This window comes from Desulfoluna butyratoxydans (genome assembly GCF_900699765.1).
Taxonomy (GTDB): domain Bacteria; phylum Desulfobacterota; class Desulfobacteria; order Desulfobacterales; family Desulfolunaceae; genus Desulfoluna; species Desulfoluna butyratoxydans.
On sequence record NZ_CAADHO010000008.1, the window covers coordinates 230,687 to 278,103 of the forward strand.

A 47,417-nucleotide genomic window follows, 5' to 3' on the forward strand; every position below is an offset into this window, starting at 1 on the left:
GCCCCGTGGGCAAGCGCGTCCTTCGCGTGGGAGTCCCCGAAGTAAAGGCACCCTTTCATCCCCCCGAGGTCACGGGCATCACCCCCGCGGCCGCGCCGGCCGGAACCGTGGTCACGGTCACCGGCAGGCACCTTACGGGCTGGAGGGCCTATGTCTCGGTCATGCGAAGGGCCATCGACTCCGGCACGCCTTTGGCCTCCGACGCCTTTGCGGTTACCATCCCGGCGGACCTGGCCCCCGGTTTCTACGAGATGCGCATCGACATCTCCCACCTCTGCCGGAAAACCCTCTTTTTCGAGGTGACGGCGTGATTATCCAAGGGGCCTCCCCCATATCAGGGACAGCATCATCACCCCACCCGGAGGAAACGGGGTACGCCAGGAACGCAGACCACCTGGCAGATGAACTCAGGCGTCTGGATCTTCTTATCCGCCATGGGGTCCTCACCCTGAGACACGGCCATGAAGCCTTCAAAGACCCGGAAGATGCCCAGTCAAGCATGGGCCTTTACATCTCCGACTCCCACGTGGACCGACTCCTCGCAGAAGAAAGCGTCCCTTCGGAGAACACGCCCGACCTCTCCGAGGTATCGGACCACCTGGAAAAAATGGGGCAGGAGATCGCCCGAAAGGTGTCGGCAAGCCTTGCCCGGGACATCCCGCTGGCACTGCCCCTCCTTGCCGGGCTCTACGACCTCTCCCCCATCGAGATCCAGGCGGTCATCATCTGCCTGGCCCCGGAACTTGACCGAAAATACGACACCCTCTACGCCTACCTCCAGGACGACATCACCCGCAAGCGGCCCAGCATGGACCTGATCCTCTCCCTGCTCTGCCGCACCCCGGCCCAGAAATGGAGCTTAAGGGCCATCGTCTCCCGGGAGTCCCGTCTCCTGCAGCGGGGCATCCTGCAACCGGTGGAAGACCCCCACAGCCCCTCGGGCGCCAGCGACCTGGCCACCTTCCTTCGGGTCGACCGCCGCATCACCGGTTTTCTCCTGGGCCACAACGCCCCGGATCCCCGCATCAACGCATTTGCCCGAATCGAAGAACAGGGAGACCCTATAGATCGCGTGCTGGTCCCGCCCCACGTCAAGGCCCGGGCCCTCCACCTCATGGGCAGGCAGGCGGGCACCCCATCTGTCCTCTACCTCCACGGTCCAAAGGGGGCCGAAAAGAGACACCTTGCCCGATCCGTCTGCCGGGAGCTGGGCTGCCCCATGCTCCGCGTCGATCTCTCCCTTGTGGCCCCAGCCACCCCGGAATCAGACCACCTCATGTGGCTGGCCTTTCGAGAAGGCCTCCTCACAGGAGCCCTTCTGCTTCTGGACAACGTGCAGGCCCTCCTCTCCTCGGATGAGACCCTGCCCTTTCTAAAAAAAGTCGCCCAACGGATCACCGAATTCGCATCGCCTGTTTTTATGGCAGGGGAAGCCCCCTGGACCCGCGAAGCAGCCCTTGAAGGCCTCCCCTTTGCGTCCCTGGCCCTGCCCATCCCCCCCGTGCCCCTGCGGGAAACGGCCTGGCAGCGGGCCCTTGAGGAAAATGCCTCTGAAAACAGGGAGCCGTGGTCCGCCCTTCTTGCCCGGTGGTTCGCCCTGCCCCCCGGGCAGATCCGGGATGCCGCCCGGTTTGCCGAGATGCAGTCCCGCATGAACAGCCCGGAGGCCCCCCTGACCCTGCCCGACCTCTTTGCCGGATGCAGGCAGCAGTCCGGCGACAGGCTGGCGGCCCTCTCCGTCCATGTCAAACCCGGCTCGTCCTGGGACGACCTTGTCCTGCCCAAGGAAAAAACCGCGCTCCTCCACGAAATCTGCGCCCAGGTCAAACACAAGGAGCGTGTGTTCTCCGACTGGGGATTCGACACCAGGGTGCACAGCGGCAAAGGTCTGAGCGTCCTGTTTTCCGGTCCTCCGGGTACGGGAAAAACCATGGCCGCCCAGGTCATCGCCCGGGACCTTCAGCTCTCCCTCTACAAAATCGACCTCTCCGGCGTGGTAAGCAAATACATCGGAGAAACCGAAAAAAACCTGGCCACCATCTTCCGGGAAGCGGAAAAAAGCCACGCCATCCTCTTTTTTGACGAAGCCGACGCCATCTTCGGCAAGCGCACGGAACTCAAAGACGCCCACGACAGATACGCCAACATCGAAACGAGCTACCTCCTCCAGAAAATGGAAGAGTACGAAGGGGTGGTGATCCTGGCCTCCAACTTCCGTTCCAACATGGACGAGGCCTTTACGCGCAGGCTGCGCTTTATCGTGGAGTTCCCTTTTCCCGATGCGGGCCTCAGGGAAAAAATCTGGAGAAACCATGTGCCGGAAAGCGCCCCCCTGGCCGAGCCCCTTGATTTTGAGGGCCTGGCCCGCCGGTTCGAGGTGTCCGGGGGAACCATCAAGAATATTGTCCTGAACAGCGCTTTTCTGGCAGCCGAAGCAGATGAAGCCATCGCCACACGCCACATCCTCCACGGCGTCAGGCGTGAGTTCGAAAAAATGGGCAAACTCTGGACCGACGAGGCCGAACAATGAGCGGCGGTTTTCCCAACACACCCAAAATCCTGCGCGGGGCCTTTGTGGAGTTTGGCTTAAGCATTCCTCCCCTTATCGTGCCCTTTCAGTTCAACCCCGTGGACCTGAAACGGAACCGGACCCTCACCTTCTCCGGCCCCGGAGCCGCGTCTTCCGCGACAGGAAACGCCGCAACCGGAGGCACCACCACAGCCGGTCCCTCCCTGAGGCAGTTTCACCAACAGGATACCTACTCGGACCTTTTGGAGCTTCAGCGGGACCAGAAGGTAACGGTCCAGGAAGAGACCATCCAGTTTGAGATGCGCCTGGACGCCACGGAAAAGCTTGACGAGGGAGACCCCCTGGCCAGCCAATTCGGGATCATGCCCCAGCTCTCCTCCCTGGAACTCATGCTCTACCCCAAAAAAGAGAGCTTCTTTGCCTCGGACCTGGGCTTCCGGTTCACCCGGAGAGAAAATCCCCCCATGATCCTGTTTATCTGGGGACGAAAACGGGTCCTGCCCGTCAACATCAACAGCATGAACATCACCGAGACCGAGTTCAGCACCGACCTCAACCCCATCCGGGCCACCCTCTCCGTCTCCCTCACCGTCATCGAGGGGCCCAACCCGGTCTTCACCTATACCAAGGCCATGAAAGAGGTGATGTCCGCCTTGAACCTGGCCAACATCGCCAGCATCACCGACGTGGTCATCCCGGGATAATCCATGTTTTTCAAGCATTCGAGGTACAAAAACCAGGAGACAGAGGTGGGCCCTGACGCCAGGGGCCGAAAGCTCTCGTCCGTGTCCCTTCGCCTCACCCCGGTCACCACCGGCACCGTTCGCCACACCCTCACCGACGCAGACCGCCTGGACCATCTCTCCTGGACCTGCTACCGCACCCCGCAGCTCTGGTGGCACATCGCCGACGCCAACCCCGAGTTCCTCTCCCCCCTGGAACTCATGGGCGACGGCCCCTTTCGCACGGTACGCATCCCCATGGGCTCTGGCAACACAGCGCCCCCCCCCGGACGAAGCGACCTGCTCCGCAGGCTCACCGCCCTTCCCGGGGTTGAAGACGTGCTCATGGACGAAACCGGGGAGCCCCTTCCCACTGAAGCAGCAGACGCCCCGGAAGCCACCCTGATCATCTGCTACAACCGCCTCACCACGAGCCCGGAGGAACTGGTCGCCGCCGTCACCGAGGCGGGCTGGATTGCGGGAACGGCCCAACCCGTGGAACGCACGGGCAAATCCATTGCCCTTGCGGATCTGTAAACAGGTTCACCGAAAAAGGGTCACAAAGCCGCCATGGAAAACGAGCACCTTGCCATAGAGATCCAAGGGGAAGAGGCCGACGACCTCTACCCCCACCTCGTCTCGGTGGAGGTGGAAAAAGAGACCGGGCTCACCGACACCTTTGCCATGCAGCTGACCCTCTCCTGCGATCACCAGGGGACCTGGGAACTCCTGGAAGACGAAAGGCTCAGGCCCTGGAAATCAATCACCCTCCGGGCCGGGTTCGGCTCTGCCGACGACACCCTGTTAAACGGCTATATCACCCATATGGTCCCCATCTTCGACCCGGACCCCGGGGCCTGCGTTCTGGAGATCCGGGGTATGGACGCCTCGGTCCTCATGGACAGGGACGAAGCCCTCAAGGCCTGGCCCGATAAAAAGGACAGTGACATTGCCCGGGAGATTTTCGAAAGCCACGGGTTTGATACAGACGTGGAGGAGACCGAAGTGGTCCATGGAGAGGCCGTCTCCACCATCATCCAGCGGGAGACCGACCTCCAGTTCCTCAGGCGCCTTGCCCTTCGTAACGGCTGCGACTGCTACATGGAGGAAGGCACCGGCTGCTTTAAAAAGCCAAACCTCAACGCAGCGCCCCAGCCTGTCCTCGCCGTCCACTTTGGTGACGAGACCACGGTCCGCAGCTTCTCCCTCTCGGTAAATGCCCTGGGCCCTGGCCGCGTCTCCATGGCCCAGGTGGACCGCCTGAACAAAGAGGTCCTTTCAACAACGATTGAATCCAACGACGTCCCGTCCCTGGGGCGCCTGGATGCATCGGCCCTTGCCCCTTCCGGAATCCAGCCGGCCACCCTGCACCTGGACCGGAAGGTCACCACCGGCCAACCCGAAATGGACCTCTTCGCCCAGGCCATCCACCGCCGGGCCCACTGGTTCGTCACCGGCCACGGCGAAATCATGGGAAACCACTACGGCCACGTGCTCAAACCGCGCCAAACGGTGCCCATCAAAGGCATCGGCGAGACCTTCAGCGGCCTTTACGCCGTCACCCGCGTCACCCACACCTTCACCGACGACGGCTACACCCAGCGCTTCACGGCCACGCGCAACGCCCTGGAACCCACAGGATCGGAGAGCTTTTCCGATGCCCCCTTCGAGTTGTAGCCAAGGAGGATCCGTGTCCCTTGAACAGATGATATCCGTGCTGTCGGACAAGATAGACCACCACCACTACGGCAAGTACCGGGGCCTGGTGGTGGACAACCGGGACCCCGAGGGGCTCGGGCGTCTAAAAATAAGGGTTCCCAGCGTACTGGGCCCGGACACCGTCACAGGGTGGGCCACGGCCTGCGTGCCCTTTGGCGGGGACGCGAATCAGGGCCTGCTCTTTGTGCCGGAGGTGGGGGCCGGGGTCTGGGTGGAGTTTGAGGAAGGGAACCTGGAGTTTCCCATCTGGGTGGGCACCTACTGGAGCAAGCCCGGCGGGGAGAGCGAGGTTCCCAAACCCGTCGGCACCGACGGCGCCCAAGAAGGCGAGGTACAGGACCCGCCCACGGCCAAAATCATCAAGACAACCAAGGGCCATACCCTTCAGTTTGAGGACCGGGACGGCGACGAACGCGTCACCCTGGTGGAAGCCGGGCACAACCATGTCCTCACCATGGACGGCAATGGCATCGCCATCACCCACGGCACCGGAGGCCACAGCATCACCCTGGCCGAGGGCGACATCAGCATCACCACCGCCTCCGGGGCAACGGTGACCCTCACCCGGTCCGGCGTGTCCGTGGACGCCGGAGCCGGAACCGTGGAAGTCAAGGGGAGCGCCGTAAGACTCGGCTCGGCATCGGCACCCGTGACCCGCATCGGGGACAGTGGCATCGGCAACCTGGGCGCCCCGGTGGTCATGAGCGTCACCGGCAACACCCAGGTGTTTGCCTGAAACGCATCGTAACGAGCCGCTAAAACAAGCCGAGGTGAGCCACCTCGAAAGCATATTGCCATTGCGCTGTGCCCTTCGTTCCTCAGGGCAAAGCGCAATGGCCTTCGGCTCGGGCTACGCCCGACATAAACGTTGATGCTCTGTGCGGGCTGCCTCACAAGCTTCGACGTCACAGGATACGTTGTCGCGCCTCCGGTAACGCTGGTTGACTGGTGACAGGCCGAAACGGGCGCAGGCGGCTTCCTCGGGGGAAATCATATGTGCCTTTGATGTTCATTGACCTGAATCTGTTTTTTTAAACCTGTTTGTTAAACTTTTTAGTAACTATTCAGTTTGCCTCCGGCGGGTCGCTTTTTTGAAAAAAAGCTCCGCAAAAAACGAAGCGCGGGTGCGAAAAAGTGGAAATTATTTCGGCGGAGCCTGGAAAGGCTTGCTTAAAACCTGTTTGTCAAACTTTTTAAAAGTTTGGCCCCCGGCAGGGCCGCCGGAGGCTTGTTTAAACCGAGTCATTCACGTTTTTCTATGTTTTTAAGGAGAGTGCCATGGGGCTCGGGCCCAACCATGAGATTGCCACAACCGAATTCATCAACGCCATGCGCGCCCGCCTGGAACGGGAAGACGAGAGCCTGGGCAAGAACATGGACGAGCCCGCGGTCCGTGAGAACATGGGAGCCCTGGCCGAGGCGGTCTACCGCATTGTCACCGCCCACACCGACGCGGTTTCATCCTCCCAGGAGGATCCCCCGTTCTGGGAGTGGGTGGACCAGACCCACCGCTGGCTGCAGTCGCTGGCCCAGTGGCAGAAAGGGGTGGCTGAGGCCGTGGACCAATGGGCCGCAGAAACGCCTGCAAACCTTCAGCTCAAGGCGGACCTGGCTGCCCTCCCCCAGCCCGGGGAGCTCCCGGATCCCCCCACAGCCCTTAAAGGACGCCTCGCATGACCGCCCGCACCGCCTTTGGGTTTCCCTTTTCCGTCACCAAGGCCGGTGGCATCACCGCCACAGGAGGGGACGAAGCCATCCGGGGAAAGATCATCCAGGTCCTCTTTACGGCCCCCGGCGAGCGGGTTCGCCTGCCCGAATTCGGCTGCGGGCTCTTCAACCTCGTCTTCGAAGGCAACAACCCGGTGCTGGCAGCCGCCGTGGAGTTCACCATCGGCCACGCCCTCATGCGATGGATGGGAGATGAAATCACCGTGGAGGGCGTCAACGTCTCCCACCAGGACGAAACCGTCACCATCGAGGTGGCCTACACCCAAACGCAGGACCAGACCCGCCAGGCCGTGCGCGTTCATTTTAAATAGTAAAAAAACGAGTAACCATTCAGCCCGAAACAGCCTCCGGCGGCCCTGCCGGGGGCCAAACTTTTGAAAAGTTTGACAAACAGGTTTTTGTTTATTGAGGATTCGGCCCTGCAGGGCATACCCCCTCTCCATGATTACCGGAAAATTTTTGCGGAGCTTTTTTCAAAAAGCGACCCGCCGGAGGCAACTGAATGTTTAAATGCGTTGGCCCTGCTACGTTGACAATTGAAGGCAAACGGGTGCTGAATCGTTTCAAAAAAATCGGGAAATAACATGGCAGAGATAAAGGTCACAGGACAACACCAGGTGGTGGATTACATGGCCCGGGACTACGACTCCCTTCTTCGGGCCATGCAGGAACTTATCTCGTCCAGGCTGCCCGAATGGCGGCCGGGTGAGTCTGAGGCGGATTTCGGCAACGTCCTTTTAGAGCTCTTTGCCCACATGGGGGACATCCTCAGCTACTACCAGGACCGGGTGGCCACCGAGAGTTTTCTCTCCACGGCCCGCACCCGCCGAAGCGTCATCGACCACCTGAAGCTCATCGGGTACAGCCTGGCAACGGCGTCCCCGGCCTCCTGTACCCTGGAACTCTCCTTTCCGGCGAGCTGCCGGGCCGTCATCGCCATTGAAAAAGGCCACGCCTTTACCACGGCAAGTGACAGCGGCGCCCCGAGCGTTCGCTTCGAATACACCCGGGACACGCCCCTTGTCATCGACTGCGGCGCCCTGGCCGTGGACCCGTCCACCCAGCGGAAACACCTCCGAAAAAACCCGGTCACCGGCACGGGCGGGGTCCCCGTGGAGGAGGGCAGGCTTGTGAAAGAGGAGCACCTGGGCCTCTCCGACGGGGGACGGAACCAGCGATTCCCCCTTGGCCGCACCGGCCTGATCCTCCGTGCGGCCGGGACCTCCGGCAAGCGACACCGGGACATCCTCGTCACCACCCGCCTGGGGGACGCCGTCACCCAATGGACCCTCCAGGAGAGCCTTGCCTTCAGCCGGAACAACCAGAAGGACTATGTCATCGAAATCGATGACCGGGACCGGGCCACCATTCTCTTTGGGGACGGGGCCTTCGGGGCCGTGCCCGAGAGCGGGGCCGAGATCACGGCAACCTACCGTGTTGGCGGCGGCATCATGGGCAACGTACCCGCTGGGGCCATCCGAAACATTGCCGACGCGGCCCCTTTAAGCATCAACGGCGCCACGGTCATTCAAAGTGAGGCCGCCACAGGCGGCGCGGACCGGGAGAGCATCGAGCATGCTGTCATGCACGCGCCTTCGGTCTTCCGCTCCCTGAAGCGGGCCGTCACCGAAGAGGATTACAAGGCCCTGGCCCTGAACCTCAAGGGAGTGGCCAAGGTCAAGGCCGTGGCCGACAGCTGGAACCGGGTTACCCTCCACGTGGCCCCGGAAGGCGGAGGCCGGGTAAGCGATGTGCTGGAAGAGAGCCTCCTGGCCTATTTCGAAGACAAGCGGCCCGTGACCACCCTGATTCGCATTGAAGATGTCACCTATGTCCCCGTCTGGATCTCTGCCGAGATCGGGGTCCAGAGCCATTACCCCCGAGAAGAGGTCAGGGATAAAACCCTTGCCGCCGCAGGGGCGCTCCTGGCCCTGCCCCGGGTGGACTTCGGCCAGACCCTCTACCTCAGCAAGTTCTACGAGGCCATGGAGGCCGTGGAAGGGGTGGCCTTTGTGAGCATCGACGAGTTCCGCCGGGAAGGCGAAGCGCCCGGCACGGTGGCGCCCTCGGGCAAACTCATCCTTGAAGACCACGAGATCCCCGTGGTGCCTGACGGCAACGCCGACTACGCCCACGGCATGCGTCTCCGGGTGGACGGGAGCCGCTGATGCGCCTTGAAGACCTCCGTGGCGAAGCCACCGCCGAGGGCAACGGCATCCGCCTCACCTGGACCAACCCGGATCCGTCCGGCCATCCCGGTGTCCGCATCGTGCGCCGCACCGGTACCTACCCTGTGGCCCCCGATGACGGGGAAGTGGTTTTTGACGGCCCTGCCCCCTGTGCCCAACCGGTTCAAGGCGAAAAACTCCGGCACACATTTAACGACGCCCCCTTAAGAGGAGAGACTGTTCACTACTACAGCCTCTTTCCCTTTGGGGGCTCTCCAGCCCGATATGCCGAGGCCCCCGGCAACCGCTGCCACGCCATGGCCACCTCGCCCTTTGGCTCGGCCCAGATGATGTACGACCTCCTCCCGAGGATCACCCACCGCTACGACACCACCGTACCCGATGCCTCGGCAGGCGTGCCGACAGCCCTTGAAAATGCCGGGCAGCTTCGGCGCTTTCTGGAGCTTCCCGGCAGCGTCCTCGACCAGCTCCACAGCCACGCCAGGGCCAGCCTGGACCTTCACAACCGGGACAGGATCGACGGCAACCTCTTGCCCCTGCTGGCCCGGTGGATCGGCTGGCAGCCCGACTACCGCCAGGAACTCGACACCCAGCGCAACGAGGTGAGGAGCGCCCCCCACCTCTACAAGACCGTGGGGCTGGTTCCCACGGTGGAAGCCACGGTAAAACGGCTCACCGGCTGGGAGAGCCGCACCAAGGAGTTTGTCCACAACATCTTTTTGTCCAACACCCCGGAACAGCTCATGCTCTGGTACACCGAGCGCGATGCCTCGGGCAGATGGCGGCAGGGGGAGGCCCCTTTTTCCGTAAACGCCGCCTTCGACGGCAGGCCCGTATCCGCCACGCATGAAGACCACGCCACCTGGGTCTTCTCCCATGTAATCAGGAAAAACCACTGCGATATCTGGGGAAAGCGCCACGACCCGGAAACAGGCTGGGGGGCGAGTCTCCCTTTAAGCAGCGGCTCCAGTTTAGACAGGGACCCTTCAACGGCTCGCCAGGGGGACACCCTGTGGCTCTTCTGGAGTTCCCTGGACACCCCTTCAGGCACATGGCGAATCTGCTTCCGCAGGCTTTGCCATGGTCGCTGGTCCGATACCGAGGTGTTCACGGACACCCGCAGCCAGCGCAGGCACCCCGTGGCCGTATCCGACGGCATCAGACTCTGGCTCTTCTGGCAGGAAGAGCATCGCCAAAGATGGCAGACCCGATACACCCTGCATGACGGACATGCATGGCAACCGGGCCCCACCGCCGTTATGCCAGGTATGCCCTTCTCCCCGGCACCTTTGGCCCATCCCCCCACGGCCTGTTGCCTCCCCGGAAACACCGGCCCGCGCTTAGGGTTTTTCTGGGCTGAGCGAGTGCACGGCCCGGGAGATCCCCCAAAACAATGGCGCGTCATGTACCGGTTCAAGGAAAGCGTGGATCCCCAGGACACCTCGGACTGGGGCCCTGTTCTCTGCAAACCCTGCGCCCCGCACCGCACAGGGGAGTCAGACCCCGCCCCTTTGGTGGACGACACAGGGCGCCTCCACCTCTTTTTCAGCTCGGACCATGGGGGCGACCGCTCCGTCCGACAGGCAACATTCCATGGGGACACCGGCAGCTGGGTGGAATCCGAAGGCCCCCCCGCCTCCCCTTATACGGAACGGTTTCCCTGCCCCCTGGACCTTTCAGGCACCCTGACGGTCCTGTACCGGGCCTGCAAGCCCCTGAAGCACAAAAGCGCCGTCTACAGGGCCACGGAAACGAGGGACCTGCGCTGCTGCGGCAGCGTGGCGGCCGTGGCCGGGCACACGGCAAAAAACGCACGGCACGGAAGTTTCGAGGATTTTCAGACGTACACCTGCGACACCGGTAAAAACGGCAGAATGGACGACACCACCTGGTACTCCCGGGAGACCCTGGGCATCTACCTCACCCCGGACCGGGAAGACCCCGAGCACATCCTGACAAGCCGAAACCTCCTGGACGGGGTGGTCCACCGGTTTCTCCCCATCCAGGCGCGCCATGTCTTCATCATCGAACCGGCGGTGTACGCAGAGCACATCTACACCTACGATGACCCCACGGCAGAAACGCCCCGTGTCATCAACGACGGCACCGAAGCCAGCCTGACCACGGTGAACCGGGAACACCTTCCGGGGGTCACGGATCATCATACCGACAGAATCCCTCAATGGCGCAGGCTGCGATCCTGGAGCCCCAAAGCCCCCGGTGGCGGAAGCGTCAAGGCCTCGCCCCCGAAGGAAAACATCCACATCAGGACCTGGCACACCGGCCTCACAGGAGACGACGACCCATGGAACAGTTAGGCGGTCAACTCAAGGGTATCTACCGCGATATTCTCAAGGACGGCAAGGGACGCATCCTCTCGGACAGCGGCTGGTCCTCCAACACCATCGCCCGGCAGTGCCGGATTCTCCTGGCCGGGTTCATGAAGGGCGACGCCTCGGGGGGCATCCATCATCTTGCCTTCGGCACGGGCCGGGGCTCATGGGACCAGGACGGCCCCCCGGCACCCGATCCGTCGGCAACGGACCTCATCTCCCCCTGTCCTCACCCCATGCCCCTGAACGCCCTGAACCTGATCTATCTGGACGAGGACAACAACGAGGTGGCCACACCCACCAGCCGGTTGCAGATCACCGCCATCCTGGAACCGGGGTACCCGGCCCCCGGGACTCCGGAGGGCACGTGCCCCTTGCGCGAGTTCGGCCTGTTCGGGACCTTTGACGGGACGTACTTCATGATCAACTCCATCCGGCACCCGGTCATCCACAAAGACGCATCAGCGACGCTGATCCGAAAGATCCGATTACACTTCTAACGAGGATGCGAGCATGGGCAATTTTTCACGAGACACCTTTGATCGGCTCAACCGTTACGTGGGGGTCCGCCTGCAGCAGGGGGTTCCCCTGGTGGACGCGGACTGGAACGAGCAGGAGGATATCCGCAAATACGAACTCCAGGCCTTTCTCACGTGGTTCGCAGGCAACGGCGTTCCCCAGGGCAACGACGGCTTTGAAATCCTCTCGGCCTCGGGCAGGCAAAACGACTTCGTTATCCGAGGGGGCGACGGCACCGCAGAAGGCGCGGGCCGCTGCCTGGTGGAGGGCATGGATGTCATCAACGTCTCCAACATGCGCTTTTCCCACCAGCCCCTGTTCAACGCCCCGGCCCTTGCAGAGCGATGGGGGGTCGATCCCGTGGCCCCCCTGACCACCCCCCGCAATGTCCGCGCCGACACGGTCTACCTGGATGTGTGGGAACGGGAAGTGGACAGCGATGAGGACGGCGCCTTGGTCAACCCCGCCATCGGCCTGGAGACCTGTGTGCGCCTAAAGCGCGAATGGGCGGTGCGCGTGGCCGAAGGGAGCCTCTTTCCGCCCAACCCAGCCGCGGGCCACGCCTTCTACCCCATAGCCCGCCTCAACCGCCCGGCGGGCAGGGCCACCATCACCGGAGATCACATCGCAGACCTTCGGGCCACCGGGATTCGCCTGACAAACCTTTCGGAAGAGATCCGCGATGCCCGGGGCATCAAGGGCAACATCGGCAACCGACTGGACGAGTCCCTCACCAAGGGGGGCCAGCTCCGCCACCATGTGGTGGGCAACGATCAGGTCCGGTCCGACGCGGCCATTGATGAGTCCAAAATCGCCTTTGCCGCAGGCGGCCACGACCACAGCGGCGAAGACAACGGCAAGCCCGTCGGCACCGAGGGACTTGCCAACGGTGCGGTTACCCGGAAAAAGCTGGGCATCGACCTGGTGAACAGCGGCAGTGTCATGGACCTGATGCCCGAGCAGTCCGTCACCCAGCTGGTGGAAGCCAACGTGGATCCCCTTGTGGGCATCAAGAAACTTTACATGCAGTGCGTGGCCATCACCGATGTCACGGAGGCGGGCAAAGCCGAGGTGAGCAGCGAGCTCATCTACACCTCCCGGGAGGACCAGAATGCCTACGACGTCAACATCCGCTTCACCAACATCCGAAACGGGTCCAGCAATGAAAAGGTCGACCTCATGTGGTACGTCTACACCTTTGCGGAGGACTAACACCCATGCCCCAAAAAAAATTGATCTGGAAAGCCTTTGAGCGTGCTGGTATCCTGGATTCCAGAGACGAAAAAATCCTGAAATTTCTCGACTTTCTCAAGCACACCCCGGCGTCCTGCTGGATCGAGGTGATCCCCGAGTTCCGCAAAGACCACGAGGCGTGCTTTGACGCCATTGTGCCGGTGCTGGTGGAGATAGACGACCCCCTGATCCAGAGCGTCCTCGTCAAACACGCGGACATGTCCCAGCCCAGGGAGCGTGCCCTGGTCCGAAAAATGGCCGATACCGTGGACCCGGAACGCCACCCGACCCTCATCAAACAGCTCGCCCGGTTCAACGACCCGGAAACCAGCAGACGCCTGCAACGCAGAAACCTGCCTGCACCCCTGGCGTCGCTGATTTCAAAATAGTCGGTCCCAAAAGCGTACCTCCGGCAGGGCCGTCGGAGGCCTTTTTTGAGCTGAATAGTTACCACAATCACGTTTATTCTCCATTGGTCGCCCTTCGTTCGGGGCGCCGCCGTCGCGTGGCCGTTGGTTCGTGCCGCCGCGGGAAAAGGCGGGCTCCCGTACCCACCCGGAAGTACAGGGTTAGGAGGGGATGGGGAGTGCGGGGGGAAGGTCCCCGGCTCCCCGGATCCTCCGAAGGGACGATGCGCTGGCGCCCCGAACGAAAGGCGATCAATGGATCAGGAGTCTTGATGTCTTCTGTGTTTTCCATCTGCGGAACCTACCGGGATACACTGGTTGACGCAAAGCACCGGGTACTGCTTGACGGCGGCTGGCAGTCCAACCAGATCGTGTCCGGGTGCTTCACCCTCCTTGCCGCCCTCATGAAGGGGCATCAACAGGCGCGGGGAATCCTCAGCCTTGCCGTGGGCATCGGGGACAAAGGCTGGGACGGCCAGCCGCCCGCCCCGTCCCCACAGGACACGCGCCTTGAGCGTGAGTGCTGCCGAAAAACCCTCAGCCCGTCGGACCTCGCCTTCCTTGGCCCGGACAACCGCCCGGTGTCCGAACCCACCAGCTGCCTTGAAATCAGCGTCCGTTTCACCGCAGGGGAAAGGGGAGACAAAAACGGGCTCCGCCTCAGGGAATTTGCCCTCTTCGGCGGAGACGCCACGGACGAAAAGGACAGCGGGGTGATGATCAACCGGGTGATCCACCCCCGCATCGACCTGGCCTCCGGCACCACCCTGGTGCGCACCCTCCGCCTCGATTTTTCCGGAGAGTCGTTCCAGGAAAAGGCATTGGGGACCTTCGGGGCGTCCCTGCCCCTCCAGGGCATCGACGGCATCGGCAAGACCTATGAGGCGGCCCTCACGGCCAGGGGAATCCACACCCTTTCCGACCTTGCCCGGGTGGTCCCCGGCGAGCACACCGATGCCGTCCCCTCGGGCAAGCTCCTGGAGTTCCGCACCAAGGCGCGCATGATCCTGAATTTTCCCCCGTCTCTGTCCGCTCTCTCCGGTACGTCCAGCCGCCCCCTGGGCAACCTCATAGCCGAGCCTCCCGAGGCCCTGGGCACCCTGTTGAAGACGTCCGAAAACACCCCGGGAAAGACCCTGGAGCTGCATCAGGCCCTGATGTCCCTTCAGGTGGCCATGACCGACGATGCGTTGAGATCCCTCACCATAAACGACCTGACACCCCCGTCAGGGAACTGATCCCATCCCCAGGGAGAGCCCTTTGGCACCCAAAACACCCCGCCGTTCCAAGGCCCCTGTCTCCCCGGGCCATATTGAAAGCACCCGGCCGTCCGCCGCACCCCACGGCCCCACCGATGCCCGCGAACAGGTAAGGCGATGCCTCGGAAACAGAACCATGGAGGCCATGGCCCACCACAGCCATCCCCTTGCCTCCGAGCTGGGGGACGGGGCTCCCCTGAGCGGAGAGGTCAGGGCCCGCATGGAGTCGGCCTTCAACGCCGATTTTTCCAACGTGCGCATCCACACCAGCGCCCGGGCCGCAGGGGTGGCAAAAGCCCACAACGCCTTTGCCCTCACCGCAGGTCAGGACATTGTCTTCGACACCGGCACCTACCTCCCCGGACATCCGGCAGGAAAGGTGCTCCTGGCCCATGAGCTGGCCCACACCCTCCAGCGGGAACCCGAGGGGCACCCGCTCCCCACCAGAAACGAAGCAACCGTGGAGGCCGAGGCCAACCGCCATGCCTTCGGCGCCCTGAAAACCCTCTGGCACGGAGTCCGGGACATCTCTTCCCATGTTGCTCGTCACACAGGGCCAACCCTTCGCTCCGGCATCCGGCTCCAGCGATGCACAAGCTCCCACCCGCCCCTGAACCCGCCCGCCTTCTTAGGGCCCCACTCACGGGAAACCTTTGACCGGATCAAGGACATCATCGAGTCCGGGGATTGGTTGAACAAGGCCCTGGTGGCCGGGCCCCTGGTCACCCTGTTCACCAGCACGCCCCTTGAGGTGGCGGCCACCGGTGGGTATCCCCTGGACGTGCAGGCCGAAGCCGTTGCCGCGGTGCCCGTCATCGTCCGCGCACAGATCCAAAGGGAGATCGTCCGGCTCCTGACCCGACACGGAAATGACCTCACCCACGAAGAGCGCAGGTACTGGGAGCGCATCTACGACCAATGCATATAATCATCGAACCTTCCGAGCCGTGCCTTGCCTCCTGGGACCACCGCGTCTCGCCCATCCTCACCGTCCTTGGCAAACACATCCCCGTGTTTCATGCCTTCGGGACCTTGGGGGCCGGTGCGGCCCTCCTGCTTGCCACGGGGCTGACCCGTTGCCTCGGCCTCTCCCTGAACGCCATCCTCTTTCTCATGGGCCTTGCGGTTTTCACCTTCTGGATCCACAGCCTCGCCGTAAAAATCCTGACCCTGAAAGAGACCTTCGTCTACCTGCGCCATGTGGTGACCCTGGTGCCCGCCCTTCTCCTTTCCGGCATGGCCCTGGGCCTCTCCTCTTCCCTGGCCCATGCCGAAGTAGTCATGCTGGCCGTGGGCCTGCTCCAGGCCACGGGGCGCTTCGGGTGCTTCATGGCGGGATGCTGCCACGGCAGGCCCCATGGATGGGGTATCTGTTACGGAGATGCCCATGTAGCCGCAGGGTTTCCCGCATACCTAAGGGGTGTCCGGCTCTTTCCGGTCCAGGCCGTTGAGGCCTTCTGGGGCTTTTTGTGCGTGGTCACAGGTTCCGGGTTGCTGCTGGCCGGTTTCCCCACGGGCAGCGGCCTCTCCTCCTACCTCGTGCTCTACGGCCTGGGCCGGTTTTTTCTGGAATTCCACCGGGGAGATACGGCGCGGGCTTTTCTGGGGCCCTTCTCCGAGGCCCAGTGCCTCAGCGTGCTTCTCATGCTCGGAGTCCTCTTTGCGGCAGCCGTCCAGGCCATCCCGTTTTTCTCCTGGCACGTCCTGGCCTTTGCCGGGCCCGCCTCCGCCGGGTGTATCCTGGCCGTGAGCCCTTCGCACCGCCAGACAGCCCGCCTGTTTCGTCCGGCCCACGTCAAAGAACTGGCCGCACGCCTTTCATGGTTTGACGAGGAGGCAAAGGACACCTCCCCGTCCGACGGAGCGAGTCAACCCGCCATCGTGCTGACGGCCACGGGCTCCGGTATCCGGATCTCCACCGAATCCCTTGCCCACGAAGGCGCCCCCATCTCCTACATCGCCTTCTCCTCCCAGGACCACCTTCTCTCACATCATGACGCCCGCAGGCTCGCGCGCCTCTGCCTGAGGCTGGTCAAGCAGCCCGCCGCCCTCCTGTTCGAGGGGCGGCCGGGAATCTTTCACCTGCTGGCAGGAAATCTTGCCGTCATTTCAACCATGGCCGACACCAGCAGGATCCCCCTCACCGAACCGACTCACCAGGGCAAAACACCCGTAAAGGCTTAAGCGGCAGGTCTTCGTCTCTTTTCCGGGCACCCTATGGGCACGACCGCCATCGGCACACCACAAGCCGATGGGGGAACGTGCCTTTTTTTTCGCGAAAAAGCGTGCCATAGTAGGTCATCGGCGCCTTCCAGTCTCTGCCGACGGCCATGGCCATCCTTAAGTTAGCGACCTCAAACACACCGGATAGCGATGAAACGATACCTGACATCCGCAGCCTCATGCATCCTGGCCCTTGGCCTGTTCCATCTGGGGGCGAGTGTCTTTGTCCGGAGGAGCAACCTCTTTCTCCTGGAAAAAACCAGGGCCATCGCAGAAGCAGGGCTCCTTGCCCTGCCCAACCCGGTCACCCAGCCGCCCCTTGCCAGCTGGGAGGCGGCCCTGTGCGGGGCGATATTTTTCACGGTCACCTCCGGTGCCTTTGTCCTTGCCAGTGCCCTGGTGGCCCCGTTCCTTTACCGACAAGGGGTTCTCTCCCGAAAAACAGCCACAGGCCTCCACGGACTCTTTCTGGTGGGCTGCCTTCTCAGCCTGGGAATCCGCTCTGAAACCTCTCCCCTTCTCCTGGGCTCCGTCGGCGCTTACCTCGTGCTCCTGCCCGCAGGACAACAAGCCACCGGGCCCCGTTTTAAGCCCCTTCTCTTCCATGCCCTGATTCCCGTCATCCTTGCCCTCTGTATCGCAGGCACCCACCTGGTCCTTCCCAGGGGGTTGTTCAGCGGCTTCCGGGACGCCTTCCTCTTTGACAACCCGGCAGGGAACGCGGTGCGTCACTTTTACTACACCTACACCCTCTTTCCCGCAGAGGCCTTTAAAGGCATGTCCCAGAAGAGCCAGGTCACCGTGAACGTCGAAGGAGAGAGCCCAAAGGCCCATTCCGCCATCAGGCGCCTGGGGCACCTGTCCCTGCCCGGAGGGCCCACGGATTACACCCTGAAACGTGGCCGGGACACCGTAACCCTTGCAGCGCCCGGGGCGACCCGAACCGTTGCGGCCCGGGACTTTTTCCGCGAGCCCGCCAAGGCCTTCCGGGCGTTTTCGGCAACAGCCGATCCCTTTGGGCCGTTGCGCAGCTTCACCTGGTTTTCCCTGTTCACGGCCTTTCCCCTGCTCTTTTATCTCCTCTTTCACACCTCGGTGACCCTGGCCCTGGGCCTCTTTTTGCCGTTGCCCACGGCAGCGCGCGCAGCCACCGTAACGGTGGCATCCTGCGCGCTTCTGTTCGTGGCCCTCCTTGCCGTGGGGCTCTCCCAACCGGACAGTACCACCCGGGCCCTTGACGCCCTGGCCCGGACAAAAACGCACAAAGCCACCGCCGGAGAGGTGATCTTTCGGGCGGCCGCCCACCCCAGCGCCCTTGTAAGGTACCGGGCCGCCCTGGCAGCACCCCGCATCCGTGATCCCCGCCTCAGGCGACACATCCTCACCACACTCTCCCGGGACCCGGACACCAACGTGGTCTGCCAGGCCCTGGGAGCCATGGGGCAGACAAAGGACAAGGGGTACCTCATCCCCCTGGAAAAGGCCGTGGCCACCCGCCCGCAATGGTACGTTCAATGGTATGGCTACCGAGCCATGGGGAGGCTGGGATGGCACCAGAGCCCCAAATGACCAGAAGCCTTGTTGCCGCCTCCCTTGTACTCCTGCTGGAGGCGGCCGGGCAAAGCCTTGCCCCCATGGCGCCTCCCCTTGCTCTCATCCTTGTTCTCCGAATCGTCCAGGGCACGATCATGGTTCTCCTGCTCAGGGACCGGTTTGTCCGGGGCGACTTAGGGCGCCTCTCTTTCGAGGCCCTCACCCAGGCCACAAAACGGGGCGTCGTATGGTGCCTGGGGTTCGGTGCCGTTGTGGGGGCAGTCGCCCTGGTTCTCGCTGTTGCGGGCATCAACCCCCTGCACCTGATCAGGATGCACCTGCCCCAGGATCCGTCCACATTGGCCCTCTTCTTTGTCACGGGCTGCCTGGTGGCTCCCCTGGCCGAGGAGTTGTTCTTCCGGGGCATCGTGTACCGCCTGCTTCGCCCCATGGGGGTGATCCCGGCGGTCCTCATCAGCACCCTGGTTTTTGCTGCCGCCCACGCCATGCATGGGGTGGTTCCCGTGACACAGCTTGCAGGGGGGCTTCTCTTTGCCGTCGCCTATGAAAAAGAGGGCCACCTGGCCGTACCCGTCATCATCCATGGGGCGGGAAACACAGCGCTCTTTACTCTTTCTCTTATATGAGGCATCATGGACGAAATTTGTCGGGCCCTGAAAAACAAAGGCCCCGGCGCAAATTACGGCCGTTTCAAAGACAGGCAGGAACCCGCGCCACATCAGGGTTCCGGGTTGCACGCGACCACCTGTCAGACTGAAAAAACGCAACCCAAACCCACATACCGATACCATCACCGTTGAGACGACCTGCAGCAAGTCGCCATTGCCCGGCCCCCTTTCCCCGTCACGGTGACACAACGGCCTTAACGTCGTGCAACCACGCCTTTTAAAGGCGCCACAACGATCACAGGTGATCCAAGTACTGAGCCATGCCACTTTTTGAATACAGCGCCCTGACAGACAAGGGAAAAACAACCACGGGCATCATGGACTGCGACAGCGCCCAGGCTGCCCGACAGAAACTCCGGGCCGGGCGTCTCTATCCGGTGAAGGTCACCGAAGTGTCCGACCGCAGCATCGCCTCGGGCCGATTCAACCTGAACCGTATCGGCGCTCTCTTCAGCCGGGTGCGCCCCAGGGATCTCACCCTGGCCACGCGCCAGCTGGCCACCCTCATCAACGCCGGGTTCACCCTGGTCTCTGCCATCGACACCCTTATTCAGCTGGTGGAGACACCCCGCCTCAAGCAGGTCTTCTCCCGCATCAAGGACAGCATCGAGGAGGGGAGCAGCTTTGCCGAGGCCCTCTCCTCCTATCCGGGCATTTTCAGCCCCGTCTTTATCAACATGGTCATGGCCGGAGAGGCGTCGGGCACCCTGGACGTTGTCCTGGAACGCCTGGCTGAAATCGGCGAACGCCAGCTCTCCCTGACAAACCGCATCCGGGCCGCCCTCACCTACCCCTTTCTCATGACCTGTATCGGGGTGCTTATCCTCTATTTTCTCATGACGATTATCGTGCCCAGGATGGCGGGGATCTTCAACGACATGGGCCAGGCCCTTCCCCTGCCCACGCGCATTCTCCTGCGCAGCGGGGAGATCCTCGGTACGTTCTGGTGGGTTTTTCCCCTGCTGTTGATCCTTACGGTCACCGCCTTCAGGCGGTTCAAGCAGAAGGAAAAGGGAGCCATGCTCATCGACAGGTTCCTGCTTCGCCTCCCCGTTGCCGGTGACCTCGTGCGAAAAGTGGCTGTCACCCGCTTCTCGCGAACCTTGGGCTCCCTTCTCACCAACGGAGTCTCCATGCTCACGGCCATGGACGTGGCACGGAACGTGGCGGGCAACCTGGTCCTTGCCGAAGCAGCGGCCGGTGCGGCCGGGGAAGTTGAAAAGGGAGGAGATCTGGGAGAGGCCATGGGCCAGTCCGGGGTCTTTCCGCTGCTGGCCGTGCAGATGGTCAAGGTGGGGGAAAAAAGCGGCAAGCTGGAAGAGATGCTGGGGCGGGTGGCCGATGTCTACGAAGGAGAAGTGGAGTCGTCCCTGGAGAGCCTCACCTCCATGATCGAGCCGGTGATTATCCTGGTGATGGGTGCCACCGTGGGATTCATTGTCCTCTCCATCTGCCTGCCCATTTTTTCCATGAACCAGCTCATCGGATAGGGCGGGCACAGCCAAACCAAGCCACAGACTCAAACGGTAAGACATTGAAACAATTGCGCCAGATCAAATCCACCGTCAAATCCCGGGGCGGCATCATCACATCCGTGTCGGCCCTTGTTATCCTTCTCTTCGTGTCCGCCGTGCCTTTTGCCATCAAGCATGGAGCGCTCTTCTGGCTCACGTCCAAAGGCATGGAGGCCCGCATCGACAATGTGGACGTGAACCTCTTTGCCGGCACCCTGGTGGTGGAAGGGGTGCACCTGCGCGCCCAAAGCGGTGAAGCCTCTTCCCTGGAGCGATTTGGCGTAAACCTGGCCATGACGGACCTGGTGCGTAAGCGGCTGCGCATCCAATCCCTTCACATCGATGGGCTGGACCTTATGGTTCGACAGGACACGTCCCTTATGGCAGGCGGGTTCCCCATTTCCACCGGTGAACCCCATGCCGAGCCCCCGGCCCGTGACGACAAAGAAAGCAAAACACCCTGGCATGTGGGCGTGGATACCTTCACCGCACGAAACACCTCGGTGAACCTGTCCCTTCCCAAACTGGACCTGGTCATTGCCCTGGAGGACGCCTCCCTCACCGGCCTTTCCACGTGGAAACCCGAGCAGGTATCACGCCTTGAGATCACCGGAGCCCTCAACAAGAGCCCCCTGCTCGTCTCCCTGGATCTTGTCCCCTTTGGCCCGGAAACCTCCGTGCAGGGCGGGGTCCAGCTCACCGACTTTGCCCTTTCGCCGTTTTCCGGGCTGGCTGCACCCCGGGTCGCCGCCCTGGAAGGCGAGCTGACCGTTGACACCCGCTTTACCATCACCCAAGCCCCTGAAGCCGGGACCACCCTCAGCCAGACCGGGACCCTTTCCCTCTCCCATGTCGGCGGCCACCTTACAGACCCGGCTGTCACCCTCCGGGATGCGGGGATCACCTGGCTCGGAGATGTCTGGGTCGCCCTGGACAAAGACGGCACCCTCACCGATCTTCGCACCCTGGGATCCCTGAGCAACGGCAAGCTTGATATCGCCTACCCCGAAGGGGGCATCCGCCTTCGCCATGAAGGCATTGTCTGGGACGGTGAGTTGAGCTTTGACCCATCACGCAAGGACGGCCTTGCCGCCCGTGGCAACCTGAGCGTCAGGCAAGCCCTTGCCTCAGACAGCGAAACCGACGTGAAGATCGCCTCCCTGGCCCACTTTTTCGCCTACGATATCAAGGCAAAGGGCCTTGCCGACATCCGGGTTCCCCATATTTCCCTGAAAAAACTCGCGGCCCTGCCTCCCTTGTCCGAGATCGGCTCCGTGGACATCACCGGCATGGCTCTGGAAGAGCTCAGCCACCTGCGGGCCGAGACCTTTATCATCGACGATGTGGTCACCACCCTGGTAAGGGACCCGTCGGGACGGCTCACCTTCTTCAATACCCTCAACAGCCTGACGGCGTTCCACTGGGGCGACTCCGCCCCCGCTCCGTCCGAGGCCGAGGTCCCGAACACCCCACCCCCGGCCCCCAGGCCCATCGTGACGGCAAAAATCAACACCTTCCGCATCTCAGGCTCCCCTTTCCTGCACCTGACGGACCGCAGCGTCAGGCCCGTTTTTGAAAAGGGGGTCACCCTCAAGCGGCTGGAGATTCAGAACATTGACACGGCAGACCCGGACAAGGACCTCCCCTTGAGCCTCGTTGCCGAGCTGGACACCTACGAAACCCTGTCGGTCACCGGAACCGTGAGGCCCCTGGCACATGATGTCTCGGCGCACCTGGAAGCCCGGGTTGCCAACATCAACCTCTCCTCGCTGTCGCCTTACAGTTCCCAGGCCCTGGGCTACCTCATCAAACGGGGAAGCTTTACCGCGGACTCCACCCTGGATATCGACGCGGGCATCCTTGATGTCAGAAACCAGCTGACCCTGCGCAACCTCAAGCTGGTCCCGGACGACGAAGACACCGCCCACCAGACCATGAAGAATCTCTCCATGCCCCTGGACTACGCCCTCTCCATCCTGGAGGACGGCAACGGCACCATCAGCCTCTCCATTCCGGTCCACGGAGACATCCACAACCCGGATATCAGCCTGAACAGCATCATTCAGGTGGCCATGACCAAGGCCATCACCACGGCCTCGGTCTCCTACCTCTCCTTCCTGCTCCAGCCCTACGGGGCCTTGCTCATGGTGGCTGAAAAAGCAGGAGAGATGGTCACGGAAATCCACCTGGACTCCGTGGGCTATGCCCTGGGAGCAACGGAGCCCAACCCGGAGGGCCTCGAATACCTCAAGGTGGTGGCCGGGCTTATGAAGAAAAAAGAGTTCCTGAACCTCACCGTCTGCGCCAACGCCGTGGCAGAGGACCTCGTCACACCCGAGGCGCCCCACGGGGAAACACCGGAGAATGCCGACGCGCCTGAGGCGCCGGAACCTCCCGCACGGGAACGCTACCTGGACCTGGCACAACAGCGCGGCAGGGCCATCCGCCACATCCTGGCCAAAGAGGGCATCGCACCGGGGCGCATCCATGTGTGCCGCCCCGATTTCACCGTCTCCGCCCAGAAACAACCGGAAGCCGAGCTGACGCTCTAACAACATGTTTCAGATGGGATTAATAGGGAATGGACAGGGTCAGGCCGAGGCAGGATTCAGCGCCCTTGCGTTCGAGTTCGCCACCCCAGTGGCGCATCTCGTTCCAGAGGCTTTCACGGCTCCGGCGATTCTCTTTCAGGGCACCTGTGTAGGAACCGTGGATGCTTCCGGAGTAGAACCCGAAGCCCACGAAGGCGATGAGGGCCCCCAGGGCGTTGTTGCCGTCGTCAAAACTCTCGGCGGCGGCCAGCCCCAGGGTGACATTGAGAAGAAAGGCCACGGCAGCATCCTGATAGCGGCCGAGATAGAGGTAACCGCCCCCGGGGATCAGGGCGAGGCCCCCGGCCAGGACAGGCGATTTTTCGGGCAGGGCCTTGAACTGTTCCAGGCTGTTCAGGATGCCGTGGTACCCGCACTCCCCGTCCACCTGGCCCGCGGTGGCTTTAAAGGCAGCTTCCGCCCGGGGCAGGTCCCCCATTTCCAGACGTGTCCAGGCCATGCGGGTAAGGATCAGGCGCTGGGCGTCATCATCCCCCTGGGTTTCAATCCGAAGGTTGTTGAGCAGGATCACCCCGGCCGAAGGATCCCCTGACCGGGTGTGGCACTGGGCTTCCATCACCCCGGCAGCCAGGGCCAGGGGGGAAGCACCAAACCGGGTGCGAAAATCGGCAAAGGCCTTTTGCGCCTGCGGGTATTGTCCGTCTTCGTAGAGGGAAAGAGCCCTGCCGTAATGGGCGGCGGCCTGGCCATGGGCCTTGGGGAAAAAATGGATGAACCGGGAGAATTCCGCAGCGGCCTGGGTGTAGTCCCCCTGCTCGAAAAGGCTGCGGGCGTAGGAAAACTGGGCGTCTTCATCGATGGTGAGGGTGGCTGCCACTGAAGGGGCAACGGTGAGGCAAACAAGCAGCAGAGCCAGCAGGCCTGCTGATAAAACGGGGCGCTTCATGGGGTTACATGGCTCCTTTGTCCATGGATTCGGTTCAAGAACGGGCAACGGCATGACGTCTATTGTTACAGCCGGGCTCAGAAAAAGACAAACACGGCCTCCGGCGGCAAGGCGTGCCACCTTTCTGTTTAATCCCACCCATCAAAGTGCATGGGCAGCACCGGTGCTTTTTTCTCTTCTCCCCCGTCCTTCCACCAGAAATCATTGGCCGACACCGGGTCCCAGGCGTGTCGGTGCCCTCCCACCACCACCTGGGGCAACCGTTTGGTGTCGTCTCCCCCGCAGCGTATCAACCGATCACAGCTGAGCATGGCGCCTTTGAGGGGGCCGTGTTTTTCCACGGCCTCTTTGGCATAGCGGGCGCAGGATGGCACGTGGCTGCACCGGTTGCCGTCCGCCGAGGAAATCACCGACTTGAACACCGAGTAGATCAGGGGGCTCTCCCCGCTCTCGGCAACGGCCGTTGCCGGGACGAGCAGGCAGATTGCCGCCAGGGCTATCAGGTATCTTTCCCTAAGCATGGGTCACCCGCAGCACCTCTTCAAGGGTGGTCTCCCCTTTCAGGGCCCGGTCGATGCCGTCCCGCCTCAGGGTGACCATCCCCAGATTCACGGCCTCGCCCTTGATGAGGTTGGCGTCGGAGGTCTTGACCATGATGCCCTTGAGGTGCTCATCCACTTCAAGGATCTCAAAGATAGCCATACGCCCCTTGTACCCGGTCTGGAAGCACGCTTCACACCCCACGGCCCGGTAAAAATTGCCCGCGGCGGCGCTCTCCGCGTCGATCCCGGCCCGTTTCAACAGCTCGGGGGCGGGGTGAAAGGGCTCTTTGCACAAGGGACAGAGCTTTCGCACCAGGCGCTGGGCGATGACGGCTTTGATGGCCGAGGACAGGAGAAAGGGTTCGATGCCGATGTCCACCAGGCGGGTGATGGCGCTGGCCGAATCGTTGGTATGGAGGGTGGAGAACACCAGGTGGCCGGTTAAAGCGGACTGTACGGCAATCTCGGCTGTCTCCCGGTCCCTGATCTCCCCCACCAGGATCACATCCGGGTCCTGGCGGACGATAGACCGGAGGCCCCGGGCAAAGGTGAGGTCGATCTTCCGGTTCACCTGGATCTGGCCGATGCCCTTGAGCTGGTACTCAATGGGGTCTTCGATGGTGATGATGTTCTTGTCCGGTGAATTGATGGCCGAGATGATGGCGTAAAGGCTCGTGGTCTTGCCGCTGCCCGTGGGCCCGGTGACCAGGATAATGCCGTTGGGATTCTTGATCAGGCGCCCGATGGCCTCGTAGGTCTCCTCCCCCATGCCGAATTCGGAGAGGGTCAGAAGGGAACCCGACTTGTTCAACAGTCGCATGACCACGCGCTCACCGTAGGTGGTGGGCACGGTGGAGACGCGGATATCCACGTCGTGCTCACCGATGCGCACATCGATGCGCCCGTCCTGGGGAAGCCTTTTTTCAGCAATGTTGAGCTTGGCCATGACCTTGATGCGGGAAACCAGGGCCGACTGGATCCAGCGCGGCGGAGTCAGCAGATCGTAGAGGATGCCGTCCACACGGTACCTGATCTTGAAGCTGTCCTGGTAAGGCTCGATGTGGATATCGCTGGCCCGTGCCTTGATGGACTGGGAGATCACGTGGTTCACCAGTCGGATAATCTGGGACTCGCTGGTGTCGTCCAGAAGGTCGGCGGTCTCCTCCATGTCGGCCAGGATGTCACTGCCGCTCTCTTCGATGTCCTGGACCAGCTCTTCGGCCGAGCCCCGGCTCATGTCGTAGAAGATGTTGATGGCCGACAGGATCTGGCCGCGGGGGGCCATCACCTTTGTGACAGGCCCGCAGGCGAGGCGCTGCACCAGGTCGTCGGCGGCCTGGAGCGCGCAGGGATCGTTCATCACCAGGCGAATGTCGCCCTCCCCGCCCTCCGGCATCAGGGGCACCATGTAGTGCTTTTTCAAAAACTGGATGGGAATGGTTTCGGTGAACCCCGCATCCATGCCTGCGGTATCCACGGTCTCCAGCATCTCCATGGCATAGACCTCGGCAAGGACCGAGAGGAACTTCGTCTCACTCAGGACCTTTCGCTTCAGCAGCGCCTCTCCGTAATGGATGCCCTGGGTTTCGGCATAGAGGAACACCTCATCCAGAAGATCCTCCTCCACGTTGTACTTGGAGTGGATGAGCTCGGTCACCACCTTGCGGAAGGGGCTCACAGGCACAATGGATACCATCACTCTCCCCCTTGGTCTTCCGAAGGCGCCTCCACCTGGGGTGCCTCCTCGGGAGGCTTGACTCCGTTGCCCTCCGGCTGGTCGGAGCCTCCCCCTTCATGGTCTGCGCCCAGGGTAATCACCGCCTCGGTGCGGTCCATTTGAGTCGGCGATGTCTCCTTGGGAACCTCTGCCGCCTCGGCCCCTTCGGGCTGGGTCTTCTCTTGGGGCTCTTCTGTCTCATGCGGCACATCGGAGCGACGGGATTTCTCCTCCAGGGCCCTTTCTTCCGCATCGTTGTACAGCTTGATGTTGCCCTCGCGCAGGTCGTCGATACGCTCACGCTTGTCCACCATGATGCTCTCGGCATCATGACGGCTGCTCACCACCCGTGGGGTGAGAAAAACGTAGAGGTTGGTCCTGCTATCCGTATCGGACATGGCCGAAAAGAGGTACCGGATCACCGGGATGTCCCCCAGGCACGGCACCCGGTATTCCGTGGAGTTCAGGCTCTTGTCGATGAGGCCGCCGATGACGATGGTGCTGTTGTCTTCCACCACCACGGTGGTGTCCACCTTCCGCTGCAGGGTGCTGGGCTGGGACGTCAAATCGCCGAGGACCCGGCTGGTCTCCTGAAAAATCTTGAGCCTCACCCTTTTATCCTCGCTCACCTGGGGAGTGATCTTCAGGGTGATACCCACGTCCTTGTATTCAAACTGGTTGTACTCGCTGTCCCCGCTGCTGGACTGGGTAAGATACGGAATCTTGGCCCCTACAACGATGCTGGCCTCTTCGTTGTCCAGGGTGAGGACCTGGGGGGTGGAGAGAATCTGGACGTTGGAGTCCTTTTTGTAGGCAGTGATCAGGGCCCCGAGGGAAGGGAACTTCACCCCGCCCACCTCGATGGCTTCGCTGAAGACCCCCAGGGAAAACCCGTTGGGAAACTTGCTCACCCCATCGGTGGACGCCCCGGCAAGGTTTCCCAGGTTGGAGAAGCCGCTGCCCCCGTCAAATCCGCCGCCGTAAGCAGCATCCCGCCCGTTGATGGTGGTGTCGTTGCCCACGGTCCACTCCACGCCCAGGGCGCGGTCCGCGTCCACGTTCACTTCCATGATCAGGCACTCGATGTAGACCATCTTCCGGGGGATATCGAGTTTCTGGATGATTTCCTCCAGAATCACGAAATCGCTCTTTTCCGCCATGATGATGAGGCTGTTGGTGGCCTTGTCCGCGATAATATTCACCCGGTCCGAGGCGATGGCCGCCTTTTTGCCCTTGTCTCCAGTGGTGGTCTTGCTGGAGAGGTTCTGGAGCACCTTGGCCATGTCTTCGGCCAGGGCGTTCTCCAGGTAAACCACGTGGATGCGCTCCTTGCCCCGGGGCACTTCGCGGTCCAGCATCTTCACGAGCTGGATGATCTTCTCCGTGGAGCCCTTGCCCGCCAGGATGATGATGGTGTTGGTGCGCTCATCCGCCACAAAGGAGGCCTTGGACGAAGCCTTGTTCTTGGAATCCTGCTTGAAGACGTTGCCGAGGAGTGTGGTGAGCTGACCGGCATCGGCGTACTCCAGGGGCAGGATGGAGATCTCCTGGCCCACCCCGGTGATGTCCACGCTGTTGACGATCTTCATGAGACGGCTGATGTTGGAGGCAAGGTCCGTGATGATCAATGTGTTGGTGGGCTTGTAGGCCATGATGGAGCTGTTGCGGGAGATCAGCGGGGCCAGGAGTTTTTTAAGCTCCGTGGGGTCGGCGTACTTCAGGGGCACCAGCTGGGTGACGATGTTGTCGGAGCGGTCCGTGGCTTCGGACTTCAGGCGCGTTGCCACGCTCTTTTTCTGGGCATCCCGTGCCGGGATGATCTTCACCAGGGTGCCGGAGGGCACCGCGGAGAACCCGTAGACGTCCAGCACGGATTCAAAGACGTGGTAGGCCTCGTCCACGGAGATCTGCCCCGGAGATATCACCGTCACTTTACCGGTGACCTTGCGGTCGATGATGAAATTCTTTCCGGTCATCTCACTGACGTATTTGATAAAGACCCGGATATCCACATCGTTGAAATCGATGGAGACGGTCTCTTCCGCAGGGGCAGGGGCAGGACCCGGGGCCTCCTGGGCCTGTCCCACCGGACACCATGCGAAAAGAATTCCTGCCAGTGCATATGCCGCAACACATCTCATTGCCCTTTTCATACTCATCCTTGTCCGGTCCTTTTGGCGCTGCTATTCAATGGTATATTCAATGGTCTGTATCTGACCCATCCGCTTGATCTCTATTTTGACTTCGCTGGCCGACTTGAGGTTCCCGTACAGGGACATGGCGTCATCCACCGACTCGATCTTCTGTCCGTCCACCCCCATGATGACATCCCCGTTTCGAATGCCCATCTTGCGAAAAATCGAATCGCTCTTGATGCCGCTGATGGCCATACCCTCGGGCTGGCCGTTGCGAAAATGGGGTTTGATACGGACATCTTTCATGAGGCTGCTGATGTTCATCATGGCGTCGTCAATGGTGTCCCGCCTCAAGTTCACCTTCTTGGTGATGGACGCAGGCGGCAGGTTCCTGCCGTTGCGGCCGGAAGCCCCGTTACGGATAGATTGCCCGGCGCCCTTGGCTGTCTCCATCATCAGCACCTCGTCCCGCCCCTTGTAGCTCACCACCACGCGGTCCCGCAACACAAGCTTGATCACAGCCTCCTGTACCCGGTCTCCCACCTTGAACAGATCCTGCTTTCGCGTGACCTCGTCCTCGATGATGGCCCGGGTCACGGCATCGCCGCCCCCGGAGATTGTCCCCCAGAGCTTGAGCCGAAGGCGCGTCTCGGAGAGGCTCTCCACATCAATGGCCGCGGGCTGTGGCTTGTCATCCTTGCCGGGCACCACCAGGTCGAAGAGGTTGCGTGTCAGGATATCCTCATAAAACGACAGGGGCTTTCTCTCCTGCTGGACGGCGGGCCCCGTGGAGACGATGCCCCCGCCACGGCCCTGGGCCTCCGGCATGCCGACCCGTGCTGTCACGCCCTGATAAAACAGGCTCACGCTTACGGCCGCGATGGCCGACAGGAGAAAAAGGTGCACGGCTGTAAATGCTCTGTCCGTCATAACACTACCTTATCTTAGGGAGACCCTGGGGTTTGCGAGGGTCCCGCTGATTCTCAAGGGGATGCGCCCCCGCTTCAACATATTGGGATCCACGAGCATGGACACGGGCAGGCGATCGGAGAGTTCCTTGACAAACCCGGGGTCGGGATTCAGGGTACCGCTGATGTTGATGCGACTCGATGCCGGTCGGCTCGAAAGGCTTACGGTCCCCTTGAGTTCGGCGTCCACCTCGGTGCCATCCACGTGGATCCGGCTGAAGGTGACCTTGGGGCCGGCCACCTCCACATCCACCTCAACGGAGGCAAACTCCAGCTTATCCAGGGGAATGAGGGGATCTTTCAGTTCAACCGTCACATTGGACAGGGTCAGCTGCCCCGTGCCCTTGGCCGCCTTGTCGCGGGAAAGGTCCAGGGTGCCGTCTCCCCGCCCGGTTACGGCAAACTCAATGGGAATCCGGTCTTTCAGCAGCGGCAGGAGCGTTGACAGGTCCATCCCCTCCAGGCGCCCCGCAACGCGGGTCCATCTTCCGGTACCCAACGTGACGCGCCCATCGCCTGTGACCTTTCCACCGAAAATCGTAGCCTTCATCCCGGCCCCCGGCTGAGAGGTGACCAGGGTAAACAGCGAGGGGGTCACCCGGATATCCCGGGCCGTCACCGGCGCCTTTCCCGGCAGGGTCAGGGCCACGCCCTTGACCTTGAGGCCCAGGGGAAAGGCCGGAGAGACACCCTCCACGTTGACGGTGGCCGGGGCCAGCCGTTGGCGGGCATGGGCCTCCATCAGGTTTTCGGCAAACTCGCCCGGAAACAGCACCCAGAGAAACACAAAGAGGGAAACCAGGGTCCAGAGGGCGTAGAGAAAAAAAGTCTTCATCAGGATTCCATTGTTATAAAATCACAGTTTCGATGGATATCACCGCCGTCAGCAGCTTGCTCTTTTCAATGCGGGTCAGGGAGATGGCCCGGACCCGGACCAGATCCCCTGCGCTCTCGACCCGGTGGAGAAAAGAGGTCAGCTCTGCGGCGGGCAGGTCCACCACCTTCATCTCCACCACGGAGAGACTCACCTTGCCGTCCCTGCTCTTGATGGATGAAGGTTTCATGTAACTCACCTTGGAGCGGATCCCCACGCTTCCGGCCACTTCGTCAAGGAAGGCATAGAGGGTCTCTCCGGGTTTCAGGGCCGTGGCCCCTGCGGAAGCCGCCCCTTTGGCGCTGCGGTACTCGTTGGCCAGGGCCTCCATCTTCGTGAGTTGGTCTCTTCTCAGCTCCAGAAGACGACGTGCGCCTGAGGAGTCACCGAACACAGCCCCCACCAGGGCCTTGCCCCCCAGAATCAACGCCAGGGCCAGGGCCAGCACAACGGCCCCTTTTTCCCGGGTGCTCAATCGTTCAAACCACGCCATCATAAGGCCTCCTCACCCGAGAGGGTAATCACCACCTTGAACTGGAACCGGTCTCCCCCGCTCTCCTTGCTGGACGAAGCGATGGTTACCCCGGAGATCAAGGCGTTCTTTTCCAGGGCGCCCTTCATGGTGTCGATGGCGCTGAAATCTTCTGCAAGCCCTGAGACCGTGAGCTTTCCCTTCACCAGGGTCAGTCGGGTGATGGTCACCTTCAGGTCCTTGGGCAGGCTCACGGAGATGGCTTTGAGAATTTCAATGATCCGCACGCGGACGGCCCCCTGTCCGGCATAGAGGGCTTCTTCCTTGGCCACCCGGACCTTGCCTTCCATGGACCGCAGGAGCACCGAGGCAGAAGGCGTCCGCTTTTCCTCGGTGAAGGTGGACAGGTAAAGCGAAGCCATCTGCTGTTCCACGGCCGCCAGCTGGCGACGCGTGTCGTGGATGCCCATGACGGACCGGGCCACCAGAAGCAGGAGCAGCACCAGGGCAAGGACACCCGAAGAGAGGACCTGCCCTTTGTGTTTGGTGATGAACTCCGCCGGTGCAAACCCCTGTCGCCAGAAGACAGGGTGCTTCCAGCCGGAGAGGGCGGAACAGGCCACGGCAAGGGCCCCGTTGTAAGGCCCCTCCTCCCATTGGGGCTTGACCCCTTCATCCAGGACAGCGCCTGTGGCCGCAAGGAGGCGGGCGTGTTCCACGGGCAGGTCGCCCAGGGGGGTGGACAGGGACTCGGGAATCTCATCCCACCCCGCCACCAGAATCTTTTCGGGGGCCATCCACTGCGCCTCGCATTCAGCCAGGGCCACCAGGGTCTGCCACACCTCGCAATTCAAAACGTCGAGGCCGTCGCTCTCCTCGGGCAGAGCAAAGGATCGCAAAAACATGAGCTTCCGTTCAAACACCACCGCAAGGGTGCAGGTGGAATGAACCCGCCTCAGGGTAAAGAAAAAACCATCCTCGTTCCGGGCCAGGATCAGGGCCGAGGCCACGGCCGACGGTGCCAGGACCATGGGATCCATGCCCAGGGCCTTGATCTGGGCCCGTCGGTTTTCAAGGGCTGCCTCCTCTCCCACAAGGGCCAGGATGTCGGAGTCCCCTTCCCCGGCCACGCGGCTCTCCCAGATGATGCGCAGGCCCTCCAGAGACTCGATGAGGGTGGGCTCCAGCTCAAAGGGCAGGGCCTTGTCGATGGTCTTGGGCTCCCGAAAGGGCAGGCGCACGCGACGGATCACCATCTCATGGGCCGGCAGCACAACGGCCACCTTCTCCCCGCAATCGGCCAGGGACCGATTCAACGCGGCCAGGAGCTCGCCGTCGTCCACGGAAGCCGCCGCATCGGAGGAGGCGAGGTCCCTGCGGGCCATGCGGCTGCAGGCCGTCACCCGCATGGCGCCGGCCTGCCGGTCCACCGTCACGGCGGTGGCTCCCTCCTCGGTGATCTCTATTCCCGTTAATTTCACGTGTTGCCGATCCTTTTGTTATGCATGCCGACCCGCCCGTGGGGCGACCGGAGCCTGTTGATCTCTGCCATATCCGTTGAGCGCAAGAAAGGGCCCGTCCATCACGCGTCCGTCTCCTGCCAGGACAATACCACAAAGGTGGTGCCTTCGCGCCTCACCACGGCACGTATCCCCACCCGGGTGCCCTCGTCCACGGCCGTGGCCGTGATGGCAAACACATTGGAGTCGGTGCGGATCATCGCCTTTTTGATCCCGTTGTTCTCACACCCCGGGCAGGTGTTGTACCACTCCCCGTCCAGGGGGTGGGAAAACTCTTCCTCGCCTTTTTCCGACCGGTACTCCACCATGGAGGTGGCCACCATCTCCCGCTCCATGGGGGACAGGGTTTTGGGCATCAGGGCGAAAAGCACGGGAAACTCGGCGGTGTTGATGTTCACCCGTCCCGGAAAACTGAACCGCCGCACCGTCTCTCCGTCGTCCTTGACGTTGGCAGGCTCTTCCCCGTGGACCGTCAAAAGGTCCTTCAGCCGGTAACCGGCCTCTTCCCGGGTGAGCAGTTCCTCGTCAATGCCCTTGATGCGGGCCATCTCGTCCAGGTGCCGCAGGGGGCCGTTGCCGCAGGGGTAAGGGTCTTCGAGGTTAAGGTAGTAGTCGTCTTCGGCGCCGGAGAACCCTGAGGTCGCATCCCCGTCCCCGTCGTCAAGCCAGTCTTTCATGGCGTTGATGATGGCCGTGTTCTCCCCCAGGCTCTCCAGGGACTCGTCCTCTTTGTTGACCACCTCAAAGAACCGCTCCCAGAGTTTTTTCTGGTCGGTGTTGAAATCTTTGGCCTCGGGGTAGGTCACCAGGGCGTTGACCTGCACCTTGCCCAGCTCGTCGGTGATGGTGAGGTCCAGCTGGCCCCGGTCAAAGGAGAGGCCGGAGATAAAGGCCTTAAGCTTCTCCTCATCTGCCCACTCTTCCTGTACGGTGTCGGTGCCCCCTTTTTTGCCGTCTGCCGAGAGAAAGGCCATGCCGATATGCACACCGGAAACGGCTGTTGCCCGTAGCTCCGAGGCAACGGAGGCATGGCCAGCGGCGGCCAGCTCCTGCCGTGCAAGCCTGGCGGCCTCGGACACCAGCACAAAAAGCGCCAGCATCATGGCGAGGGTGGCCAGGAGCACCACGCCTTTTTCATTGGCCATGGCCCTTTGCTTACCCATCCAGGGCCTCCTTCCGACGGCTGCGCAAAGGAAAAAGGGCCTCTGCGGTGTTCCCCGGCCCCCCGGATGCCCCTTCCCGGGAGAGGGTGACCTTCACGGCCACGGGCGTGGCACGCCCGAAGGCGTCGTTGTCGGAGTCCCAGGTCTCCTGCTCCTGCCCCTCGGTGTCGATGCAGACCACGGTAAAGGCGGTAACACGGTTCATCATCACCGGGTGGCCTTCAGCCGGCTCAAAGGGGTCATGGAAAAAAAGGCGGTCGGAACGTCGGAGCCGGGTCTCACCCTTCTCTTCCGTGACAAAGTAGACCACCTCGGCAATCCCGCCCAGGGAGCTCCCCCCAAAGGGCAGATGGTTCAGGGTGGTAAACCGGAGGATGCTCATCTCTTCGCCCCCCACGGTCTCCCGGGTCAGGGTAAACCGGTAGGGATCCGGATCATCGGTGGTCTCCCCGGGTGTGAACAGGGGGGCCTGATCCACGTAAAGCCCTTCCAGGTCCCGGCCAATCCAGCGGATCGCCTCCCCGAGGGCCAGGTTGTCGTCCCCGGTCTCCTCAAGGCGATGGGCGCCGTTGGAGAGCTGCCTGAAGGCCGTTCCGATGGTGGCCATCACAAGGCCCATGATGGCCACGGCCACCACGACCTCCATCAGGGTAAATCCTTTATCGCCAGAAGGCCCGGTCACGACTCCTCCGTCACAAACAGGTAATGGGTGGTCCCGTACACACGGTCGCTGCCCTCCCGGAACACCTCAAGCCGCACTTTCTTCAACAGCTTGGCCTCCTCCTCGAACTCCTTGTTCTCCACCTTGGAGGGGGTCAGGCGCCACCGCCAGCCGGGATAGTCCTCCCCGAAGTCCCCCCCGTCCGTGGAGATCTCGGAGACATCCCCCACCAGGGTGTTCTCTTTCAATGTGGCGAGGAACGCGGCCTGCTGCCTGAAGCGCGCCTCCCCGGAGGCGGCCACGGCCTGCATGAAGAGGCTGTAGATGGCAAAAAAACCAATGGCGAGGATGGACACGGAGACCATCACTTCCAGCAGGGTAAAGCCCCTGGGATCCTGCAGCGCACGCCTCCTGTCAAAAACCGTTCGCATGGTCCTCCACAATCTCCACCTTGGAGAGAAAGGGCTCGATGAACAGCCGCAGGGTGCGACCGTCGCGCATGAGGAGAATCTCCGCCCCGTCCGAGTACCCTTTGGGATAAAATCGCAGCATCGCCTCAGACGACCGCTTGCCGTCGTCCCCCACAAACCCGGGCAGGTCAACGGTCATGTCGTCGGGGAGGGTCAGCCCGCTTTTTCGTGCTTCGGCCGCAGCCTTTTTGTCCATGGCTGCATCGGCCACCCAGATTTCTCCGGCATCCGTGGCGATATGGAGGCGATACTCTTTGTGGTCTGCAAGGGCACGCTGCTTCAGGTCCCGGACCGTCGAGGCGATGAGGCGTGCCACCTTTTTGGATGGGTCGGTAAAAATATAGGAGTCCAGGCTGGGAAGGGAGAAAAAGAAAAGGAGAGACAGGATGGTCATCACCACCACCAGCTCCAGAAACGTGAACCCGGCATCAGTCCGGCCCGGAAGCACCCGTGCCGAACCGCCCTCCCACCTTTCGCACGGTTCGTTTCCGATGCGGACATTGCACATCGTTTATCACCCCCGTCTGCGTATGGTGAAGCCGCGATCTGCTAGTCGATATCCCAGTTGTTGATGTCTTTGGCGGTTCCTTCACCGCCCGGGAGGCCGTCACCCCCGTTGGAGGAGATGTCCACATCCCCGTTGGATCCCGGGGAGACATAGATGTACTCGTTCCCCCAGGGGTCTTTGGAAATCTTTCGCTTGGTGAGGTAACCGCCTTCGCGCCACCTGGAGAGGTTGCCCGAGGCAGGTTTCTCGACCAGGGCCTGCAAGCCCTGATCGGTGGTGGGGTACGAGCCGTTGTCCAGCTTGTACATATCCAGGGCGGTTTCAAAGCTGCGGATATCGGCCTGGGCTTTGACAATCTTGGCGTCATCGGACTTGCCGATCACCCTGGGAGCCACGTAGGTGGCAAGAAGTCCGAGAATAAAAATAACCACGATCATTTCGATCAGCGTAAACCCGTCTTCGGAAGAAGATCCGGAAATCTGTCGTCGCATACGTTCCTCTCATCCGTTCAGCGCCGAGGGGCGCATCGTATTTTCACTTGTTGTCTGTCTGAAAAAACCATGATGAATCCGAAGCACGCGGCATTGCGCCCGTTCGTTCCGTCCTCCGATGGGGGATATAGCTTCATAAGTCAAGTCATATCGGGTGCGCCGCTCAAAGCGGCCGCAGGGCCGGTCTTGCGAAGTCATCTCAAAAATAAACGCGACTTCCAACCTTTATGTATCCATACATATTCAAAGAAGTCTCCATCTAATTATAAGAATTCTGGTCAAAGTTCAAGGAGAATGGCACCATCGCGGGGATGTCGCAAAGCATGTTACCCGCCAGATGCAACACGACAACAGGGGCGCTCCCCCTTTCATCCCGCCGGAGGGGAAATATTTTCCGGCGGCAGGCCCGGCGCCCGGGCACCCGTCACAAAGGCGTCACCGTCCCGGTTTCCGGCGTCGGCATCCCGACGCACCCGGTATGAATTGCCGACACCGCCCCCTGCAGCCCCGACGCCCAAAAAAAATCCTCACCCCACAGCCTGCCGTTATCAAAAGCAAATCGCCCGCAGATGCAGGGCCCACCCCAAGCCATCTACCCACTGGCATTCATCTTGCTTATTCTTACCCACAGCAACCGACCAAGGAGAGACACATGCTGTTTGAGATGACACGATCCGCCCAGGCGGGCCTCAGAAAAGAGAGACAACACGAGCTGATTTCGAACCACCTGGCCAATGCCAACACCACGGGGTTCAAAAAGGACATCCTCTCGTTTGACCGGACCCTGAACCCCATCCTCACCACGGATTTCAGCCAGGGCAACCTCATGGAGACGGGCAACCCCCTGGACCTGGCCATTGAAGGGGAAGGGTTCTTCAAGATCAACACCCCATCGGGCACCCGGTACACCCGGGACGGTAACTTCACCGTGGATCCCATCGGGCGCATGGTCACCCAGGACGGGCACCCCGTCATGGGCAAAAACGGCCCGGTCACCCTCACCGGCAACGACATCGCCTTTGGGGAGAAAGGCGAGGTGATCCTGGACTCCATGGTCTTTGACAGCCTGGACCTGGTCACTGCAAACGACATGCGGGCCTTTATCAAGGAGGGGGGAAACCTCTTCACCCTGGATCCGCAAAAGGGGGCCGAGATCCCGGCCTACGAGGCGCGGATCCACCAGGGCGCCCTGGAGGGCGCCAACATCTCCACCGTCACCGAGATGACCCACCTCATCGATGCCCAGCGCATGTTTGAGTCGTCGGGCAAGGTGATGCGAACCAGCGACGAAACCGACGCACGAGCCAACCAGATGGGCCGCCCGGCGTAAACGGGCTTAAGGGCATAGCCACAGATACCACGGACCAACCAGCAGCAAGGGAGCAGACATCATGATGAGAGGACTCTGGACAGCAGCATCGGGCATGGGCGCGCAGCAGATGCACATCGACACCGTCTCCAACAACCTGGCCAACGCCAACACCACGGGTTTCAAGAAAAGCCGTGCCAACTTTCAGGACCTCATGTACCAGACCCAGCTCATCGCAGGGGCCCCCACCCCCTCGGGCGGCCAGGTCCCCACAGGCATCCAGGTGGGCATGGGGGTCAAGCCCTCCAGCGTGCAGAAGGTCTTCACCCAGGGGGACTACGTCCACACCGGCAACGATCTGGACATGGCCATCGAAGGGGACGGTTTCTTCAAGATCCTCCACGGCGAGCAGGAGGTCTTCACCCGGGCAGGCAACTTCACCCTGGACAGCGAAGGCTTCATCACCACGCCAGCAGGGGACCGGCTCCAGCCCGAGATCGCCATCCCCACGGACACGGTCCTTGTCACCGTCACCGCCGACGGCACCCTCACGGCCCACGGCCAGCAGGACACCGTGCTCATGACGTCCCAGATCCCCCTCTACAACTTTGCAAACCCCGCAGGCCTCTTTGCCATGGGCGCCAACCTGCTTCGTCCCACCGAGGGGTCGGGTGAGCCCATCGAGGGCATCGCCAGCGCCGACGGCTTCGGTTCCCTCACCAACCAGTCCCTGGAGATGTCCAACGTAAATATCGTCGACGAGATGGTGGCCATGATCGTTGGGCAGCGCGCCTACGAGGCCAACTCCAAGGCCCTCCAGACCGGCGACCGCATGCTGGAAACCGCCAACAACCTCAAGCGGTAAGGACGCGGCCCCATCGTGATCTGCTTTTTCCATACACGCCCCGTAACCGGCGGGCACCTGATGCCCTGGTGCCTGCTGGTCCTGGCCCTGCTCCTGGCCCTTGCCCGGCCCCTGTGCGCCCAAGGCGGCCCTGCCGTGCGTCCCCGGGTGGAGGTGACGGGCTCGGCCGTGCGGGTGTCGGACCTCTTTTCAGGCACTCTCCCTGCTGCCCTGAAACGCCATGGGGGCGCCACCGTGTTCAACGCCCCCATGCCCGGCAAAGAGCGTGTGGTCCCGGGCACCTTCCTGACCCGAAAGCTCTCCCTGCTGGCAGGGGTCCAGGACCTTGGGCTCACCGCCCCTGCCCGCGTCTGCCTGGCCAGAAAAGGCCAGCGCATCAGCGACAAGCGCCTTCTCCCCTTTCTGGAGGCCGTGGCCCGCTCCACCTGGGAGGGCCCTGTTTCCGTCTCCGAGCTCCGGGTCGCCGGGCGCCGCACCCTGCCCCTGGGCATTCTGACCTTTGCCCCGGACACCAAACGGGTCCGTATCCGCAAGAACCGCATCGAACTGCCCGTCTCCGTCACGGTGGACGGTGCCGCCACAGGGCGGCTCACCCTCTCCGGCGAAGCCCATACGATGCAACACGTGGTGGTGGCCGCCTCGGACATCCAGCGCGGCGAGACCCTCACCGCCTCCCAGGTGTCCCTGGCCCTTATGCCCGTGCCTCCTTCGGGCGGAAACCTCCTCACGGACCCGGCCCTGGCCGTGGGGCGAACCGCCACCCGGGCCATTGCCTCCGGCACCGGCCTCACCGCCCGACTGATAAAAGCAAAACCCCTTGTGGAACGGGGCGACGGCGTCCGCATCCGGTACAGCTTAGGGGGCCTTGTCATCACCGCCACAGGCATCGCCAAAGAGACCGGCGGCCTGGGGGATTTCATCAAAGTCAAGAACAGCCGCTCCGGCAAAGCCGTCACCTGCCGCATCATCGGCCAGCGCCGCGTGGAGCCTTTTTTATAGTCTGCTTATTTACCCTATAGCCCGGACCAACGAAGACCATGAAGAAACACCTGCTCAACATCCCTGTCATCCTCACCGCCCTGCTGCTCCTGGCCGCACCCCTGCCCACCCGGGCCGAGCGCCTCAAGGACATCGCCTCCATCCAGGGAGCCGCCCCCATCCAGCTCACCGGCTACGGCATCGTGGTGGGCCTTGCCGGCACCGGCGACAAAAAAGGGGCCGACTTTACCCAGGAGTCCCTGGCCAACATGATGACCCGCATGGGGGTGACGGTGGACAAGGACTCCCTGAAACTGAGCAACGCCGCCGCCGTCATGGTCAGCGCCTCCATGCCCGCCTTTGCCCGTAAAGGGACCCGGCTGGACATCACCGTCTCGTCCATCGGCAACGCCAAGAGCTTAGGGGGCGGCACCCTCTTGCCCACGGCCCTCAGGACCGTCAACGGAGAGACCCGGGCCCTGGCCCAGGGAGCCATTGCCATCGGCGGGGCAGGCACGGCCAAGGCCAAGAAGAACCACCTCCTGGTGGGCCGCATCTCAAACGGGGCCAGCGTGGAACGGGAACGCGACACCGGCTTCTCCCGCAAGCACCGCATGATCCTGAACCTGAACAACCCTGATTTCACCACCTGCAGCCGGGTGGCCTTGAAGATCAACAACACCTTCGGCAAGCACACGGCCCAGACCCTGGACTCCGGGGCGGTGCAGCTCACCATGCCCTCCTACATGCAGGGGCGGGTCACCGAGTTCATCGCCAAGATCGAGAACCTCACCGTCACCCCGGACACCCCGGCCCGCATCGTGGTCAACGAAAAGACCGGCACCGTCATCATCGGGGAGAACGTGCGCATCGGCACCGTGGCCCTGGCCCACGGCAACCTCACCCTCACCGTCACCGAGACGAAAAACGTCTCTCAGCCCAATGCCCTTTCAGGGGGTGACACCGTGGTTACCAAGGAGAAGAATACGGACATGACCGAGGATGAGGCCCAGGTGATGCTCATGCCCAAGGGCACCACCATCCAGGAGCTGGTCAACGCCTTGAATGCCATCGGCGTCAGCCCGAGGGACATGATCAGCATCTTCCAGAGCATCAAAGCCGCAGGGGCCCTGCAGGCCGACCTCGTGATCATTTAAAAGGAGCCGTCATGCCCGTTTCATCCCTTTCAGCACACACCGCCCGAGCAGCGGCCCCGGCAGCCAACGACCCGGAGAAGAAAAAGCTCAAAGAGGCGTGCCAGAACTTTGAGGCCATCTTCGTCTCCCAGATGCTCAAGGAGATGCGGCCCCAGGGGGACGACCCCATCTTCGGTGGAAGCCACGGCCGCAAAATCTACGAGTCCATGCAGGACGAGCAGATGGCCGAACACTTAACCAGCCAGCGGAGCCCCCTGGGTGTGGGGGACCTCCTCTACCGCCAGCTGGTGGAAAAACTCGATGCCACGGAAAAAAACGCCGACACAGCTCCCCGCCTGGGCGGGAAACGCACAGCCGCCCAGGGAGAACCCCTGGGCCACCGGCTATCTTCGACAAAACCAGCCCCTTAGCCGGACCACGGCCACAGACAGCGAAAAGAACATGAACTGGCATGGTACATGCAGTTTATATCTATACGGGTCGCAGACGGGAAAAAGTTTCCCACCCCGCGCCACCCGATACACGCAGGCACCGCCTTTCTCAAAGGCCCTGCCGAACCGGATTTGACGTTAGAATGCATCACCACCTGAGTCACGGGGGACATCATGGCAGAACAACACTCCATCATTGACCTGCTAACAAAAAAAGAAGCCCTGTACACCGAGCTCCTCGCCATCGTGGACGAAGAGAGCCGCAGCCTCTCCTCCATCGCCCTGGACCGCCTCTGGGCCTTCACCGAAGAGAAGAGCCGCCTCTCCATGGAGATCGAGGCCCTGCGGGATGAAATCCTTGAGATGGCCTCCGCCCGCCTGGGCATCCAGACGGGCAGCGTGCCCATGCACCTTCGAGAGCTCCCCCGGCTCTTCTCCGAACACGAGCCCATGGTGGCCCGCTCCGTGGAGTCCATCATCTTCATCAAAGGCAAAATCCGGAAAATTGCCGAGACCAGCGTCTCCTTCGTGGAGAACTACCTGGAGACCGTGGAGGAGATCATCCAGATGCTCACCTCCTCCACCTCCGCCACCAAGATCTACGGCATGGACCGCCACCTCATGGAGCCCGGCGGCTCCCTGCTCATCCACGGGGAGGCCTAAAACATGGGCTTTCGCATCACCATGGATATCGCCAAGGGTGCCTTGGCAACCGCCGGACGGGGCATGTCGGTCAACGGCCACAACATCGCCAACGTGGACACCCCGGGCTACAGCCGACAGACCGAGACCATCACCACCAACCGGCCTTACACCATCGGCAGCACCCAGCTCGGCACCGGCGCCACCTTGGAGCACGTCAACCGTCACTGTGACCAGCGCCTGGAAGAGCGCCTGGCTGACCAGAAGTCCAAGTTTGCCACCTACGACGAGGCCATTGTCTACATCGACAACTTAGAGGCCCTTTTCAACGTGGACTCGGACCACCACCTGGGCAGCCTCATGAGCGAGTTCTGGCAAGGGTGGCACGAGGTGGCCAACCACCCGGACGACCCTTCGGCCCGCTCCGTGCTGCTGGAGTCCGCCACCAACCTTTCCGGCCAGTTCAACACCCTGTCCAACGACCTCACCCGCCTGGAGACAAACGTCGGCCAGGACATCGACGCCGCCGTGGACCGGGTGAACACCATCCTGGGAAAGATTGCCAAGCTCAACACCGAGATCTTCATCACCGAGTCCACCCGCCCGGCCAACGACCAGCGGGACGTGCGGGGCCAGCTCGTCACCGAGCTCTCCGAGTTCCTCAACGTCAACACCGTGGAGCAGCCCACGGGTTACCTCTCCATCATGACGAGCAACGGCTACCCCCTGGTGGTGGGCAACCGATCATACGACCTCACCAGCAACCGGGGAAGCGTGGGCTGGGAGACCTCGGCCGGGGGCATCGTGGACGTCTCCCGGGCCATCACCCACGGCAAGCTGGGGGGATGGCTCATGGTGAAGGACGACATCTTAGCCGAGGTGAACCAGAACCTGGACGCCCTGGCCAAGGAGGTGGTCTGGCGCGTCAACAAGGTCCACAGCCAGGGCGTGGGCACCAGCTACCACGAGACCGCCGTGACCTCCTCCGAGGCCCCGTCCGGCGGCAAGCTCTACAACCTGGCCTACGGCGACCGCATCGACTATGACGGAGGCTTGAAGGTCTGGACGAAGAAGCTCAACAGCCCCGATCCAGCCACGGCCGTGGAGGTGGATACCGGCATCTCCACCACCACCCCGTCCAATTTTACGGGAAGCGCCATGCCCATGAGTCGCTACCGCATCACCGTGGAGCAGGGCGGCACCGTGGGCCCGGGATCCGACGACCCCATCCTCCGATGGGAACGCCTGGGGGCTGACGACACCCCCGTGGCCATGGGCCGGTTTGCCGTCACCGATACCAACAGCTTCACCACCACGCCCCCGGTGGAGGGCATCGGCTTTGACATCGGCAAAGGACGCCTGGTGGCGGGCAACGTCTTTGAGTTCAACACCTCGGAGACCGGTGCCCCCAACCCCGTTGAGTTGCGGGGCGTTCCCGAAGGCCGGGCCCGCTGCGCCGAAGACCGCTACACCTTAACGGTCATCGAAGGGGGCGGTTCCATCGAAAACGTCTCCCGGGACAATCCCATGGTCCTGGAGTGGAAAAACAGCACCGGCATCGGCACCATTCGCATCCAAGAGCCCGAAGAGGCCCGATTTGACGTGGACGGCATGACCCTCTCCATCGACAAGGGCACCCTGATGAACGGGGACAGCTTCGTCATCAAGACCGGCCCCGAAGGCCAGCCCCTGGACCTCGACGGAAACACCACCTCGGAACAGAAGTCCTCCTGGCACTGGACCACCGATTCCCTGGCCGATCAGTTCAACCGCCAGGCCATGGACGCGGGCGTGGGCCTTAAGGCCTTTATCAGCCACACGGGCAACTTTGAGCTTCGGCCCGACTTCGGCGTGGCCTTTGCCTTCTCGGACAGCACGGCCCGGGACGGCGGCGTGGCAGCGGCCCTGGGCCTCAACACCTTCTTCAAGGGCCAGGACGCGGCCACCATCGACATCGCCGAGCTGGTGAAAGACCCCTCCAACATCGCCGCGGCACGGGTTCGGGGCGCAGGGGCCGATGCCATCTCCAGCAACCTGCACGTCACCAACCCGGAGGTGCGCCCCATTGAGATCGGCACCACGGGCGGCCCGGCCGTCCTCTACTTCGAAGAAGACGACGTGCCCAAGGCCATCACCGTGGATCCCCGCATCCTCACCTCCCGGGGGGACCTCCACACCCTGGCCCACGACATGGAAGAGGCCATGAACGCCGCCTCCAACTTAAGCAGCCCCTACAAGGTGCGCTACGTGGAGAATGAAAACCGCTTTGAGTTCTCGGAAAACGACGGATCGCCCCTGCAGCAGCTCACCCTGAGGTGGGACCGTTCCCCTGCCCTGGCCGAGCTCACGGGTTTCCGCCCCGAGCCCGAGACCTTTGTGCCCGCAGCCGGTGACTACGGCAAGATCAACAACGAAAACGCCCTGATCATGGCGGACATGCAGCACGTGGAGAACACCATGCCCCACTACGCCTACTCCCGGGACCGCGGGGCCGTGGCCGAAAGCCTCACCACCACCCCGGACGGCTTCTACCGGGACATGCTGGGCTCCATCGGGGTGAGGGCGTCGAGCTTCAGGAAAGAAAAGGAGATGGGGGGCATGATGGTGGAAAAGCTCTCGGATATCCGGGATTCGGTCTCCGGGGTCTCGGTGGACGAAGAGCTGGTGCGCATGCTTGCTCACCAGCAGGCCTACCAGGCGGCGTCCAAGCTCATCACCACCAGCGATGAGATGCTGCAGACGTTGTTGAATATGAGATAAGAGGGGCTAAGGGCTAAGGGCTAAGGGCTAAGGGCTAAGGGCTAAGGGCTAAGGGCTAAGGAAACATGCAAAGATGAAAGAGTGGCGTCAACCAAATTTCATTGTTACAGAGCCCTTCAGTCAAATGGAGCGAAGCGACTCCACGGCCATTCGCCTTTTGCCCTTGAACCCTTTTGCCTTTACCAAATCTCAGGTTTCAGGCCCCCTTTGCCGATACCAACTGTACTTGATATGGTTAAACCAGAGTTCCTTCGCCTTGTGCGGCTTTACACGGGAGACGAGCTTCCGTCCGGCGGCAGGGCCCATTCGTGATGAGTGTGATGCATGCGGGTAGCAACCTCGACCCTCTACAACCAGTCCAAAGAGCAGATCAGCCGGAAGAACCGGGAGGTGCTCGACAAAAACTCCCTGATCTCCTCGGGCAAGCGGATCAGAAAGCTCTCCGACGCCCCCGTGGATGCCAGCCGTGTGGCCGCCCTGAAGACCAACATGAGCGACCTCACCCAGCTCCAGCGCAACGTGGACACCGGCACCCTGTGGCTTGAGGGCAGCGAGGAGTCTCTGGTGCGGGTGCGGGACAAGATTGACAGGGCAAAAGAGATCGCCATTTCCATGGTCAACGGCATCGCCAACCACGACGATCTGCAGACCGCGGCCCTGGAGGTGGATGGCCTCATCAAAGGCGTCCTGGACCAGTCCAACACCCGCATCGACGGCCAGTACATCTTCTCCGGGACCCGAAGCGACACACGGCCCTTCCGGGCAGACAACGAGGACTCGCCCAACACCATCGCCTACCGTGGCAACGCCACCCCCTTTCGCGTCAAGATCGGACCACAGTCCGACATGGTGGTGGGCTTTGCCGGGGAAGAGGTCTTCTCCTCGGACACGGCCACCATCGACGAGACCAACAACTGCCTCGATTTCACCGAAAAACGGGCCGGAGCAGCGGTTGGTGAAGAGACCGTCCTCACCGCCCTGGTGGACCCGGGTACCTACTCTCGCCAGGGCCTGGCCCACGCCGTGGAGATGGCCATGGAACGGGCCTCGGCAGACAGGGGAGAAGGGGCCGACTACCGCGTCTCCTGGAACGAGTCCGAACAGACCTTCACCATCGCCGAAGAAGACGGCCTGGACCCGGCCAAGCTCGACAGGGTCTCCGTCCTGTTCCGCACCGGTGAAAACCGGCACCAGTCCGTGGGGGCCTTCATGGGATTTTCCACCGACGACATCGCCACCGAGCCCTCCCGCCAGCCCCTGGTGAGCCGACGGGGTGTCCAGTGGGGTGTCTTCAACTCCCTGTTCGAGCTCCGAGCCGCCCTGAACAGCAACGACAAAGAGGGTCTCCACCAGTCCATCTCCCGGCTGGCCGCAGACCACAACAACATCCTGAGCTCCATCTCGGAAGCCGGGGTACGGGCCGGTCGCCTGGACACAAGGCACGACCTTATCAAGGATCTCAACATCAGCCAGGACGCCACCCGCTCCAAGTTGGAAGACACCGACGTGGTGCGGGCCATCTCCGATCTCAAGCTCAAGCAGTTCGGGTATGAGTCGGCCCTGGCCTCGACTTCACGGCTCCTCAACACGAGTCTGTTGAACTACCTAAAATAACGGAAACGATCGAGACCCAAGATTAGGAAACACCGGATGCTCATACTGACACGAAAACCGGGCGAGAAAGTCCGTATCGGTGACGACATCATCATCCACGTGGTGGAAATCGGCAAAGGAAACGTCCGCATCGGGGTGGAAGCACCCAAGGACGTGTCCATCATGCGCGATGAAGTGGTGGAACGCATTGAAGAAGAGAACTTACAGGCCGCCAAGCGAAACAGGAACACCCTGGTCCATGCGGCGTCCCTGCTGAAAAACAAAACGATGATGAAGAGCGGGGACGTGCCCACGGGCAAACCCGCGGCAAGAAGACGAAGAGTGGTAACCCCCAAGCAACCGCTGAAGGGCGACTCAAACAAGGAGTAACACGTTGATCATTCCTACCCTGCAATTCGGTTCCGTTGACATTGAGGATGAAAAAATCATCTCCATGCCCAAAGGCATGCCAGGCTTCCCCGGAAAAGAGAAGTTTATCCTCCTCTCCCACGAAGAGATCGACCCCATCCTCTCCTTTCAGTGCGTGGACGACCCAGACCTGGCCTTCGCCCTCATGGACCCCTTCCTCTTTATGGGAGACTACACCGTCGATCTGGACGCCGCCGTCCGGGACATGGCCTGGGAGGTGGAAAAGCCCGAAGAGCTCTTCCTCTACACCATTATCAACGCCAGCAGCGACCGCCCCGAGGAGATCACCGCCAACCTGGCTGGCCCCCTCCTCGTCCACACCGGCATCAACGAAGCCGTGCAGCTGGTGGTCACAGATGACCGCTACCCCCACAAGCACCCGATCTTTGCGGCGGAAGAAGAGCGGGCCGAGGGGTAAACATATCAGGGTGCGGCTCCCGCACCGCCAGACATAACGCGAGCCACCGGCTGTTGCTTCCCATGCCACCTCGCGTCACCTCGAGCGCCCATCGGTGCGCACGGCGCACCCTACGAAACACCGGTCCTTCGCGACCATCATGGCATGGGAACCGTTGCTTTCAGCCCAACCGGCATCCACCGGATTGCGAAGCGTTGGGTGCGGCCCCCGCATCACCTGACGTAACGCGGGCCACCGGAGTTTCTCATGTTTGTCGGTACGCATCACCCCTTGCCGCCAGCGTCCCGCACAAACACCAAACTGTTCTCCGTTGAGAGCCCCTGGTCAAGCCGGTACCCGCTTCCATCAAACCCCTTGACCTCCGCCACGTCGGCAATACGGTTTTCGATGATCCACCGGGCCATGGCTCCCCTGGCCCGTTTGGCATGGATGGCAACGGCCTTAAGGGTATCTCCGGACCTCTCTTTAAACGCCACGTCCACAAACCGGCCCTCTTTACGAATCGCCTTTTTGTCCACGGCCTTGGCGTACTCCCCGGAGGCAAGGTTCAACAACGCCCCTCCCGAGGGCATCAGCGCCGCAAGGTGCTCGGTGACGACCTGTTTCCACCACCCGGAGAGCACACCGAATCCCGGAAGGGAGAGCCCCATCTCCAGGCGATACGGTTCCACGCCGGTCATGGGGGACAGAGCCCCGTAAAGGCCCGAAAGAATCCGCAGCTGCCCTTGGGCCCAGGCCACATCTTCGGCAGAAAGGCTCTCGGCATCCAGCCCCTGATAAGCATCCCCCTGGTAGGCAAAAAGTGCCGGGGTCCCTTCGGCACCAAAGGTAAAACCCTGAAATCGCTGCACCGTATTCTCGGCAATTCCGTCGCTTACCTTCATCAGCGATTTCATCTCCTCCACGGAATAACCGCGCAACGCCTCAACCAGTTCCCGGGTCATCTCCCCATAAAAAGAGGATTTCGCCTCACCTGCCCACGCCGGAGCGCCAGACTCCATCCGTTTTGCCGGTGCGAGAATCGTGATCATCATACCTTGTCTCCTTATCAAAAATCTTCGGTGCGCACGGCGCACCCTACGCAACACCGGGCCTTCGTTACCCCCTGTGTCAGGGTAGTTGTCGCCTCGTATGAAATTGTATAAAACAAAGCGGGGCGGATTTGGAAAAGTTATGAATCACTATTCCCCAGCATACAAGGCAGAGCTCATTCAACGT

The 47,417-nt window shown here is 62.0% G+C and carries 44 protein-coding genes (1 of these 44 cut by a window edge); 30 read left to right on the top strand and 14 right to left on the bottom strand.

From position 1 onward, the window contains the following. From MSL71_RS20040 to MSL71_RS20135, 20 genes are all read left to right on the top strand, one after another. Positions 1-311 carry the 3' portion of a Pvc16 family protein gene (locus tag MSL71_RS20040; RefSeq protein ID WP_180143874.1) on the top strand. It extends 529 nt beyond the left edge of the window, so only the last 311 of its 840 coding nucleotides appear in the window; its start codon lies off the left edge, out of view; it ends in the stop codon at positions 309-311. Beyond that, positions 308-2,530: an AAA family ATPase gene (locus tag MSL71_RS20045; RefSeq protein ID WP_180143876.1), complete on the top strand. Its 2,223-nt coding sequence runs from the start codon at positions 308-310 to the stop codon at positions 2,528-2,530. The genes MSL71_RS20040 and MSL71_RS20045 overlap by 4 nt, the downstream gene beginning before the upstream one ends. Beyond that, positions 2,527-3,234, top strand: coding sequence for a CIS tube protein (locus MSL71_RS20050; RefSeq protein WP_180143879.1), 708 nt, complete (start codon positions 2,527-2,529; stop codon positions 3,232-3,234). Before MSL71_RS20045 ends, MSL71_RS20050 begins: the two co-directional genes overlap by 4 nt. Before the next feature lie 3 nt (positions 3,235-3,237). After that, on the top strand, positions 3,238-3,789 hold the full coding sequence (locus MSL71_RS20055; RefSeq protein WP_180143881.1) for a hypothetical protein: 552 nt from the start codon (positions 3,238-3,240) through the stop codon (positions 3,787-3,789). A gap of 33 nt (positions 3,790-3,822) precedes the next feature. Continuing rightward, positions 3,823-4,929 carry a phage late control D family protein gene (locus MSL71_RS20060; protein WP_180143883.1) on the top strand — a complete coding sequence of 369 codons (1,107 nt, stop codon included), beginning with the start codon at positions 3,823-3,825 and terminating at the stop codon, positions 4,927-4,929. A 13-nt stretch (positions 4,930-4,942) separates the two neighbouring features. Further along, positions 4,943-5,707 (top strand): phage baseplate assembly protein V, encoded by a 765-nt coding sequence (locus MSL71_RS20065; protein WP_180143885.1) that lies wholly within the window; start codon positions 4,943-4,945, stop codon positions 5,705-5,707. A gap of 542 nt (positions 5,708-6,249) precedes the next feature. Then, a complete protein-coding gene (locus tag MSL71_RS20070; RefSeq protein WP_180143887.1) occupies positions 6,250-6,648 on the top strand; it encodes a hypothetical protein in 399 nt (132 codons plus the stop codon). Next, positions 6,645-7,010, top strand: a complete 366-nt coding sequence (locus MSL71_RS20075) for a GPW/gp25 family protein (RefSeq protein WP_180143889.1) — start codon at positions 6,645-6,647, stop codon at positions 7,008-7,010. Before MSL71_RS20070 ends, MSL71_RS20075 begins: the two co-directional genes overlap by 4 nt. 273 nt (positions 7,011-7,283) lie before the next feature. After that, positions 7,284-8,867, top strand: coding sequence for a baseplate J/gp47 family protein (locus tag MSL71_RS20080; protein WP_180143891.1), 1,584 nt, complete (start codon positions 7,284-7,286; stop codon positions 8,865-8,867). After that, positions 8,867-11,206 (top strand): hypothetical protein, encoded by a 2,340-nt coding sequence (locus MSL71_RS20085; protein ID WP_180143893.1) that lies wholly within the window; start codon positions 8,867-8,869, stop codon positions 11,204-11,206. Before MSL71_RS20080 ends, MSL71_RS20085 begins: the two co-directional genes overlap by 1 nt. After that, positions 11,194-11,721: a hypothetical protein gene (locus MSL71_RS20090; RefSeq protein ID WP_180143895.1), complete on the top strand. Its 528-nt coding sequence runs from the start codon at positions 11,194-11,196 to the stop codon at positions 11,719-11,721. Before MSL71_RS20085 ends, MSL71_RS20090 begins: the two co-directional genes overlap by 13 nt. Before the next feature lie 13 nt (positions 11,722-11,734). Then, on the top strand, positions 11,735-12,952 hold the full coding sequence (locus tag MSL71_RS20095; protein WP_180143897.1) for a DUF6519 domain-containing protein: 1,218 nt from the start codon (positions 11,735-11,737) through the stop codon (positions 12,950-12,952). A gap of 5 nt (positions 12,953-12,957) precedes the next feature. After that, positions 12,958-13,362 (top strand): hypothetical protein, encoded by a 405-nt coding sequence (locus MSL71_RS20100; protein ID WP_180143899.1) that lies wholly within the window; start codon positions 12,958-12,960, stop codon positions 13,360-13,362. Positions 13,363-13,652: 290 nt separating this feature from the next. Continuing rightward, entirely contained in the window at positions 13,653-14,618 is a 966-nt protein-coding gene (locus tag MSL71_RS20105; RefSeq protein WP_180143901.1) for a hypothetical protein, read from the top strand. 22 nt (positions 14,619-14,640) lie between these two features. Then, positions 14,641-15,567: an eCIS core domain-containing protein gene (locus MSL71_RS20110; RefSeq protein ID WP_218951089.1), complete on the top strand. Its 927-nt coding sequence runs from the start codon at positions 14,641-14,643 to the stop codon at positions 15,565-15,567. Then, positions 15,558-16,823: a prolipoprotein diacylglyceryl transferase family protein gene (locus MSL71_RS20115; protein WP_180143903.1), complete on the top strand. Its 1,266-nt coding sequence runs from the start codon at positions 15,558-15,560 to the stop codon at positions 16,821-16,823. The genes MSL71_RS20110 and MSL71_RS20115 overlap by 10 nt, the downstream gene beginning before the upstream one ends. A 189-nt stretch (positions 16,824-17,012) precedes the next feature. After that, entirely contained in the window at positions 17,013-18,431 is a 1,419-nt protein-coding gene (locus tag MSL71_RS20120) for a HEAT repeat domain-containing protein (RefSeq protein WP_180143905.1), read from the top strand. After that, entirely contained in the window at positions 18,428-19,042 is a 615-nt protein-coding gene (locus tag MSL71_RS20125; protein ID WP_180143908.1) for a CPBP family intramembrane glutamic endopeptidase, read from the top strand. Before MSL71_RS20120 ends, MSL71_RS20125 begins: the two co-directional genes overlap by 4 nt. A gap of 302 nt (positions 19,043-19,344) precedes the next feature. Continuing rightward, positions 19,345-20,574, top strand: coding sequence for a type II secretion system F family protein (locus MSL71_RS20130; RefSeq protein ID WP_180143916.1), 1,230 nt, complete (start codon positions 19,345-19,347; stop codon positions 20,572-20,574). Positions 20,575-20,618: 44 nt separating this feature from the next. Then, the gene (locus tag MSL71_RS20135; protein ID WP_180143918.1) at positions 20,619-23,150 is read left to right on the top strand and encodes a DUF748 domain-containing protein; all 2,532 of its coding nucleotides are present in this window, start codon (positions 20,619-20,621) and stop codon (positions 23,148-23,150) included. Between the two features lie 19 nt (positions 23,151-23,169). Here the strand turns inward: MSL71_RS20135 and MSL71_RS20140 are convergent, their stop codons facing one another. From MSL71_RS20140 to gspG, 13 genes are all read right to left on the bottom strand, one after another. Further along, entirely contained in the window at positions 23,170-24,096 is a 927-nt protein-coding gene (locus tag MSL71_RS20140) for a tetratricopeptide repeat protein (protein WP_180143921.1), read from the bottom strand. A 128-nt stretch (positions 24,097-24,224) separates the two neighbouring features. Continuing rightward, positions 24,225-24,617 (bottom strand): membrane protein insertion efficiency factor YidD, encoded by a 393-nt coding sequence (gene yidD / locus MSL71_RS20145; RefSeq protein ID WP_180143922.1) that lies wholly within the window; start codon positions 24,615-24,617, stop codon positions 24,225-24,227. Further along, positions 24,610-26,334: a type II secretion system ATPase GspE gene (gene gspE / locus MSL71_RS20150; protein WP_180143924.1), complete on the bottom strand. Its 1,725-nt coding sequence runs from the start codon at positions 26,332-26,334 to the stop codon at positions 24,610-24,612. The genes yidD and gspE overlap by 8 nt, the downstream gene beginning before the upstream one ends. Beyond that, positions 26,334-28,496 carry a type II secretion system secretin GspD gene (gene gspD, locus MSL71_RS20155; RefSeq protein ID WP_180143927.1) on the bottom strand — a complete coding sequence of 721 codons (2,163 nt, stop codon included), beginning with the start codon at positions 28,494-28,496 and terminating at the stop codon, positions 26,334-26,336. Before gspD ends, gspE begins: the two co-directional genes overlap by 1 nt. Positions 28,497-28,538: 42 nt before the next feature. After that, positions 28,539-29,420 (bottom strand): type II secretion system protein GspC, encoded by an 882-nt coding sequence (gene gspC / locus MSL71_RS20160; protein WP_180143929.1) that lies wholly within the window; start codon positions 29,418-29,420, stop codon positions 28,539-28,541. A gap of 9 nt (positions 29,421-29,429) precedes the next feature. After that, a complete protein-coding gene (gspN, locus tag MSL71_RS20165) occupies positions 29,430-30,293 on the bottom strand; it encodes a type II secretion system protein GspN (RefSeq protein WP_180143931.1) in 864 nt (287 codons plus the stop codon). A 13-nt stretch (positions 30,294-30,306) separates the two neighbouring features. Next, on the bottom strand, positions 30,307-30,828 hold the full coding sequence (gene gspM, locus MSL71_RS20170; protein ID WP_180143938.1) for a type II secretion system protein GspM: 522 nt from the start codon (positions 30,826-30,828) through the stop codon (positions 30,307-30,309). Continuing rightward, positions 30,825-32,285, bottom strand: coding sequence for a type II secretion system protein GspL (gene gspL / locus MSL71_RS20175; RefSeq protein ID WP_180143940.1), 1,461 nt, complete (start codon positions 32,283-32,285; stop codon positions 30,825-30,827). Before gspL ends, gspM begins: the two co-directional genes overlap by 4 nt. Before the next feature lie 101 nt (positions 32,286-32,386). Further along, positions 32,387-33,487: a type II secretion system minor pseudopilin gene (locus tag MSL71_RS20180; RefSeq protein WP_180143942.1), complete on the bottom strand. Its 1,101-nt coding sequence runs from the start codon at positions 33,485-33,487 to the stop codon at positions 32,387-32,389. Further along, positions 33,480-34,169: a type II secretion system protein gene (locus MSL71_RS20185; RefSeq protein ID WP_180143944.1), complete on the bottom strand. Its 690-nt coding sequence runs from the start codon at positions 34,167-34,169 to the stop codon at positions 33,480-33,482. The genes MSL71_RS20180 and MSL71_RS20185 overlap by 8 nt, the downstream gene beginning before the upstream one ends. Beyond that, on the bottom strand, positions 34,166-34,579 hold the full coding sequence (locus MSL71_RS20190) for a prepilin-type N-terminal cleavage/methylation domain-containing protein (protein ID WP_180143946.1): 414 nt from the start codon (positions 34,577-34,579) through the stop codon (positions 34,166-34,168). The genes MSL71_RS20185 and MSL71_RS20190 overlap by 4 nt, the downstream gene beginning before the upstream one ends. After that, the gene (locus tag MSL71_RS20195) at positions 34,563-35,126 is read right to left on the bottom strand and encodes a pilus assembly FimT family protein (RefSeq protein ID WP_180143948.1); all 564 of its coding nucleotides are present in this window, start codon (positions 35,124-35,126) and stop codon (positions 34,563-34,565) included. Before MSL71_RS20195 ends, MSL71_RS20190 begins: the two co-directional genes overlap by 17 nt. 41 nt (positions 35,127-35,167) lie before the next feature. Beyond that, positions 35,168-35,617 carry a type II secretion system major pseudopilin GspG gene (gene gspG / locus MSL71_RS20200; protein WP_180143950.1) on the bottom strand — a complete coding sequence of 150 codons (450 nt, stop codon included), beginning with the start codon at positions 35,615-35,617 and terminating at the stop codon, positions 35,168-35,170. Between the two features lie 652 nt (positions 35,618-36,269). On the opposite strand from gspG, the gene MSL71_RS20205 reads away from it, so the two are divergent. The 10 genes from MSL71_RS20205 (at position 36,270) to fliW (ending at position 46,199) form a co-directional block, all read left to right on the top strand. Then, positions 36,270-36,947, top strand: coding sequence for a flagellar hook-basal body protein (locus MSL71_RS20205; protein WP_180143952.1), 678 nt, complete (start codon positions 36,270-36,272; stop codon positions 36,945-36,947). Positions 36,948-37,008: 61 nt separating this feature from the next. Continuing rightward, positions 37,009-37,791: a flagellar basal-body rod protein FlgG gene (gene flgG / locus MSL71_RS20210; protein WP_180143954.1), complete on the top strand. Its 783-nt coding sequence runs from the start codon at positions 37,009-37,011 to the stop codon at positions 37,789-37,791. Between the two features lie 15 nt (positions 37,792-37,806). After that, positions 37,807-38,790: a flagellar basal body P-ring formation chaperone FlgA gene (flgA, locus tag MSL71_RS20215; protein WP_180143956.1), complete on the top strand. Its 984-nt coding sequence runs from the start codon at positions 37,807-37,809 to the stop codon at positions 38,788-38,790. 38 nt (positions 38,791-38,828) lie between these two features. Continuing rightward, positions 38,829-39,926 (top strand): flagellar basal body P-ring protein FlgI, encoded by a 1,098-nt coding sequence (locus MSL71_RS20220; protein ID WP_180143958.1) that lies wholly within the window; start codon positions 38,829-38,831, stop codon positions 39,924-39,926. Between the two features lie 11 nt (positions 39,927-39,937). After that, positions 39,938-40,336, top strand: a complete 399-nt coding sequence (locus MSL71_RS20225) for a rod-binding protein (RefSeq protein WP_180143959.1) — start codon at positions 39,938-39,940, stop codon at positions 40,334-40,336. A gap of 195 nt (positions 40,337-40,531) precedes the next feature. Next, entirely contained in the window at positions 40,532-41,020 is a 489-nt protein-coding gene (gene flgN / locus MSL71_RS20230; protein WP_180143960.1) for a flagellar export chaperone FlgN, read from the top strand. Between the two features lie 3 nt (positions 41,021-41,023). Next, complete coding sequence (gene flgK / locus MSL71_RS20235; protein ID WP_180143961.1) at positions 41,024-43,759, top strand: flagellar hook-associated protein FlgK; 2,736 nt, start codon at positions 41,024-41,026, stop codon at positions 43,757-43,759. 324 nt (positions 43,760-44,083) lie between these two features. Next, positions 44,084-45,373, top strand: a complete 1,290-nt coding sequence (flgL, locus tag MSL71_RS20240; RefSeq protein WP_180143962.1) for a flagellar hook-associated protein FlgL — start codon at positions 44,084-44,086, stop codon at positions 45,371-45,373. 36 nt (positions 45,374-45,409) lie between these two features. Next, a complete protein-coding gene (csrA, locus tag MSL71_RS26740; RefSeq protein ID WP_180143963.1) occupies positions 45,410-45,742 on the top strand; it encodes a carbon storage regulator CsrA in 333 nt (110 codons plus the stop codon). A gap of 4 nt (positions 45,743-45,746) precedes the next feature. Continuing rightward, positions 45,747-46,199, top strand: coding sequence for a flagellar assembly protein FliW (gene fliW / locus MSL71_RS20250; protein WP_180143964.1), 453 nt, complete (start codon positions 45,747-45,749; stop codon positions 46,197-46,199). Between the two features lie 263 nt (positions 46,200-46,462). Here fliW and MSL71_RS20255 read toward each other — a convergent pair whose 3' ends face one another. Next, positions 46,463-47,233, bottom strand: coding sequence for a YaaA family protein (locus tag MSL71_RS20255; protein ID WP_180143965.1), 771 nt, complete (start codon positions 47,231-47,233; stop codon positions 46,463-46,465). Between the last annotated feature and the right edge of the window lie 184 nt (positions 47,234-47,417).

What these genes read in the sequence shown, in the direction of transcription:
- MSL71_RS20050 (WP_180143879.1), top strand. Translation starts at nt 2,527, where the DNA reads ATGAGCGGCGGTTTTCCCAACACACCCAAAATCCTGCGCGGGGCCTTT.
- MSL71_RS20055 (WP_180143881.1), top strand. Translation starts at nt 3,238, where the DNA reads ATGTTTTTCAAGCATTCGAGGTACAAAAACCAGGAGACAGAGGTGGGC.
- MSL71_RS20060 (WP_180143883.1), top strand. Translation starts at nt 3,823, where the DNA reads ATGGAAAACGAGCACCTTGCCATAGAGATCCAAGGGGAAGAGGCCGAC.
- MSL71_RS20070 (WP_180143887.1), top strand. Translation starts at nt 6,250, where the DNA reads ATGGGGCTCGGGCCCAACCATGAGATTGCCACAACCGAATTCATCAAC.
- MSL71_RS20075 (WP_180143889.1), top strand. Translation starts at nt 6,645, where the DNA reads ATGACCGCCCGCACCGCCTTTGGGTTTCCCTTTTCCGTCACCAAGGCC.
- MSL71_RS20080 (WP_180143891.1), top strand. Translation starts at nt 7,284, where the DNA reads ATGGCAGAGATAAAGGTCACAGGACAACACCAGGTGGTGGATTACATG.
- MSL71_RS20085 (WP_180143893.1), top strand. Translation starts at nt 8,867, where the DNA reads ATGCGCCTTGAAGACCTCCGTGGCGAAGCCACCGCCGAGGGCAACGGC.
- MSL71_RS20090 (WP_180143895.1), top strand. Translation starts at nt 11,194, where the DNA reads ATGGAACAGTTAGGCGGTCAACTCAAGGGTATCTACCGCGATATTCTC.
- MSL71_RS20095 (WP_180143897.1), top strand. Translation starts at nt 11,735, where the DNA reads ATGGGCAATTTTTCACGAGACACCTTTGATCGGCTCAACCGTTACGTG.
- MSL71_RS20100 (WP_180143899.1), top strand. Translation starts at nt 12,958, where the DNA reads ATGCCCCAAAAAAAATTGATCTGGAAAGCCTTTGAGCGTGCTGGTATC.
- MSL71_RS20105 (WP_180143901.1), top strand. Translation starts at nt 13,653, where the DNA reads ATGTCTTCTGTGTTTTCCATCTGCGGAACCTACCGGGATACACTGGTT.
- MSL71_RS20115 (WP_180143903.1), top strand. Translation starts at nt 15,558, where the DNA reads ATGCATATAATCATCGAACCTTCCGAGCCGTGCCTTGCCTCCTGGGAC.
- MSL71_RS20120 (WP_180143905.1), top strand. Translation starts at nt 17,013, where the DNA reads ATGAAACGATACCTGACATCCGCAGCCTCATGCATCCTGGCCCTTGGC.
- MSL71_RS20125 (WP_180143908.1), top strand. Translation starts at nt 18,428, where the DNA reads ATGACCAGAAGCCTTGTTGCCGCCTCCCTTGTACTCCTGCTGGAGGCG.
- MSL71_RS20130 (WP_180143916.1), top strand. Translation starts at nt 19,345, where the DNA reads ATGCCACTTTTTGAATACAGCGCCCTGACAGACAAGGGAAAAACAACC.
- MSL71_RS20140 (WP_180143921.1), bottom strand. Translation starts at nt 24,096, where the DNA reads ATGAAGCGCCCCGTTTTATCAGCAGGCCTGCTGGCTCTGCTGCTTGTT.
- yidD (WP_180143922.1), bottom strand. Translation starts at nt 24,617, where the DNA reads ATGCTTAGGGAAAGATACCTGATAGCCCTGGCGGCAATCTGCCTGCTC.
- gspE (WP_180143924.1), bottom strand. Translation starts at nt 26,334, where the DNA reads ATGGTATCCATTGTGCCTGTGAGCCCCTTCCGCAAGGTGGTGACCGAG.
- gspD (WP_180143927.1), bottom strand. Translation starts at nt 28,496, where the DNA reads ATGAGATGTGTTGCGGCATATGCACTGGCAGGAATTCTTTTCGCATGG.
- gspC (WP_180143929.1), bottom strand. Translation starts at nt 29,420, where the DNA reads ATGACGGACAGAGCATTTACAGCCGTGCACCTTTTTCTCCTGTCGGCC.
- gspN (WP_180143931.1), bottom strand. Translation starts at nt 30,293, where the DNA reads ATGAAGACTTTTTTTCTCTACGCCCTCTGGACCCTGGTTTCCCTCTTT.
- gspM (WP_180143938.1), bottom strand. Translation starts at nt 30,828, where the DNA reads ATGATGGCGTGGTTTGAACGATTGAGCACCCGGGAAAAAGGGGCCGTT.
- MSL71_RS20180 (WP_180143942.1), bottom strand. Translation starts at nt 33,487, where the DNA reads ATGGGTAAGCAAAGGGCCATGGCCAATGAAAAAGGCGTGGTGCTCCTG.
- MSL71_RS20190 (WP_180143946.1), bottom strand. Translation starts at nt 34,579, where the DNA reads ATGCGAACGGTTTTTGACAGGAGGCGTGCGCTGCAGGATCCCAGGGGC.
- MSL71_RS20195 (WP_180143948.1), bottom strand. Translation starts at nt 35,126, where the DNA reads ATGTGCAATGTCCGCATCGGAAACGAACCGTGCGAAAGGTGGGAGGGC.
- gspG (WP_180143950.1), bottom strand. Translation starts at nt 35,617, where the DNA reads ATGCGACGACAGATTTCCGGATCTTCTTCCGAAGACGGGTTTACGCTG.
- MSL71_RS20205 (WP_180143952.1), top strand. Translation starts at nt 36,270, where the DNA reads ATGCTGTTTGAGATGACACGATCCGCCCAGGCGGGCCTCAGAAAAGAG.
- flgG (WP_180143954.1), top strand. Translation starts at nt 37,009, where the DNA reads ATGATGAGAGGACTCTGGACAGCAGCATCGGGCATGGGCGCGCAGCAG.
- MSL71_RS20220 (WP_180143958.1), top strand. Translation starts at nt 38,829, where the DNA reads ATGAAGAAACACCTGCTCAACATCCCTGTCATCCTCACCGCCCTGCTG.
- MSL71_RS20225 (WP_180143959.1), top strand. Translation starts at nt 39,938, where the DNA reads ATGCCCGTTTCATCCCTTTCAGCACACACCGCCCGAGCAGCGGCCCCG.
- flgN (WP_180143960.1), top strand. Translation starts at nt 40,532, where the DNA reads ATGGCAGAACAACACTCCATCATTGACCTGCTAACAAAAAAAGAAGCC.
- flgK (WP_180143961.1), top strand. Translation starts at nt 41,024, where the DNA reads ATGGGCTTTCGCATCACCATGGATATCGCCAAGGGTGCCTTGGCAACC.
- flgL (WP_180143962.1), top strand. Translation starts at nt 44,084, where the DNA reads ATGCGGGTAGCAACCTCGACCCTCTACAACCAGTCCAAAGAGCAGATC.
- csrA (WP_180143963.1), top strand. Translation starts at nt 45,410, where the DNA reads ATGCTCATACTGACACGAAAACCGGGCGAGAAAGTCCGTATCGGTGAC.
- MSL71_RS20255 (WP_180143965.1), bottom strand. Translation starts at nt 47,233, where the DNA reads ATGATGATCACGATTCTCGCACCGGCAAAACGGATGGAGTCTGGCGCT.